The sequence below is a fragment of the Haladaptatus sp. W1 genome (genome assembly GCF_001723155.1).
Lineage (GTDB): Archaea > Halobacteriota > Halobacteria > Halobacteriales > Haladaptataceae > Haladaptatus > Haladaptatus paucihalophilus.
Window position 1 is genome coordinate 1 of record NZ_MEIH01000384.1, and the last position, 51449, is coordinate 51449.

The 51449-nt window shown below is 60.0% G+C and carries 61 protein-coding genes, 1 tRNA gene and 3 pseudogenes; 26 read left to right on the top strand and 39 right to left on the bottom strand.

Annotated features, from left to right (window positions below):
* A partial coding sequence (locus BG842_RS28345) for a universal stress protein (protein ID WP_175424269.1) occupies nucleotides 1-109 on the top strand: 109 nt, incomplete at its 5' end.
* Nucleotides 110-355: 246 nt separating this feature from the next.
* On the opposite strand, the gene BG842_RS23505 is transcribed toward BG842_RS28345, so the two are convergent.
* On the bottom strand, nucleotides 356-703 hold the full coding sequence (locus tag BG842_RS23505; RefSeq protein WP_254663428.1) for a hypothetical protein: 348 nt from the start codon (nucleotides 701-703) through the stop codon (nucleotides 356-358).
* Nucleotides 704-709: 6 nt separating this feature from the next.
* Between BG842_RS23505 and BG842_RS29340 the strand changes: the two genes are divergently transcribed.
* Nucleotides 710-889 (top strand): hypothetical protein, encoded by a 180-nt coding sequence (locus BG842_RS29340; RefSeq protein ID WP_139136248.1) that lies wholly within the window; start codon nucleotides 710-712, stop codon nucleotides 887-889.
* A gap of 509 nt (nucleotides 890-1398) precedes the next feature.
* On the opposite strand, the gene BG842_RS23510 is transcribed toward BG842_RS29340, so the two are convergent.
* A complete protein-coding gene (locus BG842_RS23510) occupies nucleotides 1399-1620 on the bottom strand; it encodes an SWIM zinc finger family protein (RefSeq protein WP_069452696.1) in 222 nt (73 codons plus the stop codon).
* 91 nt (nucleotides 1621-1711) lie between these two features.
* Here BG842_RS23510 and BG842_RS23515 point away from each other — a divergent pair, with 91 nt between their 5' ends.
* A complete protein-coding gene (locus BG842_RS23515; RefSeq protein WP_069452735.1) occupies nucleotides 1712-2092 on the top strand; it encodes a helix-turn-helix domain-containing protein in 381 nt (126 codons plus the stop codon).
* Nucleotides 2092-2352: a hypothetical protein gene (locus BG842_RS23520; RefSeq protein WP_069452697.1), complete on the top strand. Its 261-nt coding sequence runs from the start codon at nucleotides 2092-2094 to the stop codon at nucleotides 2350-2352. Before BG842_RS23515 ends, BG842_RS23520 begins: the two co-directional genes overlap by 1 nt.
* 250 nt (nucleotides 2353-2602) lie before the next feature.
* On the opposite strand, the gene BG842_RS23525 is transcribed toward BG842_RS23520, so the two are convergent.
* The gene (locus tag BG842_RS23525) at nucleotides 2603-3169 is read right to left on the bottom strand and encodes a SprT-like domain-containing protein (RefSeq protein WP_069452698.1); all 567 of its coding nucleotides are present in this window, start codon (nucleotides 3167-3169) and stop codon (nucleotides 2603-2605) included.
* A gap of 252 nt (nucleotides 3170-3421) precedes the next feature.
* Between BG842_RS23525 and BG842_RS23530 the strand changes: the two genes are divergently transcribed.
* Nucleotides 3422-3751 (top strand): HalOD1 output domain-containing protein, encoded by a 330-nt coding sequence (locus BG842_RS23530; RefSeq protein WP_175424270.1) that lies wholly within the window; start codon nucleotides 3422-3424, stop codon nucleotides 3749-3751.
* 132 nt (nucleotides 3752-3883) lie between these two features.
* On the opposite strand, the gene BG842_RS29345 is transcribed toward BG842_RS23530, so the two are convergent.
* The gene (locus BG842_RS29345; RefSeq protein WP_139136249.1) at nucleotides 3884-4123 is read right to left on the bottom strand and encodes an SWIM zinc finger family protein; all 240 of its coding nucleotides are present in this window, start codon (nucleotides 4121-4123) and stop codon (nucleotides 3884-3886) included.
* Nucleotides 4124-4203: 80 nt separating this feature from the next.
* On the opposite strand from BG842_RS29345, the gene BG842_RS23535 reads away from it, so the two are divergent.
* A complete protein-coding gene (locus BG842_RS23535) occupies nucleotides 4204-5019 on the top strand; it encodes a hypothetical protein (RefSeq protein ID WP_217493368.1) in 816 nt (271 codons plus the stop codon).
* A 2-nt stretch (nucleotides 5020-5021) separates the two neighbouring features.
* Nucleotides 5022-5321 (top strand): HalOD1 output domain-containing protein, encoded by a 300-nt coding sequence (locus tag BG842_RS23540; protein WP_069452699.1) that lies wholly within the window; start codon nucleotides 5022-5024, stop codon nucleotides 5319-5321.
* 66 nt (nucleotides 5322-5387) lie between these two features.
* On the opposite strand, the gene BG842_RS29350 is transcribed toward BG842_RS23540, so the two are convergent.
* The 5 genes from BG842_RS29350 to BG842_RS23560 all read right to left on the bottom strand — a co-directional run bounded on the left by BG842_RS29350 (nucleotide 5388) and on the right by BG842_RS23560 (nucleotide 7869).
* Nucleotides 5388-5603, bottom strand: a complete 216-nt coding sequence (locus BG842_RS29350) for a hypothetical protein (RefSeq protein ID WP_139136250.1) — start codon at nucleotides 5601-5603, stop codon at nucleotides 5388-5390.
* A 21-nt stretch (nucleotides 5604-5624) separates the two neighbouring features.
* The gene (locus BG842_RS32215; RefSeq protein ID WP_254663429.1) at nucleotides 5625-5945 is read right to left on the bottom strand and encodes an SWIM zinc finger family protein; all 321 of its coding nucleotides are present in this window, start codon (nucleotides 5943-5945) and stop codon (nucleotides 5625-5627) included.
* Between the two features lie 80 nt (nucleotides 5946-6025).
* Nucleotides 6026-6553: a hypothetical protein gene (locus BG842_RS23550; protein WP_069452700.1), complete on the bottom strand. Its 528-nt coding sequence runs from the start codon at nucleotides 6551-6553 to the stop codon at nucleotides 6026-6028.
* On the bottom strand, nucleotides 6550-7083 hold the full coding sequence (locus BG842_RS23555; protein ID WP_069452701.1) for a helix-turn-helix domain-containing protein: 534 nt from the start codon (nucleotides 7081-7083) through the stop codon (nucleotides 6550-6552). The genes BG842_RS23550 and BG842_RS23555 overlap by 4 nt, the downstream gene beginning before the upstream one ends.
* 216 nt (nucleotides 7084-7299) lie before the next feature.
* Nucleotides 7300-7869, bottom strand: a complete 570-nt coding sequence (locus tag BG842_RS23560) for a SprT-like domain-containing protein (protein ID WP_069452702.1) — start codon at nucleotides 7867-7869, stop codon at nucleotides 7300-7302.
* A gap of 737 nt (nucleotides 7870-8606) precedes the next feature.
* On the opposite strand from BG842_RS23560, the gene BG842_RS23565 reads away from it, so the two are divergent.
* The 4 genes from BG842_RS23565 to BG842_RS23580 all read left to right on the top strand — a co-directional run bounded on the left by BG842_RS23565 (nucleotide 8607) and on the right by BG842_RS23580 (nucleotide 10714).
* Nucleotides 8607-8912: a thermonuclease family protein gene (locus tag BG842_RS23565; protein ID WP_256388568.1), complete on the top strand. Its 306-nt coding sequence runs from the start codon at nucleotides 8607-8609 to the stop codon at nucleotides 8910-8912.
* Between the two features lie 254 nt (nucleotides 8913-9166).
* Complete coding sequence (locus BG842_RS23570) at nucleotides 9167-9643, top strand: hypothetical protein (protein ID WP_069452704.1); 477 nt, start codon at nucleotides 9167-9169, stop codon at nucleotides 9641-9643.
* Nucleotides 9644-9719: 76 nt separating this feature from the next.
* Nucleotides 9720-10082: a HalOD1 output domain-containing protein gene (locus BG842_RS23575; protein WP_069452705.1), complete on the top strand. Its 363-nt coding sequence runs from the start codon at nucleotides 9720-9722 to the stop codon at nucleotides 10080-10082.
* 254 nt (nucleotides 10083-10336) lie between these two features.
* Complete coding sequence (locus BG842_RS23580) at nucleotides 10337-10714, top strand: HalOD1 output domain-containing protein (protein WP_069452706.1); 378 nt, start codon at nucleotides 10337-10339, stop codon at nucleotides 10712-10714.
* A 152-nt stretch (nucleotides 10715-10866) separates the two neighbouring features.
* On the opposite strand, the pseudogene BG842_RS23585 reads toward BG842_RS23580, so the two are convergent.
* From BG842_RS23585 to BG842_RS29355, 3 genes and pseudogenes are all read right to left on the bottom strand, one after another.
* A pseudogene (locus BG842_RS23585) lies at nucleotides 10867-11226 on the bottom strand (SprT-like domain-containing protein); the annotation flags it as partial.
* Between the two features lie 134 nt (nucleotides 11227-11360).
* Nucleotides 11361-11660: a helix-turn-helix transcriptional regulator gene (locus BG842_RS23590; RefSeq protein WP_069452738.1), complete on the bottom strand. Its 300-nt coding sequence runs from the start codon at nucleotides 11658-11660 to the stop codon at nucleotides 11361-11363.
* A gap of 483 nt (nucleotides 11661-12143) precedes the next feature.
* Nucleotides 12144-12518, bottom strand: coding sequence for an SWIM zinc finger family protein (locus BG842_RS29355; RefSeq protein ID WP_175424273.1), 375 nt, complete (start codon nucleotides 12516-12518; stop codon nucleotides 12144-12146).
* On the opposite strand from BG842_RS29355, the gene BG842_RS33325 reads away from it, so the two are divergent.
* Complete coding sequence (locus BG842_RS33325) at nucleotides 12459-12626, top strand: (4Fe-4S)-binding protein (RefSeq protein ID WP_175424271.1); 168 nt, start codon at nucleotides 12459-12461, stop codon at nucleotides 12624-12626. The genes BG842_RS29355 and BG842_RS33325 overlap by 60 nt on opposite strands.
* Nucleotides 12627-12679: 53 nt before the next feature.
* Here BG842_RS33325 and BG842_RS23600 read toward each other — a convergent pair whose 3' ends face one another.
* The gene (locus tag BG842_RS23600) at nucleotides 12680-12997 is read right to left on the bottom strand and encodes a HalOD1 output domain-containing protein (protein WP_069452708.1); all 318 of its coding nucleotides are present in this window, start codon (nucleotides 12995-12997) and stop codon (nucleotides 12680-12682) included.
* A 140-nt stretch (nucleotides 12998-13137) separates the two neighbouring features.
* Nucleotides 13138-15462, bottom strand: coding sequence for a GAF domain-containing protein (locus BG842_RS23605; protein ID WP_342764830.1), 2325 nt, complete (start codon nucleotides 15460-15462; stop codon nucleotides 13138-13140).
* 55 nt (nucleotides 15463-15517) lie between these two features.
* Between BG842_RS23605 and BG842_RS23610 the strand changes: the two are divergent.
* From BG842_RS23610 to BG842_RS23620, 3 genes and pseudogenes are all read left to right on the top strand, one after another.
* A pseudogene (locus BG842_RS23610) lies at nucleotides 15518-16015 on the top strand (phosphotransferase family protein); the annotation flags it as partial.
* Nucleotides 16016-16173: 158 nt separating this feature from the next.
* On the top strand, nucleotides 16174-18135 hold the full coding sequence (locus BG842_RS23615) for a 3-hydroxyacyl-CoA dehydrogenase/enoyl-CoA hydratase family protein (protein WP_069452709.1): 1962 nt from the start codon (nucleotides 16174-16176) through the stop codon (nucleotides 18133-18135).
* A gap of 1 nt (nucleotide 18136) precedes the next feature.
* Nucleotides 18137-18574, top strand: a complete 438-nt coding sequence (locus BG842_RS23620; RefSeq protein ID WP_217493370.1) for a MaoC/PaaZ C-terminal domain-containing protein — start codon at nucleotides 18137-18139, stop codon at nucleotides 18572-18574.
* Nucleotides 18575-18651: 77 nt separating this feature from the next.
* Here BG842_RS23620 and BG842_RS23625 read toward each other — a convergent pair whose 3' ends face one another.
* Complete coding sequence (locus BG842_RS23625) at nucleotides 18652-19179, bottom strand: Lrp/AsnC family transcriptional regulator (RefSeq protein ID WP_069452710.1); 528 nt, start codon at nucleotides 19177-19179, stop codon at nucleotides 18652-18654.
* A gap of 58 nt (nucleotides 19180-19237) precedes the next feature.
* Between BG842_RS23625 and BG842_RS32630 the strand changes: the two genes are divergently transcribed.
* On the top strand, nucleotides 19238-19366 hold the full coding sequence (locus BG842_RS32630; RefSeq protein WP_256388570.1) for a hypothetical protein: 129 nt from the start codon (nucleotides 19238-19240) through the stop codon (nucleotides 19364-19366).
* Between the two features lie 380 nt (nucleotides 19367-19746).
* On the opposite strand, the gene BG842_RS23630 is transcribed toward BG842_RS32630, so the two are convergent.
* Entirely contained in the window at nucleotides 19747-20892 is a 1146-nt protein-coding gene (locus BG842_RS23630) for an acyl-CoA dehydrogenase family protein (protein WP_069452711.1), read from the bottom strand.
* Between the two features lie 246 nt (nucleotides 20893-21138).
* Here BG842_RS23630 and BG842_RS23635 point away from each other — a divergent pair, with 246 nt between their 5' ends.
* On the top strand, nucleotides 21139-22413 hold the full coding sequence (locus BG842_RS23635) for an RNA-guided endonuclease TnpB family protein (RefSeq protein ID WP_069452712.1): 1275 nt from the start codon (nucleotides 21139-21141) through the stop codon (nucleotides 22411-22413).
* Between the two features lie 88 nt (nucleotides 22414-22501).
* Nucleotides 22502-23256: pseudogene (locus BG842_RS23640) on the top strand (alcohol dehydrogenase catalytic domain-containing protein).
* 83 nt (nucleotides 23257-23339) lie between these two features.
* Here BG842_RS23640 and BG842_RS23645 read toward each other — a convergent pair.
* Complete coding sequence (locus BG842_RS23645; RefSeq protein WP_026177828.1) at nucleotides 23340-23807, bottom strand: FlaD/FlaE family flagellar protein; 468 nt, start codon at nucleotides 23805-23807, stop codon at nucleotides 23340-23342.
* A gap of 91 nt (nucleotides 23808-23898) precedes the next feature.
* A complete protein-coding gene (locus tag BG842_RS23650; protein WP_069452713.1) occupies nucleotides 23899-24249 on the bottom strand; it encodes a hypothetical protein in 351 nt (116 codons plus the stop codon).
* Nucleotides 24250-24388: 139 nt separating this feature from the next.
* Here BG842_RS23650 and BG842_RS23655 point away from each other — a divergent pair, with 139 nt between their 5' ends.
* Entirely contained in the window at nucleotides 24389-25183 is a 795-nt protein-coding gene (locus tag BG842_RS23655) for a response regulator (RefSeq protein ID WP_069452714.1), read from the top strand.
* Here the strand turns inward: BG842_RS23655 and BG842_RS23660 are convergent.
* The 8 genes from BG842_RS23660 to BG842_RS32685 all read right to left on the bottom strand — a co-directional run bounded on the left by BG842_RS23660 (nucleotide 25175) and on the right by BG842_RS32685 (nucleotide 32275).
* Entirely contained in the window at nucleotides 25175-26284 is a 1110-nt protein-coding gene (locus tag BG842_RS23660) for a polysaccharide biosynthesis C-terminal domain-containing protein (RefSeq protein WP_254663431.1), read from the bottom strand. The two genes, BG842_RS23655 and BG842_RS23660, sit on opposite strands and share 9 nt — an antisense overlap.
* A complete protein-coding gene (locus tag BG842_RS32220) occupies nucleotides 26239-26637 on the bottom strand; it encodes a hypothetical protein (RefSeq protein WP_254663432.1) in 399 nt (132 codons plus the stop codon). Before BG842_RS32220 ends, BG842_RS23660 begins: the two co-directional genes overlap by 46 nt.
* A complete protein-coding gene (locus tag BG842_RS23665; RefSeq protein ID WP_069452715.1) occupies nucleotides 26634-27956 on the bottom strand; it encodes a sulfatase-like hydrolase/transferase in 1323 nt (440 codons plus the stop codon). The genes BG842_RS32220 and BG842_RS23665 overlap by 4 nt, the downstream gene beginning before the upstream one ends.
* Nucleotides 27953-28909: a hypothetical protein gene (locus BG842_RS23670; RefSeq protein WP_069452716.1), complete on the bottom strand. Its 957-nt coding sequence runs from the start codon at nucleotides 28907-28909 to the stop codon at nucleotides 27953-27955. The genes BG842_RS23665 and BG842_RS23670 overlap by 4 nt, the downstream gene beginning before the upstream one ends.
* Complete coding sequence (locus BG842_RS23675) at nucleotides 28906-29577, bottom strand: glycosyltransferase family 2 protein (protein ID WP_254663433.1); 672 nt, start codon at nucleotides 29575-29577, stop codon at nucleotides 28906-28908. The genes BG842_RS23670 and BG842_RS23675 overlap by 4 nt, the downstream gene beginning before the upstream one ends.
* On the bottom strand, nucleotides 29549-30724 hold the full coding sequence (locus tag BG842_RS23680) for a glycosyltransferase (RefSeq protein ID WP_254663434.1): 1176 nt from the start codon (nucleotides 30722-30724) through the stop codon (nucleotides 29549-29551). The genes BG842_RS23675 and BG842_RS23680 overlap by 29 nt, the downstream gene beginning before the upstream one ends.
* A 97-nt stretch (nucleotides 30725-30821) precedes the next feature.
* A complete protein-coding gene (locus BG842_RS23685; RefSeq protein WP_069452719.1) occupies nucleotides 30822-31847 on the bottom strand; it encodes a histone deacetylase in 1026 nt (341 codons plus the stop codon).
* Nucleotides 31844-32275: a histone gene (locus BG842_RS32685; protein WP_069452720.1), complete on the bottom strand. Its 432-nt coding sequence runs from the start codon at nucleotides 32273-32275 to the stop codon at nucleotides 31844-31846. The genes BG842_RS23685 and BG842_RS32685 overlap by 4 nt, the downstream gene beginning before the upstream one ends.
* 113 nt (nucleotides 32276-32388) lie before the next feature.
* Between BG842_RS32685 and BG842_RS23695 the strand changes: the two genes are divergently transcribed.
* Nucleotides 32389-32595 (top strand): hypothetical protein, encoded by a 207-nt coding sequence (locus tag BG842_RS23695; RefSeq protein ID WP_069452721.1) that lies wholly within the window; start codon nucleotides 32389-32391, stop codon nucleotides 32593-32595.
* Between the two features lie 30 nt (nucleotides 32596-32625).
* Here BG842_RS23695 and BG842_RS23700 read toward each other — a convergent pair whose 3' ends face one another.
* Nucleotides 32626-34089, bottom strand: a complete 1464-nt coding sequence (locus BG842_RS23700) for a single-stranded DNA binding protein (RefSeq protein ID WP_069452722.1) — start codon at nucleotides 34087-34089, stop codon at nucleotides 32626-32628.
* A gap of 162 nt (nucleotides 34090-34251) precedes the next feature.
* Nucleotides 34252-34857, bottom strand: a complete 606-nt coding sequence (locus BG842_RS23705) for a hypothetical protein (RefSeq protein ID WP_069452723.1) — start codon at nucleotides 34855-34857, stop codon at nucleotides 34252-34254.
* A gap of 167 nt (nucleotides 34858-35024) precedes the next feature.
* On the opposite strand from BG842_RS23705, the gene BG842_RS23710 reads away from it, so the two are divergent.
* Nucleotides 35025-35097: transfer RNA gene (locus BG842_RS23710), tRNA-Arg, on the top strand.
* Nucleotides 35098-35528: 431 nt separating this feature from the next.
* On the opposite strand, the gene BG842_RS29360 is transcribed toward BG842_RS23710, so the two are convergent.
* From BG842_RS29360 to BG842_RS23720, 3 genes are all read right to left on the bottom strand, one after another.
* Nucleotides 35529-35789 (bottom strand): hypothetical protein, encoded by a 261-nt coding sequence (locus tag BG842_RS29360; RefSeq protein ID WP_139136251.1) that lies wholly within the window; start codon nucleotides 35787-35789, stop codon nucleotides 35529-35531.
* Nucleotides 35752-36339, bottom strand: a complete 588-nt coding sequence (locus BG842_RS28355; protein ID WP_083252731.1) for an HNH endonuclease — start codon at nucleotides 36337-36339, stop codon at nucleotides 35752-35754. Before BG842_RS28355 ends, BG842_RS29360 begins: the two co-directional genes overlap by 38 nt.
* An 80-nt stretch (nucleotides 36340-36419) precedes the next feature.
* Nucleotides 36420-37166: a class I SAM-dependent methyltransferase gene (locus tag BG842_RS23720; RefSeq protein WP_069452725.1), complete on the bottom strand. Its 747-nt coding sequence runs from the start codon at nucleotides 37164-37166 to the stop codon at nucleotides 36420-36422.
* A 341-nt stretch (nucleotides 37167-37507) separates the two neighbouring features.
* Between BG842_RS23720 and BG842_RS23725 the strand changes: the two genes are divergently transcribed.
* Nucleotides 37508-38125, top strand: coding sequence for a DUF309 domain-containing protein (locus BG842_RS23725; protein ID WP_069452726.1), 618 nt, complete (start codon nucleotides 37508-37510; stop codon nucleotides 38123-38125).
* A gap of 99 nt (nucleotides 38126-38224) precedes the next feature.
* Nucleotides 38225-38665 carry a metal-dependent transcriptional regulator gene (locus BG842_RS23730; RefSeq protein ID WP_254663435.1) on the top strand — a complete coding sequence of 147 codons (441 nt, stop codon included), beginning with the start codon at nucleotides 38225-38227 and terminating at the stop codon, nucleotides 38663-38665.
* Here the strand turns inward: BG842_RS23730 and BG842_RS23735 are convergent.
* The 6 genes from BG842_RS23735 to BG842_RS23760 form a co-directional block, all read right to left on the bottom strand.
* A complete protein-coding gene (locus tag BG842_RS23735) occupies nucleotides 38662-40368 on the bottom strand; it encodes an acyl-CoA dehydrogenase family protein (protein WP_069452728.1) in 1707 nt (568 codons plus the stop codon). The two genes, BG842_RS23730 and BG842_RS23735, sit on opposite strands and share 4 nt — an antisense overlap.
* A 28-nt stretch (nucleotides 40369-40396) precedes the next feature.
* Nucleotides 40397-40807 (bottom strand): DUF5809 family protein, encoded by a 411-nt coding sequence (locus BG842_RS23740; protein ID WP_069452729.1) that lies wholly within the window; start codon nucleotides 40805-40807, stop codon nucleotides 40397-40399.
* 24 nt (nucleotides 40808-40831) lie between these two features.
* The gene (locus BG842_RS23745) at nucleotides 40832-41248 is read right to left on the bottom strand and encodes a DUF5810 domain-containing protein (RefSeq protein ID WP_069452730.1); all 417 of its coding nucleotides are present in this window, start codon (nucleotides 41246-41248) and stop codon (nucleotides 40832-40834) included.
* 48 nt (nucleotides 41249-41296) lie between these two features.
* Entirely contained in the window at nucleotides 41297-41809 is a 513-nt protein-coding gene (rimI, locus tag BG842_RS23750; RefSeq protein ID WP_007980050.1) for a ribosomal protein S18-alanine N-acetyltransferase, read from the bottom strand.
* A gap of 403 nt (nucleotides 41810-42212) precedes the next feature.
* The gene (locus tag BG842_RS23755) at nucleotides 42213-44192 is read right to left on the bottom strand and encodes an aconitate hydratase (RefSeq protein WP_069452731.1); all 1980 of its coding nucleotides are present in this window, start codon (nucleotides 44190-44192) and stop codon (nucleotides 42213-42215) included.
* A gap of 167 nt (nucleotides 44193-44359) precedes the next feature.
* On the bottom strand, nucleotides 44360-44560 hold the full coding sequence (locus tag BG842_RS23760) for a hypothetical protein (RefSeq protein WP_069450308.1): 201 nt from the start codon (nucleotides 44558-44560) through the stop codon (nucleotides 44360-44362).
* 54 nt (nucleotides 44561-44614) lie between these two features.
* Here BG842_RS23760 and BG842_RS23765 point away from each other — a divergent pair, with 54 nt between their 5' ends.
* The 3 genes from BG842_RS23765 (at nucleotide 44615) to BG842_RS23775 (ending at nucleotide 48787) form a co-directional block, all read left to right on the top strand.
* Nucleotides 44615-45097, top strand: a complete 483-nt coding sequence (locus BG842_RS23765) for a deoxyuridine 5'-triphosphate nucleotidohydrolase (RefSeq protein ID WP_007980054.1) — start codon at nucleotides 44615-44617, stop codon at nucleotides 45095-45097.
* Between the two features lie 314 nt (nucleotides 45098-45411).
* A complete protein-coding gene (locus BG842_RS23770; RefSeq protein WP_069452732.1) occupies nucleotides 45412-46659 on the top strand; it encodes an MFS transporter in 1248 nt (415 codons plus the stop codon).
* A 151-nt stretch (nucleotides 46660-46810) separates the two neighbouring features.
* A complete protein-coding gene (locus BG842_RS23775) occupies nucleotides 46811-48787 on the top strand; it encodes a bifunctional UDP-sugar hydrolase/5'-nucleotidase (protein ID WP_069452733.1) in 1977 nt (658 codons plus the stop codon).
* Nucleotides 48788-48824: 37 nt separating this feature from the next.
* Here the strand turns inward: BG842_RS23775 and trpB are convergent, their stop codons facing one another.
* A complete protein-coding gene (gene trpB / locus BG842_RS23780) occupies nucleotides 48825-49994 on the bottom strand; it encodes a tryptophan synthase subunit beta (protein ID WP_069452734.1) in 1170 nt (389 codons plus the stop codon).
* Between the two features lie 293 nt (nucleotides 49995-50287).
* Nucleotides 50288-51449, bottom strand: a 1162-nt coding sequence (locus BG842_RS23785; RefSeq protein WP_069452741.1) for an alkaline phosphatase family protein, incomplete at its 5' end; no start/stop codon positions are given.

Genomic DNA, 51449 nt, shown 5'->3' on the forward strand with positions numbered 1-51449 from the left:
AACTCACGGCCGAACTGGCCTCGACCGCTACCTCCTTGGGAGCGTAACTGAGCGAGTAGTTCGGTTGGCCGACGTCCCCGTTCTTACAGTGCCGATGGTGAGCGATTAGCCACGACTACAGAGTGTGACTTGGCTCTAGAGTCCCCCGGTGTACAACTCGGGTACCGCGTCACGATTCACATGGACATCAAACGGCTGCAGCGCTTTCCGTCTCGTCAATGTACAGAAACGTGTCGTATCGCCGGGGAAACCGTGTGTACGTAGGTGCCCGAGTCCCGCTCTGGATGGGAGACCATACCGATAGCACGGTATCCACGCGGAGTGGCGAGCGCCGTCGTTGAGTCAAGGTCATCCATCAGTAGGGGCCAGTCTTGGTTGCCTGCGCGATGAAATAGTGTTCGTAGCTTCCGAATTGGGTCGGCGGGACATGAGGTATTTCCATCGGGGTGTCCCATGTGAGTGCAATCGTGATCTCGTGTGTCGTCGGGTCGTACTTCGTGACCCCTGCCTGTCGTTGGGCCCGGTGTGAAATCTCCCAGTCGATCGTTTCGACCGGTAAGTCAGGAAAATGCTCGGTGACGACGTCGGTCGCGTGCTGTCGTGCTCGGTCGAGGAGGGCCGTCGGTGTCTCGGGGGTATCGTCGATCGTAGCGTTCGAGCTTTCGGTGAGCGTTCGCTGGTCAGTGATATCCGAGAACGTCAATATTAGATGGAGGAAAAGATCGATATAATAGGTAGCTTTGATTTGGGTCAGTTCTCAGCCATATTAGCTCCGAATTCAAACGAACCGGCGTTGTTCGTCCCACCGATTATCCATGAGAACTCACCCGAGTTGGAAACAGTCCCGGAGAGAAAGTTCCCATCTTCACGATTGGGTGGCGCAGGGTGAAACACCGTTCTACCAGCATCGTTGACAGGCTCTCGACCATCGACTGTAAACTGGACGGCGTACCACACGGGTTCTGTGAAGACGCTCTTATACGTGTGGCGTTCACCCGGTTTGACGACCGTCGATGCAGTAAGTGTTCGCTGGGAGGGTGGGACGATTACATCTCCGCTCGGTTCAGGTTTTTCGCCTGATTTTCGAGCGATTTCTGCCCCAACGTCGGTAACACGGATGGTGATCGAGTGGGGGAGATCGTCCTCATTTTCGAAGCGAAGACTTCCTGCCGGTGGCCGTTTGGACTGAACGAACGAACAGCCAGCGAGACCATTGAGAGCGAGCAAACCGAACGACATGAGAACAGTACGTCGATCCGGTGCGGACATACGGTGTCCCTTCGTCCGGCGACACATAAATTAGTAGACTTCTCTTTTGGTGTCACCTGATTGTAATACCTTCCGTCTGAGGTAGATTTCAATCGTGTTGGTGCGTCAAAACACGGAAGGAAGAAGAAGCTAGTTCGGCAGTTCTTCGCGACCCGCACGAACGCACGGCCAGCACGGGAAGCCGTTGAGACCCTCACAATCGCAATCGTCTGGTTCGGCATCGTCGTCGTCCTCCGACGGGAAGGCGTCGAGCGTCCCATTCATCGCGCTTTCGACAGCGGCCATGTGTTTGCAGTAGGCGTTCCGGTGAACGTGGTGCGGACACGTGCAAGCCATCAGTTCGTTGGTCACGTCGTCGATGGAGACTATGTTTGGTGCATCGTTTCGTACCTGTGGCGTCTACTACAGCAGTCTTATTACGTTTGATTACATACTGTTACGTATGCCCGTCGACTTCGAGAGCTACCACCCAACAGAGCTACCGAATGAAAACACGAACGGACGGTATATCCTCGAGTTTCTTGCCGACGATCCAGAGTTGGGATACCGTGCTGGTGAATTGGCTGAGGAACTCGATATCCCCCGTGGGAGTGTTGGAACCACACTGAGTCGACTCGAGACGCGGGGACTCGTCCGGCACAAGGGTGAGTACTGGGCAATCAACCCTGAAGCGTACGATGCCCATACGGCGAGTCTCATCGGATTAGAAACCGTCGCGATGCAGTTCGAGGGCGACTATTACGACGAGAACCCGGACTGGGACGATGATCTTCCGGATCTTGACGAGCAGGAGCAAGAGAGCTCTTCGACGGAGGAGGAGTAATGTATGACCGTGGTGCCGTGGTCATCGCTTCTGATCCGTTTGGAAATACACCTCGACGACCATATTTGATTATTAGCGGGCAGGACCATCCGTTTGCCGGGCAACAGTACATCGCGCTTGGAATTACGACGAAGGAGTATCCCGAAGGGCTCTCACTAGCGAACGAATTCGAGGCGGGCACATTGAATCGAGAGTCGTTTGTCTCTCCGTGGGCTGTCGTTTCGCTCATGGACATTGATATTGACCGTGCAGTTGCTTGACTGGCCGAGGAGTTTGTGGACACTGCGGTCGAAACGATGACACAGTACGTCTTCGAGTAATATTCACGGCCCTTTGTTGAGTGTCACTCGTTGTCAGAATGAGCATCGTTTGTTAGTATGGGCAACTAACGAAAGTGCACTCTTAATCCGAAGCAAAAGCGATGGAAGTAGCTCACGCGGAAAGCAGTAATCCGTGAAAATCTTCCTCGTATCTACTCCTTATCGCGAGAACTACTTAAACGAGAATCAGTCAGTGACTATCGCCCTCTTCGACGCGAATTGCACCGCCGTACTCACTACAGCTGTACTGCTCCGGGTTTCGGACGGTCTTCGAGCGTCGATATCGGGCAATCCGTCCGCCGCAGTCCTCGCACACAAGCCACCACTTTGGTGTAGTAAAGCGTTCGCAGTGTTGCGAAGTATCGAGGGCGTCCGTCCAGCGGGCGAACGTTGTGCCGTGATCCGCGTCGCCGAACTCGTGATACTGCCAGGCGTGAATGAGTTCGTGCCGGACGGTCGCACTGAATTGCTCCCATCCGTGTTGTTCGTAAGCCTTCCAGGTCAGTGCAATGGTAATCGCCTCTGTTGTCGGCTCGTATTTCGTGACGCCCGCCTGTCGTTGCGCTCGATGTGAGACTTCCCAGTTGATCGCTTCGACCGGCAGGGCAGGGAAGTACTCGGCGGCGTCGGCTGCGTGCTGTTGTGCTTGGTCGAGGAGGGCTGTCGGTGTCTCCGGTGTATCGTCGGTCGCAGCGTTCGCGCTTTCGGTGAGCGGTCGCTGGTCGGTGATATCCGAGACCGGCACTTGGCGTGCCATGGATAAAATAGACTGAAGCGGTAGTTCGTTCGGCAGTTCCTTCCGTCCCGTTCGCATGCACGGCCAACATGGGAAGCCATTCAGGCCGTCACCATCTCATTCTATAGACGGGTAGTCACTCCTAGCCACCTCGTCTTTTTCGCACGATAGAGTCGATCTGAACGCATATTGGTGACATAGCATCTCTGAATGCCGAATATAGCCGGTATTCTGTTTATACAGCTCACTACAAACTATGCTTCCATATCCACCATGAGTGATGATACATCGTTGGACAACGAGAATCGAGAGCTGGGGACCACTGACACCGATTCTACCGAGTTTGATCCCAGTACCGATAGCGCCAGCGAGGAGCTCATCAAGGCTGTCGCAACACTCAACAACACGGATCCTGTCGAGCTACCACTTCTCGCTGATTTTATTGATCCAGAAGCACTTGATGCACTATTTAGGCCACGAGAAGACGGCACACCGCGTGGAACCGACGGTCAGGTGGAATTCACCTACAACGCGTATCACGTCACGGTCGACAGCCGAGGAACGATCTATCTCTCTCCGCACAAATCAGCAGGAAACAACTGAATTCAGCGGTATAAGTGGTGCGTAGAAGGATGGAGACATCCCTTGTCGGTTGTTATCTCTCTAAACGTCAGAGTAATAATAGTTGGGAAATTCTGTTAGCGGTTATCGACGGATCATAAAAAGAGAATAGAGTTAGTTCGGCAGTTCTTTCCATCCCGTTCGCACGCACGGCCAACACGGGAAGCCACCGAGACTGTCGCAGTCACAGTCCTCTGGTTTGGTCTCGTTGTCGTCCTCCGATGGAAATGCGTCGAGCGTCCCGTCGTCGGTTGCGTTCTCGACGGCAGCCATGTGTTTGCAGTAGGCATTGCGGTGGACGTGATGCGGGCAGGTGCAGGCCATTAGCTTGCCGGTCTTACTACAGCCTGTCACGGGCCAGACGACTTATTGATGTTGAGCTATAGTGTTGGAATAATATGACTAGCAATATGCGTCGAAATAGGACGGCTATTTTGTCCGATCCCCACTATCAGGAGATACTGGCTGTGCTTGAAGATGCCACAGGGCCGCTCCACGTAACCGAGCTGGCCGAACAGCTAGTCAAACGAGATGAGACGATGATCAGCGCTGACGAGTACGACCGTCAGCTCAAACAGGAACAGCTCTCGTTGCATCATAACTCTCTCCCAAGACTCGCAGAATACGGGGTAATTGACTACGATCCAGAGGAGAACGTCGTTTTGTCTCGTCCCGATGTAGGAACTGAGATCGACTGGCTCGACGAGGATGTTTTTGACCAGTTGCTGGCGAAGTTTCCAACCGATTCCCAATCTACCGAGAACTCGGTCGGGGTTCTCGAAGGCCATCAGGCAGCGATCGAGTACGGCAAACAACTTGCTGATGAGGCGGAGGAGGAACTGTTCTGCATGTACGTCAGCGCTGATTTGCTCGAAGAGGAGTGTCTTAGCCACGCGGAAGACGCTATCAACCGAGGTGTAGAGCTGTATCTTGGATCACAGAATCCCGAGGTCTGCGATCTCTGTCGCAAACGTCTGCCCGAAGTCACGCTTTGGGAACCCCAGCGTGCATGGTTGAAAGCGCCATCGGGGTACCCGAGGGTCGGTCGCCTGATTCTCGTTGATCGTCGAAAGGTCATGCTCGCCATTCTGGATGAACCGAACTCCGATGGCAGTTACCCAGAGGAGAGAGCAATGGTTGGAGACGGCGAAGACAACCCGCTGGTTGTCCTCGTTCGAGATTTACTTGGACCACGACTCGACCACCTCGACTACCAGAGTGCCGATTTCCAAAGTGAGATCCATTCGTAACAATGACACACGATTCATCAAATGATAATGAAACTGACACCCAAACCACCGAGATCACCTATGAAATCGGGGAGGGAGAATCACCGAGCGAAGCAGTTGTTCGGGCAACTGCCGACCTGACGAACACGCCGGTAATTGACCTCGATCCACTCTACTTTGTGATGGATCCTGTTCACCTTGACGGCCTGTTCGGTGAATCGAGGAGACGACCCGGCCACAAGGAGCATTCGGTGACGTTCAGCTTTAACGGGTGCCACATTTCCATTACTAGAGATACTGTGGTCGTTCGAAGACAAGAGTAGATTACTGGGTGAATTGCTCCCAGCTGTGCGTGTTCGTAATCCTGTCCGTACCGGGACCGTCCTTTGTCACCCCTGCTTGCCGTCACGGTGCGACACGTCCCACGGAATCGCGTTGACCGACCGGGATGGGAAGTATTCGGCCGCGACGTCCGCCGCATGCTGTTGGGAACGGTCAAGCAGGTCGCGCTCAGTCATCGGTGTGTCGTTGCGTTCGGTCGAACCAACCGCGCTTTCTGTGAGCGTTCGCTGGGCACCATCGGACAGCGTTGTTTGGCGTGACATAAATGAAAAAGAGAGACAGGGTTAGCAGCAGTCAGTGAGAGCGCCCTTCCGAGTGGCTTCCGCACCACAATCCTCACACGTCCAGTAGTTGTGATCGACGTTGCCGTACTTGTCGTAGCCAGTGTGCGGACCACTGATACGGTTGTCGTCCTCCGAGGGGAACACATCGAGCGTCCCGTCGTCGGTTACGTTTTCGACGGCGGCCATGTGTTTGCAGACGGCGTTGCGATGGACGTGGTGTGGACACGTGCAGGCCATCAGGTCGTCGGTCACGTCGTCGATGGAGACTGTGTACTGGTGGTCTGCGGGGTCCTCGTGGCTCTCGTTGGTGACGTCGACCATTCCGGGGGCATCGACGTCGAAGGAGAACTGTTCGGCCTGTGCGCGTTCTGCAAACCGATTCTGTAAGGAGAAGTTATTCCTTAGTCGTCGAACTCGGTGGCAGTTATCGTCTCGAGGAATTCGACACTGACATACCGATATTCAACGTCGTTTGTAAACCCATGGCTGGGAAGCAGTGATTCTGCCGCCCGTCCTGCTGGCTTGTCTGTGGTGAAGAGGACAACGGAGTCTGCTTGACGAGTGTCGAAGAGCTGGGCTGCGAGGCCGATAAGTGCAGTATCTGTCTTTTCGATTGTATCCTCAGGTCGGTCCGTGTCGTTCGCGATAAATCGTCGAGCTGCATCCATCACTCGCGAAACTCGTGGATTGGTATGATCGAGTTCATCGGCAATTCGGATCCATCCTTCGTCAACTCCCTCTTGCCAACGACTGTTGCTCGATGGATATGCTTCATCGTCAGGATCACCACCGAGTTCCTCATACACGCGACGAGGGGCGAGCAGCGAGACACCAGCTTGTCGGACAGCGCGGCGAAGGCGTTGGTACTTTTGGTTGTCTGGGCCACCACACCGGACGAAGACACCCGTGTCTGCGATGTACGTCGTCATTCGTCGTCGGAGTGGGCACGGATGACCGGCTCAAGGGCCTGCAAAATTATCTCGGCTTCGAGTGGCGAGAGGTCCAGTTCCCGAGCCATGATTCGGTGATTGACGGTGCCATCCACGAACTCACGAGCGTACTCTAGGGCAGTTGCGAGGCCATCGATGCCATGTCGGTCGATGTAGACGTCGATGTCCCCGTTTTCTGTGCGTCGTGCTGCGGCATCCACGAGTTCGTCCGTGATGGTTCGCGTCTCGCCGTCTGTCGTCAGTGTGAGCGAGAGCGGTTCGGCTTCGAATTCGTAAGGGCGGTTGTCTTCTTGTTTCGTCAGTAGTCCCGAAGCCTCGAGTGTTCGCACGTAGTCGTAGGCGGTCCCCTGTGGAACGTCAAGTTCAGTGACGAAGTCCGCGACAGTAGCGCCGTCAGAACGGAGTGCGTAGGTGTAGATTCGCGCTAGTGTTGGGTTCTCCAGTAGTTCGACGACTGTCTGGAGTTGCGCAATTGGTATCGAATCGGTGGAGGCAGCAGACTGTGCCATCGTAGTTATGAGTTATGCATAATTCGTAATAGCTCTTCTGCTTGGGGTGCGTTACAGTGAGAAATTGGGCTACCGAGAATTAGTATACAATACTAACGAGTACAGGCTCTTCTGTGAACTAGGAGCGATAGCAAGAACTCAGGCAGAAAGCAGTAGTCCGTGAGAATCTTCCTCGTATCTACTGCTTATCGCGAGAACTACTTAAACGAGAATTTGTTAGTGGCTGTTGGCCTCTTCAACGCGAATTGCACCGCCGCACTGACTACAACTGTACTGTTCAGGGTTGCGCACTGTTTTCGAGCGTCGATATCGGGCAATCTGACCGCCACAGTCCTCGCACACAAGCCACCACTTGGGCGTAGTGAAGCGTTCGTAGTGCTTTGTGGTATCGAGATCTTCCGTCCAGCGGGTGAATGTTGCGCCGTGGTCCGCCTCGCCGAATTCATGGTACTGCCAGGCGTGAATGAGTTCGTGCCGGACGGTTTCGCTGAATTGCTCCCACCCATGTTGTTTGTAGGCCGTCCAGGTCAGCACAATCGTGATTGCCTCTGTTGTCGGGTCGTATTTTGTGACGCCCGCCTGTCGTTGGGCTCGGTGTGAGACCTCCCAGTCGATTGCTTCGGCCGATAGATCCGGGAAGTGTTCGGTGGCAACGTCGGCCGCGTGCTGTCGTGCTCGGTCGAGTAGGGCTGTCGACGTCTTGGGGGTATCGTCAGTCACAGCGTTCGCGCTTTCGGTGAGCGTTCGCTGGGCGGTGATCTCCAAGACCGTCACTTGGCGTGCCATGGTGAAAAAGAGCTGAAGCGGTGGTCAACTACCCACTTATCGCATATCCAGATTTTAGTGCCCAGGGCGAAATGCGATCAGTGTGGGATTTCATCTCAATCAGGAGTATATATAGGTCACTTAGCAATGAATATCCTCTATCAGTCCGTTAGACAGTTTGAGTTTGGTGAGGATACTGTCATGGTACAAAAACATACCTTCGAATCTCAGCAATCGGAAAATAGGGTTGAGATACAGACCGAGTGTCCGTACCGTCCCCATCGATCTGACGAACATGGGTTCGTTTTACGCGATAAACGAAAAATTGATAATTTCACTTCAGCTTTGGATGAGTTTTACCGGTAGATCATGCCGTTCTTGATAAATATACTATATCAACACGGAGTAACCATCTCCAGTATGCAGCGATCCCTCCCCTTTTCTGACTTGTCCTGGTCATCATCCTCACAGGCTGTCTCGGTGGGCTTGGATTCGGTGGTAGTAGTGACGCCACAACAACGACGAGAATAGAAACACCGACGACCTCGGTCGCTAGCACGACCACAGCGACACCAGAACCAACCACAGAGTCCACAGCCGCCACGGACACTCAGACCCAGACAACGTATCTACGACAGCCAACGACGGCGAACATTGATACTCCAGAGAATAGCGAGTGCTTCCAAGCACGCGTAACCAAAGTCGTCGATCCAACAACACTCCAGATCAAATACGATGGGAAGAACCGCACTGTTGATTTGATCGGTGTGAGCGTCCCTGAGAGCAGTCCCATCCACACGAAAGCAGTTCGCTATACGAAGTCCCAAATGGATCACCAAGTCGTGACAGTCGTCTCTGACCCACAGGTGGATGCAACAGATGACGGTCACATGCAAGCGTACGTCTACATCGGCAATTTCATGTTCAACACTGATTTAGTTCGTATCGGCTACGCTCGCGTGCCAGACGGTCAGTTCAGCAAACGCCAGGAGTTCATTCGCAAACAGCAGCAGGCCAAACAACGCGGCTATGGCCGCTGGAACACGACCACGACAGCAGCTTGATCACTCTCAGTTGACGAACGTTCTGTATTGGACATTTACTGCTCCATGGTGCACTAGGCAGACGTGGGTACATCTGCTACCGACAGAAGAACAGCACCGCTAGTCTTTACTAGGTGACTCCAAATGGTCGCGTTTGGAACATACCAGTACCCATAGATAGTACGATACAGCGATGAAGTGCGTATCTGTCCAATATGGTCGGAAAAACAGTGTCTACCGGTATTTTTTTTTTGTTTGACGCCTCAGCATCGACTATGGCGGGGAACGAGCCACCTCCCGACGAGTGGGAGAACGATTCCAGTCAGTCCACCGGGGAGAGTGCTGCCGAGCGTGATCTCGACATCGATGTCTCGGAAGTTGTCCTCGAATTACAACCCGTATTCGAGGCGATTTCCCATCCACGACGACGCTACCTCGTCTATACCCTCGCCGAAGCAACCGAATGGTCACTCGATGACCTTGCGACTAAGCTCGCTGCCTGGGAGACCGACACCGTAGAGGCGAACATCGCGACGCTCACGCGCCAGGAGATGTATACATCGCTCTATCACTCCCACGTGCCGAAACTCGTCGACTTGGACGTGATAGAGTTTGATGACGAGACTGAGATGATCACTCCTGGTCCGCATGCCGTACAGGTGTTGGCGGCGTTGGAGGGTGCCGGCGGCAGTCTCGACAATCGGCAAGAAACACACGCTCGCAGCGAGTCCGACCGGGAGGACACTCGGTAACCCATGGCTGCCCAAAGAGGTATTACTGCCTCGGGCTCGACAGTACGATAGGATACTTTCACACGGAGGACGACAGATGACCTCAAGTAATGACCACACCGAGGATGGTACCAAACTTGCACCGGATGGAAACGATGATCCCGACATGACGTTTTTGGTACAGGCGCATTTTGAACGCGAGAGCCATCGCGATCTCACCACCGAAATCATCTTCGCAATCGCAGATGCCGCAGACGTAGTGCCGACAGAGATCAAAGATCCCCCGTTATACGAGTGTGTGGATATTGCCGCGATTGAAGACGGCTTCTTCGGGCCGAAGGTCGCCGGGCAGACCCGTGATAGTGAGGGGAGTGTTTCCTTCCGATATAACCAGTATCACGTCGAGGTTGCGAGTAATGGGTGGATTACGGTGTCTGAGCCGACTGCGTACGGCGGCTGACTCCCTTCTGCTGTATCGTTTGTGTTCGTGAGGGACGGATGTACGAGTGGCACGGAGTATCCTTCACTTCAATTGTGTTCGATTCCCAGCCAGAGCTTTATGTGACTGGTGTGCATAGGTTTCTCTGACGAAGAAGCAAGGACATACTGTGTATCTGTTTTCAGGCGGGGAAACAAACCTTTCAGAAACAGTCTGGCTGTTTCACATGCCATGTGTGGGTGCATTCTATAGTTATCACTTCTCGCACCCACACCATGACCGAACATCCCCATTCCAACGACGAGCACAAGCAAACAGACGATGAGGCCTACCAGACTGAGTTTGATCCGATAACAGACAACGTCAGTGAAGAACTCATCAAGGCAGTTGCGACACTGAACGACGCTGACCCAACTGAACTCGCACTGCTCTCGGAGTTTGTCGACCCCGAGGCTCTTGATACGCTCTTCGGACCAAAAGCTGGTGAAACGCCGCGTGACACGAATGGACGGGTGCTGTTCACCTACGATGCATACCGCGTCAGAATCGATAGCAGTGGACAGATTACGTTCCACCAGACCGAATCAGAACCAGAGTCAGACGGTGAACGTTCACTGACTGAAACAGACGAGCTGACTGAAACAGACGAGTAGTGCGAAAAGGGCATTCCTCGGAGTAGACACACTGCTACCGAACATAGGGTCAGAGATCGTCGCCAGTCGAAGAGAAGTGGAAACACGAAGGTTAGTATGATCTACTAACTCACTACTGGCTTAAAATCTGAAGCAAGAAGGATAGAATTGACTCACGCAGAAATCAGCAGCTTGCGAAAATCTTCCTCGTATCTACTGCTTGTCGCGAGAACTACTTGAATGAGAATTGGTCGGTGGTCGTCGCCCTCTTCGACAAGGAGTGAACCACTGCACTTGCTACACCTGTACTGCTCCGGGTTACGAACGGTCTTCGAGCGTCGGTAGCGCGGAATCCGACCGCCGCAGTCCTCGCAGATGTGCCACCACTTCGGCGATGTGAACCGCTCGCAGTGCTGGGTTGTGTCGAGAGCATCGGTCCACCGGTCAAACGTTCGCCCGTGATCCGCGTCGCCGAACTCGTGATACTGCCAGGAGTGGATGAGTTCGTGCCGGACGGTCGCACTCAATTGCTTCCGTTTGAGTCGCTCGCATTACCACAGATTTATCGGAGAAATCGGTCACAAGCGGTATCGTTATCGATGGAAACTGCTGTCTCCATTTGTACTATGCCCGACGTGGTTCCGGAGAATTAAACTGACTTGCCGATTCAATATTCTGGCCCGTCATCAGACGATGTATCTTCATATTCTTCGACTAATTCGAGGAAGGGCTGTATCTCCTCGAAACGCGGGCCACGCATGACAGTGTTTTCCTCTTGATCCCACTCAATGAATCCGGCATCGGCCAGTTTTGGGAGATGGACGTGGTAATTACGGGAACGCGATCGGTTCAGAGCCTCATTCTCGCTGTTGAATTCGTCTTCGTGGCGTGGATTGTCCGTAGCGAGCGCTATCAGTATTCGGCGTCGACGCTGCTGGGCTAGCGCGTCGAGTATCTGATCAAGCATCACGTCTTGCTGGGAATTCCGGCTGGAGAATCGCTTCATGGTTTTTTGTTGTAGTGTACATATCTACAGGGACACGTTCCACGCACCAACCCACACGTGACTTCACCGAGGACACCGTTGCAGGACTGGTTACTTAGTTCAAACAACCCTTCATCAGTGGGGCGCGAACGGATGAAGACATGCGTAAATCTGTATGTGATAAACTGGGTGAACGACAGTAGTCTATTCGCCTGCAAATGCAAGCATCGAACCAACTACCGCAATGGCTGTCGTACGCGCTTCGAAATCTCCCAACTAAAGCCATCGCTAGTTGGGCCAGGAAGTGCTCGATGACGATATCCGGTACACCCGGTTGAACAGAACGGCTATTATCACTGGGATATCGGTGCTTACTGCAGTGGACTTCCCAGTGAGCGTTCGCTGGTCGGTAATGCCCGAGAACGTCACCTACCGTACCATGGATAAAAAGAGCTGAAGCGGTGGTTAGTTCGGCAGTTCTTTTCGTCCCGTTCGCACGCACGGCCAACACGGGAAGCCATTCAGGCCGTCACAGTCGCAGTCTTCGGGGTTGGTATCGTCTTCGTCCTCCGACGGGAAGGCGTTGAGCGTCCCGTCGTCGGTTGCGTTTTCGACGGCGGCCATGTGTTTACAGAATGCGTTGCGGTGGATGTGGTGCGGGCACGTACAGGCCATCAGTTCTTCAGTCACATCGTCGATGGAGACCACGTATTGGTGCTCTGCCGGGTTCTCGTGACTCTCATTGGTGACTTCGATGAGTCCGGGAGTGTGTGTGTGTGTGTGGAGGAGCTTCCCGGAGAGTTTGATCCAAGCCAGCGACCATGGATCGACGTCGACAATGCTGACGCTGACGAGGTGGCGCTGGTGATCGAACGGTGTCCAACGGGAGCACTCCATTATGAGCAAACAAAGATGGCATTTCTGAACGCATTCTTTCCCGAAATATAGTCGTTGCCAACGCTAACTGACCGCTTTATCTCCACGGTGACATCGTGATTCGATCACTCGATGATGTCCACATCGTGAGGCGGAGTAATTCGAATCTCACCGTCCCAGCTAACTGAGAGTTTGCACGAGGCAAACTTGAACGAGACATACACACCCTCATGTTCGGGTGAGTTGTGTCTAGGATTGTCAAACAACTTTTCGAGAGCATCTGGGTCAATCACCTCATACAATGGGTCAAGCTCCTGAGATGGTTTCCCAGTAACGGCTGCAACTGATTGAATGATTGTCGGTATTAAAGTCGCCGTATCGAATTGGGCATAGTAAGTTTTCGTCTCTGGGTCGTATCCAACCCGATCTTCTGGGAGTGTCATTTCTAGATTAGTAAGCCACTTCTCACCGGACGTATTCTTGGTCAATAATTCTGTTAAGAGGTGGAGTTACAAGCGACTTCTACCATGATACTGAGATCCAAGTCAATCGAGCACCTAAACAATGAGTTCGAGAGACTGTGTCACTCTTCGTCAAAGGCAAGCGCGAAGACTTTTCGCTCAGCTGCCCGGAGGTGTTGAGTGAATGTTGGTGCGGAAACATCCAGCAAGTCAGCAATCTCTTGGCCTGTACTCTCCCGTGGTGATTCGAAAAATCCGCTCAGATACGCAAGTTTGAGCACGTCTGCTTGACGCTCGGTAAGTGGCTCTCTGATCGCCATCTGGACATCTTGCACAGATTCTGGTAAACGGTCCCGCGAGCGATGAGACATAATCTTCACCGAGGAATAGGTGCGCTGGAGCTCATCAACAAACGGCCGAACATCAGCGGTAGATGGGAGATCAACGATCGCGATTGCAGCGTTTCTATCGAATGTGAGTGTGCGCATTGCGCCTTTCTGCGTGGCAAGCTGTGATGCCAGCGTTGAGCCTGACACAGTCGCTCTGAACATACACGTCTCATCATTCTCGGCGACACGAGTTATCCTAGTAATGGCGGCTAAATTCCTTCCTGCAGCATGAATCTCATCGGCCGACGTCCGACTCCCGGTGAAAAACACGTGCGAAGAATCGTTCCCATCGGGCACAATTCCCTTGAATTGGAACTTCACATCAGCATTCCGAGCGAGCCGTGCGAGCACCGTTCCTGGTTCCTGAAACTGGATTGTGAGTTCGACAACATTGTCCGTTCGGACTGTCTCTTCTTTCTGAGCAGCATTGATTGCGTGCGCGATCGTTCGCCCAAGTTCATCTAGTACACGTTGATTGCGTTCATGGGGCTGCAGCTGCGCGGCAAAGACGGTTAGAACGCCATACAGTGTGTCCTCAAAAATCAGTGGAACACTGATGCAGGAACGGGCACCACGGGCGAGAATGGTTTCCCGAAAGGCAGCAAGTCGTTTATCGGTGGCAACATCGGCGACGATCTGTGAGTCTTGAGTGCTCACTGCGTCAGCCACAGGATCTTGGTTGGTCGCGTTCGCGTCGATGGTAATCGTGCGGTCATCCAGATAGCTACTATCGATACCAGCCCACTGGCGGGGAGTAATTGTATTCCTGATTGCATCAAATTCGCCGATCCACGCAAACTCGAAGAGGTCAGAATCGGCCAGTTGCTCACAGACAGCTCGGTCGATCGATTCGACCGTACCGGCCTGCACCAGTTTCTGGTCAATCTTCCACATGAGGGAGTATAACTGGTCGAGGTATGCCAAGTCCCTGTTTTGCTGTGCTAACTGCTGTTCTCCTTCAGCGCGCTCTAATGCTGTTTCGAGAGTCGCTGCAAGCGTCCTTGCGAGATCAACTGTCGTTTCGTCGAACGTTTCTGGGTCCATCGATCCTGCATAGATAACGCCCTTTCTGCTGAGCGGAATGAGAACGTTACTTCGCACTGGTGACTCCGACATCAAATTCTCGGGAATGGGTGAGAGGTCGGTGCAGATCTCGACATCATCGCTGATGAACGTCTGCCAGACCTGTTCGGAAAAACCATCAGGATACCGAATGGTCTCGTCGTCTATTTTTCGGCTGGTGACGGTAGTAGCCAGTTGGAGTTCACCGGTCCTCTCGTTATACTCCCACAGTGCGGTGTAGTCAAGCCCGAGCACGCGCTGTGTGATGGCGGCAGCCCGTTCGGTAATTTCCTGTGTATCGGCAGTCATCAATTCACGGCTCGCGTCATTCAGCCGTTCGAGAGACCTCTGTGTGTGTTTGCGATCGCTGATATCGTTGAATAGAATAGCGACCTTCCGTTTCTCAGGTTCACCGATGCGGAACGCATAGACATCATACCATCGTTCGTCCAGATATTTTGCTTCGTTCGTGAATCGCTCTGGCTCACCCGTTAGCGCGATTCGACCATACGTTTCGAACCAATGTTCCTCATGATGCGGTTCCAATTCCCGCATCAATTTGCCTTTCGCATCGACAAGCCCCGTTTGTTCTTCGAACACGGGGTTCGTTTCCAAAAAGCGGTAGTCCACCGGGTCCTCGTCCTCATCGAAGAGCACTTCGATTATACAATAACCCTCGTCAATTGATTCGAACAGCGTGCGATAGCGTTCCTCGCTCTCACGGAGGGCTTGTTCGGCGTTGGCGCGTTCGACGGCCGCCCACGTGCGTTCGGCTGTTTCTTCGACCATCGCGATTTCAGTGTCTGTCCACTCGCGAGGCGTAGATTGACCGACAGAGAACACGGCTACCAGTTGACCGTCCTTGACGAGTGGTACAAAGACGCTCGAGCGAAAGTCAAGCGCATCGAAGTTGTCGCGATCTGTAGCTGTGAGACGAGTATCTGTTAGCATGTCCGTGATGACGAGAGGATCACCATCGGACACTAATTTATGCACCTTCGGGAACTCCTCGAGCGTATACCGGCCAGTGATGCTGGCTCCCCCGTCTCGCCTGGAGACGGTCGGCGAGTGGTTGGTCGAACACTGCCCGACGGAGCACGAACACGCGCTGGTTCACGGCGATTACAAACTCGACAACGTGATGTACGGGCCGGAGACGCCGCCCGAAATCGTCGGCGTCTTCGACTGGGAGATGGCGACGCTCGGCGACCCGCTGGCCGACCTCGGGTGGATGCTGTCCTACTGGCGCGACGCCGGGGACCCCGACCCGGCGACCCCGGAACTGACGGCCACGTTCATGGAGGCGGCGGCGTATCCGACTCGCCGGGAACTCGTCGAGCGGTACGAGCGCGAGACGGGCATCGAGTACGACCACGACCGGTTCTACCGGGCGCTCGCGGTGTACAAACTCGCGGCGCTCGGCGAGATGTTCTACCGGCGCTACCTCGAAGGCAACAGCGACGACCCGATGTACCCGAAGATGGAGGAGCGCGTTCCGGACCTTGCCCGACGCGCGAAGGGGATATTGGACGGCGAGGAACCGCTGTGAGGACCCCGCGGCGGGGTGAACGAGATGAGTGAAATTTAACAAACTGCTTTTGAAAAGGCCTCTATAGCACCGATACTTGTGAAATGTACACTTTTCGCTTACAGAAATAACAGCCCCGCGGTGGAGTTAAGATACCGCGGGCCGAAACGGTCGGTCGCATGACGGACACGGACATTGCGCGAGTGACGGTTCTCGGGGCCGGAAACATGGGGCACGGAATCACGGAAGTCGCCGCCATCGCCGGATACGACGTGACCATGCGCGACGTGAAAGAGGAGTTCGTCGCGGACGGATACGGGAACATCGAGTGGAGTCTGGAGAAGTTTGCCGAGAAAGGACGCCTCGACGAACCGGCCGAGGACGTGCTCGACCGCATCGACACGGGGGTCGAGTTGGAATCGGCGGTCGCGGACGCGGACCTCGTTATCGAGGCGGTGCCCGAGCGGATGGACCTCAAGAAGGACGTTTTCGCCGACCTCGACGAGTTCGCGCCGGAGGGCGCGATTCTGGCGTCGAACACGTCCAGTCTGAGCGTCACCGAGATGGCGGGAGCGACCTCGCGGCCGGAGGACGTGGTTGGAATGCACTTTTTCAACCCGCCAGTGAAGATGGATTTGGTCGAGGTCATCTACGGCGACCGGACGAGCGACGACACGGCCGAAGCGGCCTACGAGTTCGCACAGTCGCTCGGCAAGACGCCGATTTACGTGCGCAAGGACGTCCGCGGCTTCGTCGTCAACACGGTGCTCGGGCCGTTCGGCGACGAACCGGCGTGGATGGTGTCGAACGACGAGGCCACGGTACGCGAGGTGGACGCCGCGATGGTCCACCAGCGGGGCTACCCGATGGGGCCGTTCGAACTCATGGACCTCACGGGCATCGACGTGGGCTACCACGTCCGCAACGAATCGGGGCGGGAGATTCCGCCCATCATGGCCGAAAAGGTCGAGAACGACGAACTCGGTCGAAAGACGGGACGGGGGTACTACGAGTACGAGGACGGCGAAGGGGTCAACTACGAACTCGGTGACGGCGAGGGGTTCGAGACCCTCCGAATCGAAGCGCGGATGGTCAACGAGGCGGCGCGACTGGTCGGCGACGGCGTGGCGCGACCCGACGAAATCGACACCGGCGTCCGCCTCGGCCTCGGCTTCCCGGAGGGCATCTGCCGACGCGGGGACAAACTCGGCCTCGACGTCGTCCTCGACAAACTCGAAACCCTGCACGAGGAGACGGGCGAGGACCGATTCGACCCCGACGACTACCTCGTCGAACTGGTCGAGGCGGGGAAGACCGGCGAGGACGCGGGAGAAGGCTTCCACGAGTACGGCACGAGCGGCGACGGGCCCGGCGACTACCGATTTTTGAACTACGACCTCACAGGGGACGGACTGCTCGCCGTGGAACTCGACCGGCCGGAGCGAATGAACGCCCTCTCTGCGGACCTGTTGGGCGAAATCGACGACCTGCTCACGTCGGTCGACGTGAACGAGGTTCGGTGCGTCACGTTCGAAGGCGCTGGCGACCGGGCGTTCAGCGCCGGGGCCGACATCGGCGGGTTCGCCGACGCCACCCCGACGGACTTCATGGACGTGACGCCGACGTTCGAGACGGTCAACGACTTCGAGCGCCCGACCGTCGCCAAGGTGGACGGCTACTGTTTGGGCGCGGGACTGGAGTTGGCGCTGGCCTGTGACCTCAGAATCGCCACGGAGGAATCCGAGTTCGGGTCGCCCGAGATTCGCCTCGGCCTGATTCCCGGCGGCGGCGGCACCCAGCGCCTCCTTCGACTGCTCGGCGAGACGCGCGCCAAGGAACTCGTGTTCCGAGGCAACCGCATCGACGCCGACCGCGCCGAGGAGTGGGGTCTCATCAACCGCGCCGTCCCCGCCGACGAGTTCGAGGACGTCGTTGCGGAGTTCGTGGACGACCTGCTCGAAGGGCCGCCGCTCGGCCTGAAGGTGGCGAAGAAAGTGATGAACGAAGGCGGGGACGCCAGCCTCGACGCCGCGCTCGCCATGGAGAGCCAGGGCTTCGGCCTGCTCATGGGCACCGACGACGTGCGCGAGGGGACCGCCGCGTTCCGCGAGGACCGCGACCCCGAATTCACGGGTGAGTGACGTGGCGCTCTCGTTCGAGGAACTGGACGTCGGCCGCCGGATGACGACCCCTTCACGGACCATCACCGAGGCGGACGTGGTGAACTTCGCGGGCGTGAGCGGCGACTTCAACACGCTCCACACCAGCGAGACCGAGATGGAAAATTCGGAGTTCGGGGAGCGAATCGCCCACGGCGCGCTCGTGTTCTCGGCGATGACCGGACTCACGCGGCGCATCGCCGACGACCGTGCGGAAGTAGTCGCGTTCTACGGTGTGGACCGACTGCGCTTCACCGCCCCGGTGTTCTTCGGCGACACGATTCACGTCGAGTTGGAACTGCTCGAAAAGGAGCGGAAAGACCACCCGACCGCGACCGGCGTCGTTCGATACGAAGCCGAAGTCCTGAACCAGCGCGAGGAAGTCGTGCTGTCGTGCGAACTCCTCTCGCTCGTGCGGTAACGGAGTCTGTTCATCTCGTGCGGTACCGACGCCCGTTCGTCCGGTAGCGAAGCGGGGACCGGCGCGGGCGACGCGACCTACTCCATGTGCTCGTCGTTCAGCCCCTCGAATATCTCGGGGTCGGTGCGGAACTTGAGCACGTTGTGCACCACCGAGTTGCGGATGTTGTCGATGACGTCCCCGTGTTCCTTGTAGAACTCGTGAATCCAGCGGGATTCCGCCTGCCGGTTGGGGAACATCATCACCGTCTTCCACTGGTACTCGCCGTCCGAGAGGAAGTAAAACAGCGTGTTGGGGTCGTCGCGGATGTACTCCATCGCGGCGCGCCAACTGTCCGCGAAGTGTTCCGGGTTGAACTTGAACTCGAACAGGCCGAAGATGTAGTACTCCTCGTTGGGGATGATGGCCTCCCGGAACACGCCCTCGTTTCGCATCTCCCGAATCGACTCGCTCACGGTGACGTGCGACACCTCGATGTCGTACTCCTCCGCGAGAATGGTCGTGAGTTCGCGCGAGGACAGTTGCGGGTCCCGCGTCAACTCCCGCAGAATCGCTATGTCCCGCTCCTTGAACTTCCACTCCGGTGAATCCGTCTCGTCGGTCATAGTACTCCTTCCGGAGAGCGGGTTATCATAGTTCTCCTTCGACGGGCAAAACGAGGCGATGACAGACGAGAGAATCGTTCGCCTCGAACACCCACCGTCAGTCCTCGACTATCCACAATCAGCATCGGTCGGCGCGCGGAAGCGAGTGCAACGAGCGGCGCGCGAGGGACGAGCGAAGCCTCGCTGAGCGAGGAGGCTGGGGAGGGCCGAGGGCGGAGGTGGTGCGGTTGCGGTTTCATTGACGTCTGTTACTGCTCGCGTCAGAGACACAACTACTGTGATGAAGTCCTCGAAAGCCCCCGGACGTTCGCGGTCGCTGTGTGGGATATTTTGACCTCCCCGCGCCGGAAGAGCTCCGCTCTTCCCAGCCGCCCCTCGCTTCGCTCGCGGCGACAACGCCCGGTCAAAATAGTGGCCCACACAGGCGACTAAACTTTGCGCGAACGCCCGGCCCCTTTCAGTCCCAACCCCGCACTCGCACCGCGCCACAATGGATAGGTGAGTTGGCGTTTGTGACAGTTGGTCGGTCGAGCGACGCCCCGTCCTGTGAAATTCCCTCTCGAAGTCCTAGAACAGGTCGTCGGAGATGATGTTCTTCTGGATTTCGCTGGTTCCCTCGTAGATTTTGGTGATGCGGGCGTCGCGGTAGTAGCGTTCGACGGGGTGGTCGGTGACGTAGCCCGCGCCGCCGTGGACCTGAATCGCCTCGTCCGCGACGTCCACGGCGTGCTCGCTGGCGAAGAGTTTCGCCATGCTGGCGAATCGAGTCGCCAGTTGGTCGTCGCCCGAATCGACGTGGGAGGCGGCGCGGTAAGTCAGAGAGCGGGCGGCCTCCACGTCCGTCGCCATGTCCGCGACCTTGTGCCCGATGGCTTGGTACTCCTTGATCCGTTGGCCGCCCTGCTCGCGCTCGTTAGCGTAGTCGATGGACTCGTCCACGGCGGCCTGCGCGACGCCGACGGCCTGCGACGCGACGCTGACGCGACCCGAGGCGAAGAAATCCATCAGCTGATAGAACCCCTTGTTCTCCTCGCCGATGACGTTCTCGGTGGGGACGCGCACGTCGTCGAGGACGATTTCCGCGAGGTCAGAGGCGCGAATGCCGAGTTTGTTGTCGATTTTCGTCGGCTCGAAGCCGTCCGTGTCGGTGGGGACGAGGATGGCGCTGATGCCGCGGTGGGGCGGTTCCGCCTCGGGGTCCGTCTTCGCCATGACGACGGCGACGTCCGCGACGGTGCCGTTGGTAATCCACATCTTGTTGCCGTCGATGACGTACTCGTCGCCATCGCGCCGGGCGACCGTCTCGATACCCGCGACGTTCGACCCGTGGCCCGGCTCCGAGATACAGCTACAGCAGACGGACTCGCCGTCGGCGATTCGCGGGAGCCACTCCTCTTTCATCCACTCGTCGCCGTACTTCTGAATCATGTTCGAGCCGAATCCGCGGCTGCCGATTGCGCTCCCGATGCCCGCGTCGGCCCGCCAGAGTTCCTCGGTGACGATGACCGACGAGAGGGTGTCCATCCCGGCACCGCCGTACTCGACCGGAATACCCGGTGCCACGAGGTCCAGTTCCGCCGCCTTCCGAACGAGGTCGTCGGGGTACTTCTTCTCCTCGTCGTGTTCGCGGGCGACCGGCGTTATCTCCGCCTCGCCGAACTCCCGCACCGCCTCGCGTATCGCACGCTGTTCGTCTGACAGTCGAAATGCCATACCCCGTCTTCGGATTCCAATGAAAAGAATCTTCGGCATTTCAGTAATCTATGTTAACAGAATTCGCCACATATCCGTACACACCGGCGTAGATTTATACAGAATCAAGGAGAATACCTGACCCTAAAGGGTCAGGATGAATCCGACAACACCGACACACTCCACAGTCGATAGCAAGTCTGGATATTCCACGCCAACCGACACTATTAAGAAAACGGCGTTCATAACCAGTTATGAAGCCAGAAAATGAGTCGAACCATTCGAACTTTCGAGGCTACAATCACGAACCAGCAACAGGTTCGTGACGACCTCGACCAACTCGGATGGGCCGCCTCAAAACTCTGGAACGTCGGTCGCTACTACGCACAAGAACAGTGGGATGAAACGGGCGAGATTCCCGATGACGGGGAACTCAAAGCCGAACTCAAAAGCCACGAACGCTACACGGACTTGCATTCTCAATCCAGTCAGCGCGTTCTCGAAGAACTCGCTGAAGCGTTCAACGGCTGGTTCGGCAAGCGTCGGAACGGCGACGACCGTGCCCGACCGCCCGGCTACCGGAAACATGGAGAATCCCACCCTCGTTCAACCGTGTCGTTCAAAGCGGCTGGCTTCAAGCACGACGCACAGTTCAACCGCGTTCGCCTCTCAAAAGGCCGCAACCTCAAAGAACACCGCTCGGACTTCATCCTGTGCAAGTACCAAACTCGCCCGGATGTTGACCTGACCGAGTGGGACATTCAACAGGTTCGCGCCGTCTACAAGCGTGACAAGTGGCGGCTTCAATTCGTCTGCCGCACCACTATCGACCCGGAACCGCCGGGAGACAAGGTGGCCGGTGTTGACCTCGGGATTTGCAACTTCGCCGCCGTCTCGTTCGGCAGAGAATCCGTGTTGTATCCGGGTGGCGCACTCAAAGAGGACGAATACTACTTCACGAAGAAGAAAGCCAAGTGTAACGATTCCTCGTCCCGTGAGGCGACTCGTCTTGACCGCAAGCGAACGGGTCGTCGGACACACTTCTTGCACGCCCTCTCGAAAGCAATTGTTGAGGAGTGTGTTGAACGGGGTATTGGTACGGTTGTCGTTGGCGACCTCGGTGGTATCCGAGAAGACGACGAGACGGGCGACTCTCGGAATTGGGGCGACCACGGCAACTTGGACTTGCACGGGTGGGCGTTCGACCGATTCACGACGCTTCTCGACTACAAGGCCGAAGCCGGAGGAATCAACGTGGAGTTAGTGTCCGAACGCGATACGTCGAAGTCGTGTTCGGTGTGCGGCCACACGGACGACAATCAGCGCGTTGAACGCGGACTGTACGTGTGTGAGAGATGCGATACGGTTGCGAACGCGGACGTGAACGGTGCGGAGAATATTCGGCAAAAGGTACTCCCGAGTCTCGCCACGGATGGCGGTGATAGGGATAACGGCTGGTTGGCACAGCCAGCGGTTCACCTGTTCGACCGTAGTGAGGGCCGTTTCGCCCCACAAGAACAGGCCGTGAACCGCGAACCGTAATATCCCAACTCAGCGGTGCGGTGCCGTGGGATTCCCGCGTCTTCAGACGCGGGAGGATGTCAAGTGCGAGAGAAACGTGGATACAGACATGCGCGCTGCAGTGTTACGCGAGTACGGCGAACCCCTTCGAATCGAGGACGTGGAACGTCCGGAACCCGACCCGGACGGCATCGTGATAGAGACGGACGCCTGCGGCATCTGCCGAAGCGACTGGCACGCGTGGCAGGGGGATTGGGACTGGATCGGCGCGAAACCGCCGAAAGGGCAGATTCTGGGCCACGAACCCGCCGGAACGGTCATCGAGGTAGGCGAGGACGTGACGCGCCTCAGCGAGGGTGATAGCGTCGCCGTCCCGTTCACCCTGAGCGACGGCACCTGTCCCGAATGTCGAAACGGCCACTCGAACGTCTGTGAAAACCTCCTCCCGCTCGCGAAACCGTGAACGCCGCCAAGACGGACAACGTGCCGAAGGCCATCATGGGCATCACGGACGGCGGCGCGTCGGTGTCCGTGGACGCGCTCGGCATCGCCGAAACCTGCCAGAACTCCGTCTCCAGCCTCCGTCGCCGCGGCCAACACGTCCAAATCGGCCTCACGACGAAGGAGGAACGGGGGAGCGTGGAACTGCCGACGGACGCGATGGTGATGAAAGAAATCGAGTTCGTCGGGTCGTTCGGAATGCAACCGCCTCGCTACGACGAAATCCTCCGAATGGTCGAGTCGGGGACCCTCGACCCGAGCGCCGTCGTCTCCGAAACCGTCACGCTGGACGACGTTCCGGAGCGGCTGGCCGCGATGAGCGATTACGAGACGATGGGGATTCCCGTCGTGGACACGTTCTGAGGCCGCTGGCGAGAGACTCGTCCGACGTGTCGTTCGGAAAACGAGACCGTACGGGTGTCTCGACGACGCGATTCGGACGGGAATCAGAGCGACGCGAGACGGGCGATGTAGATGAGGCTGAGAACGTGGTCGCTCGTGTCGAGCGAAGCGGGACCAGCGGACCCGAACCGGTCCGTCTCCGAGAACCCGTACATGTACGAGCGAAGGGACTCGTAGGCCGATTCGCTCAGCCAGTCGATGTCCACGTAGTAGGAGAGCGCGTTGCCGGTGTTCTCGAATCCGGCCTTTTCGATGAGGAAATCGAGCCATTCGAAGACCACGACCTCCGCACCGTAGCGGGTCGGCAGTCCCGTCAAGTAGGGTTTTTCCGGAAGCGAACCGGTCGCCAGCAGTTTGGTTTGCAACTTCACCAGTTCCTCGCGCTGACCGATACGGAGGAGTTCCTCGGCCGTCCGCTCGTCGTCGTCCGCGTCGAGGTCGAGGGGTGGTTCGTCCTCGTCAGCCATCCTGCGGAGTTCGCGCAGGTCGTACTCGGCTGGCTTGATACTCATTCTGATACTTAGAAGAAGAGTATTTCAACCCACTTAAATCTTGGTACGAGGCGGTTCGGAAAAACGGAGTTCAGAAAAGCGTCACGTCGAGTTATTCGTCGTCGTTTCCGCCGCGGCGCTTTCGCGCGACGAGCACGACGCCGAGGAGACTGGCGAGGAGACCGAGTTTTCGGGTGAGGTTCCCGCTTCCGGCGGGTTCGGAACTGAAATCGTCCGCGCTGATTTCGTCGTCCTCGTCGTCCGTCCCGGAGCGGCGCTTGGCCACGAACAGGGCGGCACCGACGACGAAGAGGAGACCGAGGAGCGGTTTCAGCACCGACGACAGCGACGGGCAGGACGATTCCGATTTCGTGCTGGCGGTCGCGGGTGCAGAGTCCCTGTCGGGGTACACTCGTTCCTCGACGAGCGCCGGCTTTTCGATGTTGATTTTGAGGAGTGACATCACCGTTCTATTCGTCACGGAACAAGGTTATAGCTTCTGTCTCCCGCCGACTTTCGATAGCAGTTCGAGACGGAGGAATCAACGCGAAGAAGCATAAAAAACCCGTCAGACTTACGGTGGTCAACGAATACCGAAGGGTATGTCGATGCCGATCCGCGTGTTGCTGGTCGACGACGAACCGGACCTCGCGGAGATAGCGGCCCAGTTCGTACGACGGGAAGGAGACGCCTTGGAGACGCACGCGGAGACGAATCCGGTGGACGCACTCGACCGGTTGGAAGCCGAAGAGTTCGATTGCGTCGTCAGCGACTACGACATGCCGACGATGAACGGCCTCGAACTGCTCGCTGCCGTTCGTGAATCGTTTCCCGGACTGCCGTTCATCCTCTTCACCGGCAAGGGAAGCGAGGAAATCGCCAGCGAGGCCATCTCCGCGGGCGTCACCGACTACCTCCAGAAAGAAACCGGCGTGGACCAGTACACCGTTCTCGCGCACGTCGTCGAAAACGCGGTGGAGAAACACCGCGCCGAGCGCGCGCTCCGCGAGAGCGAACGGCGGTTCGAAGCCGTGTTCGACGACCCCTTTTCCTTCATCGGCCTGCTCGAAACCGATGGGACGGTCATCACGATCAACCGAACCGCGCTCGACGCGATTCACGAGGACGCGGCGGCAGTCGAGGGAGAGCTATTCTGGGAGACACCGTGGTGGACGATTTCGGACGAAGAACGGGAGGAGCTACGCCGACGAATCGCCGCCGCGGCCGACGGCGAATTCGTCCGGTTTCGCGCGGAAAACCTGACCGACGAACTGGGACCGGTCGTCCTCGACGTCATCGTCCGCCCCGTCCGCGGCGAGTCCGGCACCGTCGAAACGCTCATCGCCGAGGGACGAAGCGTCGAAAATCACGACGGATGGTCGGAAGCCCTACGGTGAGGAAAACGACCCGCGGACCGCCTCGGTGAACGTGTGTCGAACGCCGGGGCTGACGGCGAAGAGGATGCCGACGTAGACGACGCCGCCGAGTGAGACGAGCGAGAGGAGGTCGGTCCACGACGCCACGGGGACGGACGCGTGAGCGACGGAGACGACGACGAACATGACGAGACTCGCGCCGACTTGCGCGGCCATCGGACGCGAAACCGGTTCGACGCCGACGAGTTCACCCCGGAGGAATCGAAGCGCGCCGAGATACACGGCCGACTCGGCGACGATGGTCGCGGCGACGACCCCGACCGGACCGAACCGGAGCGTCAGGAAGACGCCGAGAAGGAGGTTGATGCCGACGGCGAGCGCCGAGAGCCGCATCGCCACGTCCGGCCTGTCGAACCCGTTGACCGCCTGCAAGAGCGGGCCGCTCTGTGCGCGGACGACGCGATACGCGGCGAGACCGACCAGTAGGACGGCGGCGTTTCTGTACGCCGGTCCGTACACCGTCACGACGAGGGCGTTCGAGAGCGCGAACGAGCCGAAGAGAATGGGAAACGCGAGGATTCCCGCGTAGGCCAGCGTGTTCGAGATGTCGTGGGCGGCACCGCCGACCCGCTCGTTTCTGGCGCTGACCGTCGTCATCAGCCCCCGTCCAGCCATGTCGGCGACGAACACGGCCGGGAGGGTGAACTTCCACGCGACCTCGTACCACCCGACGGCCGACGTGCCGTCCACGAGCAGGAAGCCGAGCAGGAGCACGTCGAGGCGGTCGTAGGTCGTTCCCGACAGTGTTGACGGGATGCTGTACCGAGCGTAGTCGGCGAGGCTCCGAACGAACGCGCGGGACGGAATCGCGGGGCGGGCCGCGACGAGGACGACCGCGAGGGGAAGCACCAGCGCGGAGGCGAGCGCCAACCCGTACACCATTCCGGCCGCCCCGACGACGGTCGCCGTGCTGAGGAGGGCCACGAACCCGATTTGGAGCGGGAGGGTGAACACCGACCTGAGCGTATCGACCCACGTCGCGGCGCTGATTCGACCCCTGCCTTGGACGAGGCTGTCTATCGTCTCGTACACCGATTCGGTGGCGAGCAGACAGACGAGCAACAGCGGGGCCAGCGCGAGGCCCGTGTAGTCACGAAGGACGTCACCCGCGAGGAAGACGACCGTACCCGCGATGACGACCCATCCGGCGTCGAACAGGAGTTGCGCGCCGAACGCGGGGGACGGAGCGCGTCGGATTCGGCGACGCGTTTTTTCGCCGCGAGCGACCAGCCGTTCATCGGTCGGTCGGCGAACTTCACCAGCGCGAAGAGGAGGTAGACGCCGCCGAACGCGCTCGGCCCGAGCCACCGCGCGAAGACGATGGTCCCGACGAAGCCGATGAGCGCCATCGAGAACTGGGCGACAGTCCCGCCGAGCGTCTCCTTGCTGAGGCTGGTTCCCGCCGCCTCGCTCATGCGTAGCCGAGGTCGCGGAGTTGCTCCTCGACGGCGGGCGAGAGGGCCGCGTCGTTCGACACCACCCGTCGATTCAGTTCGTTCACGAGCGTTTCCACTCGCTCCCGCGGCTTTTCCGTTTCGCCGGACTGGCGGAACCCGTCGGGCGTCTCCCACCCGTAGTAGCCCGGCGCGACCAGCGCGTGTAGTTCCGTGTCCAGCGGTTCAACGTCGAACCCGTCGCGGGAGAGCGCGGCGCGATGACGGTCCGTCAGACCGTGGTACTCGACCAGCCACTCGGTTCGGTCCGCGTCGTCGGGGTCAACGAGCAGGTTCCGCCCCCGCGAGTCCCCGTCGAGGTCGGCGATGTCGAGCACCGTCCGATGCACGTCGAGCAGGCTGACCGGTTCCTCGCGGCGGGTGGATGTCGTCTCGGTTTCGTCCGTACTCCAGATACAGAGCGGCACCTTCGTCACCTCGGGATACAGGCCACAGAGGTGCTCCCACGCGCCGTACTCGCCGAGGGCTTCGCCGTGGTCCGCGAGCGTGATGACGTAGTCGAACTCCTCGCGGAGTTCGGCGAAGATGGCGCGATAGCGGTCGGCGAGGTATCGAACGCCGTCGTCGTACGCCCGCCGAATCCTGTCGGGGTCCGCGTCGGGCGACGAAAGCGTCGCCCGAAGGCCGTCGAGTTCCGGGGGGTCCACGGTTCGGAACTCCTCGGGCGGGGCGTAGGGCGTGTGGGCCTCCATCAGGTTGACGAACAGGAACTCGTCGTCGCCGAAGTCGGTCTCGCGGACGAACTGGAGCGCCTCCGTCGCGCCGTCGTCGCGGGTCGTCCGACCCATCCCCAAGTCGCGGAGTTTGAGGAACGCGCCGCGCTTGAGCGACGGCACGGTGTCGCAGTCGCCCAGTAGAATGTCGCGCAACGCGACGGCGTAGCGCTCCGGCCCCATGTCGCGCGTCTCGGCGATGAACCCGTCCCAGTCGAAGACGTCCTCTGAGAGGGCGTCGAGTCGCCAACTCCCCTCGAACCGGTCGAATCCCCGGTGGAAGTCGAACGGGCGCGAGATGTTGACGTTGGCGCTGAACGCGCGGGTGGTGTAGCCGCCCCCGTGGAACGATTCGGGAAGCACCGGTTCGGGGCAGTCGAGCAACTGTGCACCGGCGTAGACCCCCAACTCGCTCGGATACTTCCCCGCGAACAGGGAGGCGTGTGCCGGGACCGTCCAGTGGGAGGTCGAATAGGCGTTCTCGAAGCGCGTTCCCGGAAGCCAGTCGAAGTGCGCGTCGAAGGCGTCCTTCCGTAGCGTGTCGAGGACGACGAGCGCGACGTTCATCGGTATCCCAGCGCGGACAGGCGCTCTTCGACTGACGCGTCCGCACCGTCGGAAGCGTCCGTTTCGCGCAACGTCTCCGCCGTTTTCATCCAGCGTTCGGGTTCGTAACTCCCCGTGTCGGTACCGCTGGTGACGACCCACGGGACGTCGCGGAGGGCGCTTATCGGCGTGCTGTCGGGGTGCCCGTAGACGTACCACTCGCCGAATCCGTTGCCGTGGTCGGCCGTGATGACGACGCGCTCGGCGCCGAGGTTGTCGAGCAGCACCCGTACCTCCGAGAGGACGTAGTGGAGATTCTCGCGGTAGGAACGCCACACCTGCTCTGTGGAGAGGTCCCCGCGGCGCAAGCGCTCCCAGACGCCGACGCGCTCGCCGAACTCGTCCCGACTCATCGCGTCGCCCGGAAGCGGAGCGGGAATCGACGGGAAGTGCGGTTGCATGTAGTGAACGACGAGTTTCGTCGAGTCGTCCGCCCGCCAGTCGATGTCCCGCCCCGCGAGGATGGCCCGGTCGGTGACGGCGCGGGCGGGAACCGTCCCGAGTTCGTCGTCCCACCCGTCGCGCCACACCTCCTCCAGTCGGCCGAAGTTCCCGGCGTCGAGGTGTTCCGCGGAGTTCGGATTCGCGGTGACGTGGACCGTATCCGAACAGTCCCGCTTCCCGAAGTTCTCGCGCATCCACTCGTCCGAGCGGGTGCCAGCGGATTCGAAGCGCCAGACGCGCTCGACGAAGGGAACCTCGGGCGCGACCTCGCACATGCAGTCGAACCGACAGCCGTCGAGGACGACGAGCGCGTCCCACGGATGGTCGTAGACGGACTCGCCGAACTCCCGACGTTCCCCGACGCGTCGGAGAAACCCCTTGTACAGTTCGTACGCCGACTTGTCCACGCCGCGCCAGCCGTCCTTCCGAACCCGCTCCCGACTCTCCTCGACCCAATCGCCGAACGTCATCGGACCCCTCCCACGTCTCGAACCCTATCGACCGCGTTCCAGAACCCCCGTCGCCACAGCCAGTCGTTGACCCTGCCGAGCCTCGTCTCGGGGACGATTCGCTCCTCGTAGCGAGTCGGGTACTCGCGTTTCAGACGGGCCTCGATGTCGGAATCGATATTGGCGCGAGGGCGGTCGGGGTGCGACATCACCATCGTGGGGTCGTACCGACACGTCCCGTAGGATTCCATCCGCCACCCGAACTCGGTGTCGTCGCGCCAACCCGCGTACTCGCTCCGGAACCCGCCCGCGTCGAGCGCCACCTCACGGTCGAAGGCGAGGTTACACCCCACGTACAGTCCCGTTCCGTCGTAGGTCCGTCCGCCGCTGACGCTCCCTTCGACGCAGACCGTTTCGCCGTCGAGGGCATTCTCGATTACGGCGACCCAATCGGGCGGAGGGAGACAGTCGTCGTCGGTGAGCGCCACGACGTCCGCGCTCGCCGCCTCGATTCCTGCGTTTCGCGCCTCGCAGATGTCGAGGGACGCGTCCTCGACGACCAGCACCTCGAACTCGGTGGCGGTCTGGTTCCGCAAGGCGGCGACGACTCCCGCGTGGTCGTTCGATGGAACCGTCGGAATGACGACCGACACCCGCGGCTCATCGGATGCGTATGGGTTTCGTATCATCGGCATCGACTGCGGCGCGCTTTTCGGCCGCTTCCGCGTGCGTTCTGTTGACCAGTTCGAGCAACGACTCGGCGAATGTGGACCGGTCGTATCGACGCGCGAATCGCTGGATTTCCTCGGCGTCGAAGTCGTCGGGGTCGAACCGTTCGACTGCTTCGCGGAGCGACCCGATCGTCGGGTCGAAGCGAATCCCCGTCCGGCCTTCCACGACTTGGTGGCGAGTGTACCCCTCGTTCACGCCGATGAGGGGTTTGCCCGCCGTCAGCGCCTCCGCCCCGACCAGTCCGAAATCCTCGTTCTTGGGCGCGTAGACGACGGCATTGGCGCGCGAGACGAGATCCTCCACGTTCGGGACGTATCCCCGCAGTTCGACGTTTTCGAGGCCGCGCGCCTTCCGTTCGAGTCGCTCCCGTTCCTCCCCGTCGCCGACGACGAGGAGACGTTCCTCCAACCCGGCGAACGCGTCGACGATGAGGTCGATGCGTTTCTCCGGCGCGAGACGGGACCACGTGACGAAGTAGCCGTCGTCGCCCTCGTTTCTCCAGTCGCCGGTGACGGGCGGGTAGACGACGGCCGCCTCCCGGTCGTAGTACCGCTGGATTCGGTCGCGGACGAGTTCGCTGTTGGCGACGAACCGGTCGACGTACTCGTTGCCCTCCTTGTCGAGCGTCCGCCACGCCTTCGCGTAGCCCTTCAGCGCGAATCCGACGCCGGGATAGTCGAACTCCGAGAGCCGTTCGCGGAAGAGGTCGTACAACCACCGCGGCGGACTGTGCGGGTAGTGGAGAACCGTCTGTTCGACCGGCGGCACGTAGGACTTCGAAAGCGGTGCGCTTTCGAGGAGCACGTCGTACGTCGCCAGTTCGTCGTGCGCGTCGGTCAAATCGACCGCCACCGACAGCGTTTCCAGCGGGTTCATCCCCTCGTTCTTCCATTCGAGCAGTCGCCCCGAGAGACCCCGGGTGTACTTTTCTTGCCGTATCGGAACGATGGTCACGTCGTCCGGGACGCTGACATCGCCCGCCACGTACATCGTGTAAATCGGCGCATCGAGTACCCGAGCGGCCTCGATGGCGAACCGTTCGCCGCCCCCCATGGCGGGAAACCTGTCGTGTAAAATCGCAACGTCGCGTGATTCCTGTCTCATTGGCCCACCCCTGAGCGTGACGATGCTACAGCGCGTTAGCTGATAAATTGTGTGCTATTCTTGAAAATGTGGCATGGGTGTAACGATCCGGAACGAGTCAGGCGTCGGCATCCGATTCGAACGCCGGGTGCGAGTCGCGTATTTCCGCTATCAGTTCGCGGACTTCCTCGCTCGCCTCCTCGTCGGGGACGACCGGTTCCATCCCGTCGAACACCTCGTGGACCATCGCAACGCCGTCCGAGAGTGTGTCCAAGCCGTAGCCGCCTTCCAAGACGAATCCGAGCGCCGCTCCCGCCTCGTCCGCCAGTTCTCGAACGCGGGCGGTGAGCATGCCGTAGCCCTCCGTCGAGACGCGCATCCGGGAGATGGGGTCGTGGCGGTGGGCGTCGAATCCGGCGCTCACCAACACGAGGTCGGGGTCGAAGTCGAGAAGCGACGGCGTGACGAGGTCGTCGAACGCCGAGCGGTATTCAGGGTCACCCGACCCCGCGGGGAGCGGAACGTTGAGCGTCGTTCCCTCCCCGTCACCCTCGCCCGACTCGTCTATTTCTCCCGTGCCGGGATACAGTCCGTCCTCGTGAATCGAGACGTAGAACACGTCGTCGTCGCCGTAAAAGATGTCCTGCGTCCCGTTGCCGTGGTGAACGTCCCAGTCGAGTATCGCGACCCGTTCTGCCTCCCCCTCGTCGATGACCGACCGGGCCGCGACCGCGGCATTATTGAAGAAACAAAATCCCATCGCGTCGTCTTCCACCGCGTGGTGTCCCGGCGGGCGGCCCAGCGCGAACGGCGTCGAGCGGCCGTCTTCCCCCGAGAGCGCCGCCTTGGCGGCCCACTCCGCCAGCCCCGCGCTTTCGAGCGCGGCGTCCCACGTCGCCGCCACGGCAACGGTGTCCGGGTCCCAGTTTCCGCCGCCGTCCTCACAGAACTCGCGGAACTCCGTTACGTACCCCGCGTCGTGGACCGCGGTCACTTCGGCCTCGGTTGCGGGAGGTGACTCGACGTATTCGACGCCGTGCTTTCGCGTGAGGGCCTGTCGAATCGCACGCAACCGGTCCGGGTTTTCCGGATGTCGCTTCCCGGTGTCGTGAGCTAAACAGACCTCGCTGTAGCCGAAGTTCATTCGAACAGCCTGAAGTAGGTCTCGATGTCCTCGGCCTTAACCGTTCGCCGGTCCGCGTGATGGGCGAGGATCGCCGCCGCGGCCGCGACGTTGTTGGCGTAATCCTCGAGGATGTCGGCAAGCGCCACGCGCGCGTCCATCGAAACCCGATAATCGTCGTCGATGTCGAGCCGCGCGATTCGATCAACAGGCGCGACCGGAAGGACGAGTTCGTCCTTATCGATAACCTGCTGGACGCCGAAATCCTCCGCCATCAGCGTCTTCCGTCCGTCCTTCGTCGCCCGTTTTGCCGCGTCCACGGCCAACTCCGCTCCGTGAATTTGTATCCGGTGGGCGAGTTCTTCGGCGGCGTCCGCGCTGACGCGGAGGTCACCTGCTTTCCGTCGGATTATCGTATCGACCGGCGCAAACGGAAGCTCAACGCTCATAATCCAACAGCGGAAGTCAGTCGCCCTTAATCTTTCCCTACCGTCGTTCGCGGCAAATTCGACGGGAAACTGCCAGCACGAATAAAAAGAAAGACGATGAACTGCCGAACACGATGAGCGACCCACACGAACGCGACCGAACGATGGCAAAGGAAAAAGAAGAATCCGACGAGGCAGACGGGAAAGAGGAGGCCGAACAGGCCCGTGAGGAGGAACTCGAAGACGAAACCGACGTGGAACAGAACCAAGCCCGCGAAGACGCGGCGACCGACGAACAGAACAAGGACAATCACCGCGACGAAGAGCCGTTCCAGAGTTAAGATTCGACGCGAAACGAAGGCGACGCGGCGTTAGAAAACGTCCTCGGCGTCAATTTTCCCGCCGCGACGTTCGCCGCGCGCGGTCACTTCTTGTCCGAGGTGAACGTCCGCGTTCGTCTCGACGCTCACCGTTTCTTCGCCGTCGTCCAGCACGACGGGATTACCCGCCTGAACGACCGTCCCGGTGAACTCCACGTATTCGCCGTCGGCCGTCGTGGTTGTAGTCATCGTCTCCGTCGTGGCCCCGGAGTCAGTCGCTCGTTCGGCGTCGTCTCCGCCACTGTCGCCGCTTCCACCGCTTCCGTCGCTACCGTTCCCGAACGCGTCGAGGCCGGTCTCCGACTGGGCCGTCTCGTCCGCATCGTCCGACCCGGCGTCCGTCGGCGAATCGCTATCGAGGACGGAGATAGTGGACTGCCACCCCGCGGAGGCTTCGATGTCGTCCGCCCAGCCGTCCTTTATCGAAACGTCGGCGAAGGCCGCTTTGTCGCCCGGCGCGAGTTCGCGGTCGGCCTTCTCGCCCCACAGCGCGACGCGGATGTCGCCGGTTTCGTCCTGCACGCGGACGTTTTTCACCTGTCCTTCCGACCCGTCGTCGCGGTCGAAGGTGCGCTTCGGGTCCGTCGAGCGAATCACGCCAACGATGTCGGCCGTGTCGCCGATTTCGAGGTCCGCAATCGACGTGCTCTCGGGAACGTATTCGATGTCGGCGTCGATCTCCTCGACGGCACCGCGGTTGCCGACGTGCAGTTCGAGGTTGCCGTCGCGCTCGCGGACGTACCCATCGACGATTTCGACGGCGATGTCCGGGTCGAGTTCCTCGGCCGCGTCCGCGCGCTCGTCCCAGAGCGTGATTCGGATTCGCCCCGTCTCGTCGCCCACCGTGAGGTTGGCGACCCTGCCTTCCGACCCGTCGTCGCGGTCGAAGGTTCGAACGGTTCCCGTATCGAGGAGTTTGCCCTGCAGGTTCACGTCCGAGAGGCCGAGCGAGAGGTCGGACACCGAATAGGAGTCCTGTACCTGCACATCGACCTCCGTGTCCTCGTCGGGTTCGACTTGATCGACGTTGACCTCGGTCCCGCTGTAGCCGTCCGTCGGACGGCCTTTGATGCGAAGTACCTGGCCAGTTTCGAGCTGCTCGTCGGCGGCCTGTGCCTGTTCGTCCCAGAGCGAGATGCGAATCGACCCCGTTTCGTCCGCGACGTCGACGTTCAGGACGTGGCCGTCCTCCGCGTCGTCCCCGTCGCGTTCGAAGGTCCGAACGTCGCCGATGCTCGTCACCTTGGCAACGAACTTCACTTCCTCGATGCCGGGTTCGATGTCGGCGACCCCGTTTACTTCGCTCTCGTCTAGTTCGTGGGCGATGAGCATTGCGGCGGTTTCCTCGTCCGCAAGGCCGCCCATCTGTTCGACTTTTTCCTCGACGGCGTCCCGGAACTCGTCCAGAGAGATGTCGGCGTCGAGGTCCCCGTGTACCTCGTCTATAACGCCCATAATCGTACTCGGTTGCAGGGTTGGCCGTCGCTTAAGCGTTGTCTTTGTGTCGGCAATCGGACGGAGTACGTCGATTCCGATGCGATTCGACTCATGCAGAAGAGTGGTCCCCCCTTCACCCATAAACCTACGTTCCGTCTCTCGATGACGCTTTCGTCGAAATCAGCTTCCCGCGCTTTCGGTGGTGCTCCCGCGGTCAGCGTCCGCGACGACCTTCGATTCCCCCATGCTCTTGTGGGTGACTTTCACCGACTCCGGGAGCGACCCTTCGAACGTGAACGTCGCGCGGTACTTGATTTCGGTGAGACACTCCGAACAGCCGACGCTCCCGTCTTTCTTCTTCGTTCCCATCGTCACCGTGAACGCACCCGATTTCGAATCGGACTTCGCGCTCTCGATTGTGGGACGCGCACAGGAGTCGCTCCCCGTCATCGACCCCGTGACGGCGACTTGCTTTTTCGAGTCCTCGAACGCCACCGAGGCCTCGTTGCCGGGTTGTCCGCACTCCACGCTGATGACCTTCAGCGAGCGATTCTTCGCGGTCTCGTCCGTGCCGCTCGTCGGGGTCGTCCCCGTCTCCGTGGTTTCGGTGCCCGTCGTTGTCCCGTCCGTCGTGGTGGTTTGGGACGTCGTGGTCGTCGTCGTCTCGGTTCCAGAACCGTCGGGTTCCGAGTTGCCCGGACTCCCGCCGCCGTCGCTGAGACAGCCAGCGAGCAGTCCGACGGTCGTCGCTGCACCGGCGCGTTTCAGGATGGCTCGTCGTTGCATACCAATAGCTACTGGACCCATTCTAAAAACACTCCCGTAGACGAAAATAGCGATTTGAGTTACTCCCACGGCGTCGCCACCGCACCCGGTTCGTGGGGTTGCGTCTCACCCTCACACCGCCGCCACATCGCAAGCGCTATTAAGCCGACCGCGAAATGAATGAATGAGTCCTGGTAGGGTAGTGGACTATCCTCTTGGCTTGCGGAGCCAGGGACCGGAGTTCAAATCTCCGTCAGGACGTTTTCGAAGCACTACAACGACGAGCGGAGCGAGGAGTCTGCGCTTCGAAAACTCCCAGGAGATTTGAGCAGGGAAATCGCATGCCCGGGAGCGCAACGAAGTGAGCACCCCGGAACGGTTTCACGAGTTCAAATCTCCGTCAGGTCGCGAATGTCATTCGCGACCTGACTACCTACGTTCGCGTGTAACTCCGTCAGAGCGAAGCTCTGACCTGCCTCACGCTCGCGTCCGCTCGCGTGGGACTCCGTCAGGACGTTTTCAGAGCGTAACGCGATGAGTAAAGCGAGTCGATGGCGCGAATAGAACAGCTAGCACCACCAAATATTCAGATTATTCACTGGGCAGACGCGAGCATGTAGGTACAAGAGAAGAATTATACCGACAATTAGTACAACGGCAGTTTTTAGGAGTTCTTTATTCATGGAAACAAATCAGAATAATCCGCCGCCTAACCCAAAACCACCACTTTCTGATTTTTTGATATGATTCTGGAATTCCCGCTCAGCATCCTTGAAGTCCCGGACTTCAATAGTTTGAGTCATTACGTCCATCCGTAGGTCATTCATCATTCCTTGTGGCTCATAGTCATCTGTGATGACCCTCGCTTGGAGATTGCCACGTTCTCGAATTTCGTAGACTCCGTTCTGTTGTTTTTCAAGCGTCCATTTCCCATCTCTTCGAACTACTGCCATTCTGATATCTCCTACTTCCAGATTGTTTCTTGACCTGATACTTAAGTTTTGACCTGCTGATAGCGCCTCTATCTGCTTTTCGATGACAGTTTGGACAAAGGACAATCAGATTTTCCGAATGGTTTTGCCCACCTTCAGCCCGAGGTTTGATGTGATGAATATCTGGGGAATCCACTCGTTCGTCACACCATTCACATCTTCGATTAGCTCGTTCGAAGTATAGCTCATTTTTTAGAGTTGTAGTTGGTGGCGGGACTTTTTCGACGTTAGTTTGGGCGCTTTTATTTAATACCCGATTGTTTTGGGAGGTTCCATTAAATAACCAAGCCACTGCTGCATGAACATCCGACTCCTGGAAAATTTTCCTAAAACCGAATATCACGTAAAGAAGACCGAGTAGTGAACCTCCCAAAATAATCCACCAGATATATGCCGTACTTCCTCCAAATGGCTGGTTCCAAACTACATATCCCCCGAAAACGAGACTTGCAACGAGGATTGCACTGGGGACAACTTCCTGCTCATTAGTTTGACTTCTCTCTCCAGTCATAATTCACATCATACATCACACATCATAAATGTTTTTCAGATGAAGATGGTGAGCTTCAGATTACTACGGTACAGTAACTTTCACTTCGTCGTGCGCAGTAGAACCTTCTCGTTGCTGAAATCGGTCACTTTCCCATCTTCAATCGTCACGTCGTACACCTCTTCGGCTTCCGGCCCGCGGACGAGTTTGTCCAGTTCCTCGCGCGCGTCCTCTCCGGGATCGGTTCGTTCGACCCAAGACTCGTAATCAAGGGATTTTCGCATGGTCGTGAGTTCGTCAACCGACAATCCGACCTCGCCGATGCGGTCGCGCCACTGCGCGGCGGAGTAGGCTTCGCCGTGGGTCGAATCGCGGAGCCGTTCGAACCGATTGTAGAACGCGGCCAACGCGTCGTCCTCGGGGACGATGTTGTCCTCGAAGGCGAGGACGCCGCCGGGCGTGAGGACGCGGGCGACTTCGGCCACGAACAACTCAGGATTCGGGAAGTGGTGCGCGGCGATTCGGCAGGTCACGGCGTCGAAGGTCTCGTCGGGGAAGGGAAGCCGCTCCGCGTCGGCGACCGCACCAGAGACGGGAAAGGCGTCGGTGGCCGTTTCGACCATCGCGGGCGTGGCGTCGGCGGCGACCACGATGGGGACGGTTTCGGCGAGCGCACCCGCCGTGTGTCCGGCACCGCAGGCGATGTCGAGCGCGCACGCGGCGTCATCACACCACGACGCGAGCAGTTCGAGATCCGCACCGGTTCGGTGAACGTCACTGTCGAGATAGGTGTCCGCGACGCTCCCGAACGAATCCGTCGTCGCCCGCTTCCGTTCGATATCGTCCATGCAGAGCGTAGGTCGAACGACACGAAGGCCGTTGCCGTTCGCGCAGTTTTCACCGAGCACGTGTCTGCCATGGTGTATCAAGCCAAATATACCGCGAACCGTGACACTTTTGAACCCGGCATGAATATTTACTCGTGTATGAGTAAAATTGAGAACTACCGACTGTTCGTTCGTGACTTGAAGAAGTGGGCCGTGAAGAAAGCCGAGAAGTAGCCGCTTTCAGACGGTTCGAAACTACTGACGGTGGCTCAGTCAGGTCGATGCATCATCCGTTTTCGAGCCATTTTACGAGCGTGACCGGTGTCGGAGGAGTTTTTCGTCGGCGGCGAGCAAGAAGTCGTATGGACGCATCCCTCCGTGCCGGGGTCGCCATCTACAACGCTGGCGAGTTCCACGCCGCCCACGACGCGTGGGAGGACCACTGGTTGGACCTCGAACGGGATACCGACGACGAACGGTTCCTCCACGGACTGATCCAGTTCACGGCGGTCGTACACCACACAGCCGATGCGAACTGGACGGGAATCCGTGGCCTCGTCGAGAGCGCGGCCGAGTATCTCGCCGGACTCCCGGACGAGTACCGGGGAGTGAACGTCGAAACGGTTCGGTCCTACCTCCGAGGCGTTCGGGACGACCCCGAGCACGTCGAGCGAACCGCACCGCCGCAACTGACCAGCGACGGGGCCGTTCTCCGCCCCGAGGACCTCGGATTCGACGCGTCCGCGGTGGCCGCCCTGGTCCTCGCCGAGGAGTTCGGCTACGACGAACCGACGTTCGAGCGAGCGGTCGAATTCGCACGGGCGGATTTGGACGCCGGGGACGAGGGAAGCCGGTTCATCACGTTCCTCATGGATTTCGTCCGGCAACCGGAAAACAGGGCGCTGATAGCACAGCGTCTGGGTCAGCACGTCGAAAAGCGGGAGTTCCGGGAGACGGACGTGAGCGACCTGTTCGAGTGACCTCACGAGCAGGTCCGGCACCCGTGAACCGAATCACCGTTGGATACGTTGTTGACGTTGGGAATGATTTATGTCCGTGACACCCGCTAGAGCCAGATGATGAGCGAGGTTTCCGCGAGCGTCGGGCGCTACCTCAGTACGATTCACCTCGTCAGCAAGAGCACGGGGCGTCCGGCCAAAACCGGGGAGTTGGCGAACGCCTTGGACGTGAGCGCAGCCAGCGTCACCGAGATGCTCACGACGCTCGAAGCGCGCGACCTTGCGACCTACGAGAAGTACAAGGGGGCGACGCTCACGAACGAGGGCGAGGAGACCGCACGGGAAGTGATGTGGAAGCGATGTCTCGCGGAGAACTTCCTGATTGACGACCTCGAAATCGACGACCCGGACGAGGCGCGCGAGATGGGAAACGCCCTCTCGGACGAGGTTGCGAGTCGCATCCGCGAGCACATCAATCACCCCTGCAACGGCGAGTGCAGCGCGCCCCAGACCGAATACAACGAATGTTGTGACGACGTGCGCGACACCGAAGCGAACTAGGCGAAGCGAACGATTTCTTCGAAGCCGTCGAGCGAGAGCGTGTCCCCGGAGGTGATCCCTCGCGCGGCGGAGCGGCCGAACGCGTCGGTAACGAACTGGCGAGCGACCAGTCCCTTCCGCCTGTTCCCCGCCGCGAGTTCGCCGTCCGCCTCCGACAGCAACAGCGCGGCGGTGTACACGTCGAAGACGTACTCGGCCAGTTCCTTCGCGTGGAGTTGTGCGTACTCCTCTTCTTCCGTCGCAAGCGTCACGAGGGCATCCTGTAGCCCGTCGAGTTCGTCGCGGGTGGTCGCCACCAGGTCGGCGAGGTCGTCGTGTTCGATACCGTCCAGTCGGTCACGGGTCAGTGCTAGCGCGGGGTCGTGTGCGTCCTCGCGCGCAAGCGCGCGAAGCACGTCGAGCGAGAGGATGTTCGAGGTCCCCTCCCAGATGGGAAGCACCTGCGCGTCGCGCAGGAGGCGGTTCGTGACGAAATCGTTCACGTAGCCGTTGCCGCCGTGAATCTCCATCGCGTACGACGCGACGTTGACCGCCATCCGCCCCGTTCTCGACTTCGCAATGGGGACGAGCAGGCGCATCAGCGCGAACGCGTCCTCGTCGCCGCGGTGGTAGCGGTCGAACGCCCGCCCGGCGTCGAACGTGAACGCGGTCGCCGCCTCGTGAGCGACGGCCATCTCCACCAAATCGCGGCGCATGAGCGGATACCGGTCGATGGTGCTGCCGAACGCCTCGCGGTTCGCGGCTCGAACTTTGCTCTCCAACAGCGCCCGCCCGATGAGACCGCACGACGCGAAGGCGTTGGCGATGCGTTCGAGGTTGAGCATCTCGGACATGTATCGAAAGCCGGATTCGAGTTCGCCGACGAGATGCGCCTCCGCCCCGCGGAACTCGACCTCACCGGTCGGAACGCTTACCGTCCCCAGTTTGTCCTTCAGCCGACGGACGAACGCGCCGTCGCGCTCGCCGTTGGACGTCGTTCCCGGAACCAGAAAGAGCGAAAGCCCCTCGGTTCCGTCGGGCGCGTCCGGCGTCCGCGCGAGCGTGAGGATGGCCCCCGAATCGACGTTCGAGCAGAACCACTTCTCGCCGGTCAATTCCCAGCCGTCGTCGGTGCGTTCGGCGACGGTTTCGGTCGCGCCGACGTCGCTCCCGCCCTGTCGCTCCGTGAGGAACATCGCGCCCTGAATCAGGTCGTCGTACTCGCGGGCGGTGAGTCGGTCGAAGAACTCCGAGAGGGACCCGTCGGAACCGTGGTCGAACCGCTCCAGCACCAACGCGACGCCCGCGGTCATGGCGACGGGGCACGTCAACCCCACGTCCGCGTACGCGAGGAGATAATCCATCGTCAGGTGGTGGAGCATGGACGCCGGGTCGTCGCGGTCCGGCGGTGCCCGAAACGAGTTGGCGACGATGCCCGCGCCGTACACGAGTTTCTCGTTTTCCAACTGGGCCGGATGGTACTCGATATCGTTTACGAGCCGCCCGTGTCGGTCGTACCGGCGGAGTTCCGGGCCGTGTTCGTCGATGGTATCCGAATTCGGGGCGACGGTCGTTCCGACGATGGCACCGAACTCGTCGAACCGCTCCTCGGCCCAGCCTCGGTCTCCGGGATAGGTTCGCTCGACTTCGTGTTGCAAAACGGGGTCGTACTGCCAGTAGTTCATCCCGCAGCCGCGGTCGAACCGCCCGTAGTCGATACTCATACTGGCCGACACATCGCGGCCGAACTAATTAAACGATGTCCCGGTACACCCGTCCGAAAGCGATGCGCTGGAGGGTCGCAATCGCCGCGTCCTCCTTTTGCTGGTAGGTCGCCGCGACGACCGCCTCCGCCGACGGCGCGACGTGCCACGCGACGTTATCGACGTTTTCGCTCCCCTCGACGTGCACCTCGAATCCGTCGGGAACGTCGGCCTCGAACTCGTCGCGTGTGCCGGTTTTGATTTCGAGCAGCGAGGCGAACAGGGCGTCCCGCGCCGTCGCAATCACGTCGCCGGTCACGCGTTTGCCGTACTCCTCGCGGTCGAAGTCCATCGCTTTGGCCGTCTCCTTGACGACGGTCTGTGCGACCGGCCCGACGTCTTCGTACTGTTCGTGCGCAGCCCCCTCCGTCTCCGGGGCGAAGATTCCGTGCGTCTCCATGGCGGGTACTTTTCGGGGAAGAAACTATTCGTTTTCGTCCTTCGATTCGTCGTCCGCCTTGGCGTCGTTCCGGTCCGCCTCCGCGTCGTTGCCCTCGCCGAGCATCTGTTCGGTCATCTGCCGCGCCTCGGCCATAACCCGCTGGGCGTCAGCGCCCATGGTCGCGTCCCGACCGTAGCCACCGGCCTGTTGGAGTTCGTCCTCCAGTCCGCCGTGGTCGTGAACCGTGTCCTCGAACACCTGCGGGTACTCCTCCTCCTCCGCGTACTCCGTGATTCGCGGCGCGAGTTCGTCGGGTCCCTCCTCGTTCCATCCGGGCGCGTGTTCGTCCAGCCACGACTCGTGGTCCGCGTCGCCGAGAATGGCCGCGAAGGCGAGATGGTTGGCGAGATGTTCCCCATCGGACTGTGGCGTTTCGCACACCGGACACGCATATCCCATGCACGAGGGTATGGCGTCCGCACTGAAAAACGGTTCAGTCGGCGACGGTCAGTCGAGTTCGACGATCATCACGAGCGCGTCCTCGCCGTCCCCGTAGTACCGCGGTATCGTCCGCAAGTAGCGGAAACCAAAGTCACGATACAGCGAAATCGCGGGCTCGTTGCTCGCCCGGACCTCCAGTTTGACGCTGTGCGTCCCCCGCGCTCGAAGGCCCGAAAGCGCCTGTTTCAGAAGCTCCCGCCCGATTCCCTCACCGCGACGCGAGGGGTGAACCGCGATGTCCTTGACGTGCCCGAGCGCCCGACCGTGATTCGGAATCATGTCGGCGACGATGTAGCCGACTATCTTCGCTCCGTCCGTGGCGACGAGAAACGTGGGTTCGTCGATATACCGTTCGAACGCCGCGAACGGCCACGGCTGGCTAAACGAGGCCTTCTCGATGCGGAAGATGGCGAGCAAATCGGTATCCTCCGCGGAACGAATCGAAATCGACCCGTTCTCGGTCGCGGTGGTAGTCACGAGCGACCATTCGACGCGGAGGACTAAAGCCTTGACCACCACCTTTTTCTGCGGTCGGGAGCCAGCGATCGGGGCGAGTCGCCCCGACCGCTGGCAGTCTTCTTCACGGCTTCGCCGTTCGCGGAAGAAAATCTCGTGCGACAGGAGGAGGCCTCGGCCTATCGCTCCCTCCGGTCGCTTACTTGAATCCAGCGACCGGAGGGAGCGATAGGCCGGTGCCACAGCCACAGAACGCCAGTAACATACCGGAAAATCGGAAATTTTTCGGGCCGACGAGCGACCGAAGGGAGCGAGGAGTGCTTTTGGTCCAGCTTTTACAGGGAATGCGAGGGAGCTCCGCTCCCTCGTTCCTCCACGGCGAAGCCGTGAAGAAGCCAGCAAGAGCGATGGCGACAGCCATCGCTCTTGCTTGTGACCGTCGTAAAAGGTGGGTGCTGAAAGGTCGTTAGTCGTCCGCGGAGGCCGCGGTGTCGCCGCCCTCTGCCTGCTTCTTCGTGTGGGACAACTTGCCACCGTCGGCGAGAATCTGGCGCTCGCGTTCGGAGGCGTCGAGGGTCGCGGTGAGTTCCCAGTCGTCGTTCACGCGGACCGTGAACTCTTCCTGACCGGAGCGGACCGCTTCCGCAACGTCGTCGACGATTTCGATGTCGTCGCCCTGTTCGAATTTCTCGTAGTCCTCCTCACTGATTTCGAGGGGGAGCAGACCGAAGTTGAACAGGTTGGCCTTGTGGATGCGGGCGAAGCTCTGTGCGAGGACGCCTTCCACACCGAGGTACATCGGGCACAGGGCCGCGTGTTCGCGCGAGCTACCCTGACCGTAGTTCTCGCCGGCGACGAGGAAGCCGCCGTCGGCGTCGAGTGCGCGCTGTGCGAACGAGTCGTCGACGCGCGAGAGCGTGAACTCGGAGAGTTTCGGGATGTTCGACCGGTACATCAGGATGTCCTGCGTGGCGGGGATGATGTGGTCGGTCGTGATGTTGTCCTGCATCTTGAGCAGGGCCGGGCCTTCGAGGTCGGATTCGAGTTCGTCCTTCAGCGGGACGTCACCGATGTTCGGGCCTTTGATGAGTTCGTCGTCGACCGCTTCGTCGGGGGAGATGAGGTCGGGGTCGTCGGCGGTGGTGCCGTAGTCGTCGCCCATCTCGAACTCGGGCGCTTCGAGGTCGCCGAGTTCGTCGGCGAGGTCGCGCGGGTCGATGATTTCGCCTTTGATGGCCGCCGCCGTGGCGACTTCGGGCGAGCAGAGGTACACCGCGTCGTCCTCGATACCGGAGCGACCCTCGAAGTTGCGGTTGAAGGTACGGAGCGAGACGGAATCGGATGCCGGAACGTGACCGATACCGATACACGCACCACAGGTCGCCTCGGAGAAGTTGACGCCTGCCGCCATCAGTTCCGCGACCCAACCCTCACGGGCGAGCATCTCGGAGGCCTGCTTGGACGCCGGAGCGACGATGAGGTCCGTCTTCCGGTTGACCGTGCGGCCTTCGAGCATCTTCGCGGCGGGGAGGATGTCCTCGTAGCCACCGTTCGTACAGGAACCGATCATGACCTGGTCGACCGACTGTCCGGCGACTTCGCGGACCGGAACGACCTTGTCGGGCATGGACGGCTGTGCGATGAGCGGTTCGAGGTCGGAGAGGTCGATGACGATTTCGTCGTCGTACTCCGCGTCGTCGTCGGGCTGGAGGTCGACGTACTCGTCCTCGCGGCCGAGGCGCGAGAGCCACTCCTCGGTGTTCTCGTCCGTCGGGAAGATGGACGTCGTTGCGCCGAGTTCCGTTCCCATGTTCGTGATGGTCGTTCGCTCGGGGACCGAGAGCGTCTCGACACCGGGACCGGTGTACTCGAAGATTTTGCCGACGCCGCCCTTCACGGAGAAGCGACGGAGCATCTCAAGGATGACGTCCTTCGCGGTCGCCCACTCGGGGAGTTCGCCTTCGAGACGGACGTTGACGATTTCGGGCATCTCGATGTAGTACGAGCCGCCACCCATGGCGACTGCGACGTCGAGACCGCCGGAACCGATTGCGAGTTCACCCAGACCGCCGGGGGTCGGGGTGTGGGAGTCGGACCCGAGCATCGTCTTGCCGGGTGCCGCGAAGTTCTCCTTGTGGACGTTGTGACAGATACCGTTGCCGGGACGGGAGTAGTGTGCACCGAACGTGCCCGCCGCCGAGCGGAGGAAACGGTGGTCGTCCGTGTTCTTGAAGTCGAACTGGTAGGTCTGGTGGTCACAGTACTGCGCGGCGATCTCGGTCTGGACCTCGTCCATGTCGAGCGCCTCGAACTGGAGCCACACGAGGGTCCCAGTCGTGTCCTGTGTGAGAACCTGGTCGATCTCGATTCCGATTTCCTCACCGGTTTCGAGTTCGCCCTCGACGAGGTGGTCGTCGAGAATCTTTTCCGTCAGTGTTTGTCCCATATCGGACGAATATCGACCCTCCGAAGGTATAAATCCCGCGTGTTTACGTTTTCATCGTTCGTGGTAAATTCGGCCCTCGTCCGGCAATCATTGCGAAAATCGGGGCGAGAAAGTCACAATGTTTTGCGAGGAGTAGTCAAACCGAACGGCGGCGATTTCGACTTCGGTCACGGTCGGCGTTCCGTCGTCGGCACGACTCCACGAGAGGGACGGAACGACGTCGTCCGCTTCGGACCCGTTTTGCAGTTCGAGCGAGCGAACTCGATGCGGCGGACGGCGCGACCGTCGGGTCGTTCGAACGGCGCGAGTAGGCGAAGAAACGCGCAGGCGAACGAGTCAACGGGTGAGAGAGCGAGTGTGAGAGTCACGCACACCAGTCGGGAACGGTAACGGCTTTACTATCTCGGACACGCCGTCCGTCTATGTTCGAGAGCGGAACGTTCGTCGCGGAGCACGTCTCGGAGGTCAGACGGCAACAGGTACAGCCGAACGGCGTCGATTTGACGCTGGAAACGGTGTACGAACAGCGGGACTCGGGCCGAATCGGGCGCAACGGCAAGGAGATCGGCGACCGACAGCAGGTCGAATCCGAGCAGATAACCGAGAAATCCCCGGAGAACTACTACCTGCCGCAAGGAGGATACATCGTCCAGTATGCGGAGACAATCGAAATCCCGGACGGACACGTCGGCTTCGTCTACCCCCGCTCGTCGCTCATGCGGAACTCCTGTATGCTCAACACTGCGGTCTGGGACGCGGGCTACGAGGGCAAAGGTGAAGGGTTGTTGCAGGTCCACCACGACATCGAACTCGAACGCGGCGCACGTATCGCACAACTCGTCCTCGCCGAGGCGGACCACGACGGCACCTACGACGGCGACTATCAGGGCGAGAATCTGGACTAAACGGGGCAGAGAGCGATGCGAGAATGGTGAATCGCAAACACTAGGCAAACCGATACGGCTATTTCTATCGGGTTTCGATTGCGTTGTGAGCGAACGTGGTAGAGAAGGACGTACTGAAGCGATGTGTCGAATGTGGCGAAAAATTGCTCGAAATCTACGTCGAAGACGAGCGGTGTCCGGACTGTCGAGACGAGTAACTATTCGCACTGTCCCGAAAACGGCTCGTACTGGCCCAAACTATCGTCGCCGCTGGCGGGAGCGGCGGATAGGTTTCGAAACGAAAGGACTTTGCGGGGAAGTTCACAGGTTGTATCGTGCAAGAAAATCGCGCCCAGTTCTACGCGCTCTATCTCACGCGGTTCGCCAGCGGCTTCGGTTTTATCACGCTGGCAGCGCTGCTGCCGACGTATCTCAACGTTCTTGACCCGCAGTCGGGAATCGTCGTCGGCCTGTTCGTCTCCGGGTTGACCGCCGCGCAGTCGGTGGCCGTCATCCCGCTGGCGTGGAGCGGCGACCGCTACGACAAACGGACCGTCCTCCTCTTCAGTCTCGTCGTGTCCATCGTCGCCTACGCCGGTTTTCCGCTGGTCGAGAGCAGTTGGGGGTTCATCGCGGCGCGGGCGTTACAGGGCGTGGCCATCACCGGAACCGGTCTCATCACGCTCGCGCTCGTCGGTGAACTCTCGACGGCCGACACGCGGGCGAACCACATCGGCAAGGCGAACGCGGCCCGCTTCGCGGCGTCCATCCTCGGGACGATTTCCGCCACCGCGCTGTACGAACGATACGGCTTCGACGTCGTGTTCGGCGTCATCGTCGCACTCCTGATTCCGGCGTTGCTCGGGGTTCTCCTCTTCGTCGAGCGCGACGACACGCGAATCGAGGGCTTCCCCTTCGCCGACATGGCGCTCAATCGCAAACTGCTGACGCTCACGAGTTTCCGCGCCCAGTACGCGGTGGCGGTGACGATGGTCCGAACGTGGATCGTGGTCTACGCGGGCGTCGAAGCCGCGAAAGGTGGACTCGCGTACGCGCCCATCGCGGTCGGCGTCGTCCTCATCGCGGAGAAGTTCACGAACATGCTCTGTCAGCCCTTCACCGGACGACTGTCGGACGACTACGGACGGGCGCTGTTCGTCTTCGTCGGCGGCGGCATCTACGGACTCGTGGCGTTGGTCGTCCCCTCCGCACCCGTAATCGGACAGGCGCTGTCGCTTCCCGCCGCGTTTCCCGTCCTCGGCGCACTCTCACCGGCCTTCCTTCCACTGGTCGGACTCAACGCCCTGCTCGGGGTCGCCGACAGTTTCCGTGAACCGGCCAGCATGGCGCTGTTCGCCGACGAAGGCATCGATGGCGCAGGCGTGGCTAGCAGTTTTGGCGTCCGGGAGTTAGTCTGGCGACCGGGGAGCATCCTCGCGCCGATTCTCGCCGGAGTCTTGATGACGGGGCCGGGCATCCAGTGGGTGTTCTACGTCGGCGGAATCGCGTCGATTTCGGGCGTGCTGACGTTCTTCGGCGTCCTGTCGTACTCGTACGGGTCCGAGGCGCTGACCGAGTGGTGAGACGGACGGCGTCGTGTTTCGATAGTCCGGGCGAGAAGAGTAAAATTCAGCACATGTGCGCCCACCACACATATTTGAATCTATAGAGACAATTATTCTATTAATGCCACATAGATACAATTAATTTGGAAGGGTCGTTCGAATACGATGAATGCGACGCGCGACAGCACTCGTCCTGCTCGTCTGCATCGTCAGTGCGGGGGCGATCCCCGCGCTCGGTGTGGGCGCTGGCGGGCACCAGTCCGACACAGGGTCAGCCGACGTGACCGCGAACAGTTCGACGAACGTGACCATCCTCTCCTACAACGACATTCAGACCGCCGCGGCGAAGGACGGCAACCTGCCGCGGCTCGTCCACCGAATCGACGAGCGGCGGGCCGCCCACGACAACCCGACGTTCGTGATGGGCGGCGGTGACGAGTTGTCGCCGCACGCACTCTCGCCCGTCTCGAAGTGGCGCGCGCCGGTCGACGTGTTGAACCTCATCGGGCCGGACGCGGATACCATCGGTAACCACGACCTCGATTACGGCGTCGATGCGTTCACGAACGCGTCCCGCGCCTCCGAGTTCCCGTGGGTCGTCTCGAACCTCGTCAACGAGACGACCGGGAAGACGGTCGAGGGAACGAAACGCTACGAAGTGGTCGAGCGCGGCGGCGTCAAAGTCGGCATCGTCGGTGCCGTCTACCCCGGTGTCGATGGCTCGGTCTCCGAGAACCTCTCGGCTCGGAACATCACCGCGAAGCCGGTCGTGCCGTCGATTCGGAAGTACGAACGAGTTCTCCGCGAGAGGGAGGACGTGGACGTAACGGTCGTCCTGCTTCACGAGGGGACGAACGAAGCCGAGACGGTCGCGAACCGAACAGACACCGACGTCGTGCTGACGGGACACGACGAAGTGGTCTACCGTCCGCGCGTCGTGAACGGAACCATCATCAGCGAGACGCAGGCGCGGGCCGAGTACCTGAGCGAAATCAACCTCACCGTCGAGAACGGCGAGGTCGTCGCCGCGAACGGGCACCTCCTCAACGTCACCGACGCGACGCCGAAGAACGAAACCGCCTCGGACATCATCGACGACTACCGCTCGGAGGTGGACCTCGACTCGACTATCGCGTACACCGAGACGCCCCTCGACGCTCGGTTCGCCACCAACTACCACCGCGAAAGCAACTACGGCGACCTCGTGACCGACGCGATGCGCGCGAAGACGGGTGCCGACGTGGCCATCACCAACGCGGGCGGCATCCGTTCGAACAGCGTCTACGGTCCCGGAAACATCACGGGCGGCGACGTGTTCAACACGCTGCCGTTCGGGAACGAGGTCGTGACGGTCGAACTGACCGGCCGCGAACTAGAGGAGACGCTCGCCAGCCAAGTGACGCCGTTGGAGAGCGAGGCCGGACAGCAGTACGGCGCGGAGATGGCCATGCAGGTCAGCGGCGTCCGGTTCGAGTGGGTCGGCCACGAGGGTCGTGACCGAATCCGAGACGTGTACGTGAACGGCGAGCGACTCGACCCGAACGCGACCTACGAAGTCGCCGTCAACGACTTCATGGCGGGCGGCGGAAGCGGCTATCCGCTCGCCGACGAACCGGTCGTAAACCGGACGGACGAACTCCTTTCGACCACCGTGGTCGACTATCTGAAGGAGAAGAAACGAATCGCGCCGACGACGGACGGCCGGATTCAACGGGTTGACAACACCCTCGACGACGCCTCGGTCAGCCTCGACGAACGCGGCAAGGTCGTCATGCACTTCGACGCGCCCGCGGACTACGACGGAACCGTCGCGGGCACGTTCGTCGTCTCGACACCCGGTAACCGCACCGTCGAAGCGGAGAAGGTCACGTACGACGCCGAGGAGGGACGCCTCGCGGTTCGCTTCGACGATGCCGAACTCGCGGCGCTCCTCGGATGCGAGCGGACGGCGAACCTCGACCTGTACGGAAGTTACAACTCCTCGAAGTACGACCAAGTGTACTTCGACCACTCGCGGGTGAACGCCGACGTGACCGTGACGCTCGCGGCAAACGGCGGACACGAGAAGGGGACCGACGAGACGGACGACACCGGCGAGACGAGCGAGCGCACCGCATCGCCGACACCGACGGCGGCGGCCGCGTAAGGGGCCTCGTAATCGCGGTTCGAAAAACTAGTTTTTCTCAGTTGCCGAGGTCGAACAGCTCGGCGGCCTGTTCCATGTCCTTGTCGCCCCGACCGCTCAGGTTGACCAGAATAACGTCGTCTTCGTCCCGCTCCTCGGCGAGTTGCTTCGCCAGCGCGACGGCGTGGCTGGATTCGAGCGCGGGGATGATGCCCTCCAACTCGCTCAGTTCGCGGAACGCGGCGAGGGCCTCGTCGTCGGTGACCCCGGTGTACTCACAGCGGCCGGTTTCGCGGAACTGGGCGTGTTCCGGGCCGACGCCGGGGTAGTCGAGTCCCGCCGAGACTGAGTGGACCTCAACGTCGTCGTTCAGGATTCGGGTTCGCATTCCGTGGAGGATGTCCGTCTTCCCGTTTGCGAGGGGTGCCGCGTGGCGGGTCGAATCCGACCCCTCGCCGCCGCCCTCCGCGCCGTACAGTTCCACGGGGTCGTCGCGGAACGCGTGGAAGAGACCGATGGCGTTCGACCCGCCGCCGACGCACGCGACCGCGGCGTCCGGTAGGCCTCCGGTTTCCTCCTGAATCTGGCGTCGCGCTTCCACGCCGATGACCGACTGGAAATCGCGGACCATCCGCGGGAACGGGTCGGGACCGACGACGCTCCCGACGAGGTAGTGAGTGTCGTCCACGTTGCGGGCGAAATCCTCCAGCGCGGCATCGACGGCATCCGCCAGTCCGGAGTCGCCGCGCGTGACCTCGTTCACCTCCGCGCCCATCAGGCGCATTCGGAAAACGTTCATCTTCTGGCGCTCCACGTCCTTTTTCCCCATGTAAATCTCGGTCGGGATGTCGAGCAGCGCGCCGACCATCGCGGTTGCGGTACCGTGTTGACCCGCGCCGGTTTCGGCGATGAGTCGGTCCTTCCCCGCCTGCTTCGCCAGCAACGCCTGCCCGAGGCAGTTGTTGATCTTGTGTGCTCCGCCGTGGAGCAGGTCCTCGCGTTTCAGGTAAATCTGTGCGCCGTACGCCTCGGAGAGTCGTTCCGCGTGATAGAGCGGCGTCGGTCGCCCGGCGAACTTTTCGAGGTACTGCTGGAACTCGCGCTGAAACGCCTCCGTCTCGGAAATCTCGTCGTATGTTTGTGCCAACCGTTCGAGCGGTTCTTCGAGCGGTTCGGGAACGTGGCGGCCGCCGAACGTCCCGAACTCGGTTGCGGTCTCTTGTGACATGGACGGAAGGTTGCATCCCAACGTATATAAAATTGCTCTACAGTACAAATGTGGTGTGGAGTGTACAAAATTGTTGATATCACCACCGGCGGCATCTCACGTGATAGCCACCGACAGCCGACACATACGTTTATGGATTGTATAAGATAGATATGAAATCCGAGGAGAGCCGAAACGGGGGAGTGAAGAACGTGGAACGACCGGTGAAGAAAGTGAACGACAGGTCGGAGAACCGTCGAGACAACGGAGAGGGTCGCGGAGCAAAACTGTCGAGGTGAGGAGTCGAAGTCGGCCTACTGCATGTAGCCGAGGTCGGCCAACCGCTCTTCGACGTCCGCGTCGTCCATCGAAACCGAGTCGTCCTCGTCGTAGGCGGGATACGACTGCGCTCCGGCGTCCTCGACGATTGGAATGACGCTGCCGTCCATCCGGTCGCTGTACGGGATTCCGAGCGCGGACATGACAGTGGGCGCGATGTCGAAGAGGTGGGCTTTGGTCGGCATCGCATCCGCGTCGATTCCCTCCCCTTTCGCGGCGACGACGCCTTCGATTTTGTGGTTCCACGGTTCGGTCGGCGGCGCGAAGTAGTCGCCGAGGAGTTGCGCCGAGAGGAACTGCCCCATCTCGTTCGGGATGGTCACGATGTCCGGCGCGTTGTCCGCGTTCTTCCCGTGGAAGTACGTCTCACGCGGCGCGACTTCGCCGAAGACGGGTTCGCCATCGGGGGTTTCGACCGCACTGAGTTTCTCTATCAGGTCGTCACGAACCTCGTCGTACTGCTCCGGCGGGACGATACCGTTCGGTTCGCGTCCCTGCAAGTTGATTCGAACGCCCAGTTCGGTTCGAGCGCGCATGTACGCGGCGGATTTCGGGAAATCGACCTGCTCGTTCGCCGTCCGCGCGACGTTCTTCGGCGCGTACTGCTTTACGATTTCGGCGAGTCCCACCTTCTCCAACCCGGTTCGAATCCGATGAGCGGTGAAACCGAACTGGGCCATCTTCGCGGCCATGCGTTCGATGGTGTTCGGCTCCCACGTCTTCGTGTCCTTTCCCTCCCGAAGCTCGTCCTGAATCGGGTTCCACGACGGCATCCCGCGGCCGCCCTTCCGGGCTTTCACGTAGCCCTCGTCGCGGAGGAACTCGTTGACGCGGAACTCGTACTTCTCGTACGGACCCATCCCGTGGTCGCTTGCGATGAAGACGGTGTTCGGGTCACACTCTTCGAGGAGCTTGCCGACTTGCCTGTCCGTCTCCTCGTAGACCGTCGTCACCTTGTCCCAGTCGCCGTCGAACTCGTGGAAGACGGTATCGGGCTTCTGGAACTGCACGAACCCGAAGTCGGGGTCGTGTTTGTCGGCGAGATAGCGGAACGCTTCCCCGCGCATCCGGACGAGACTCGTGTACTCGTCCATCTTCTGTGCGTCCGTGTAATTCGACTCCTCGCGGGAGTAGGTC

Excerpts from the sequence above, each read along its gene's own strand:
- BG842_RS23700 (WP_069452722.1), bottom strand. The coding sequence starts at position 34,089 with ATGGGCGTTATAGACGAGGTACACGGGGACCTCGACGCCGACATCTCT.
- BG842_RS23695 (WP_069452721.1), top strand. The coding sequence starts at position 32,389 with ATGAGCGACCCACACGAACGCGACCGAACGATGGCAAAGGAAAAAGAA.
- BG842_RS28355 (WP_083252731.1), bottom strand. The coding sequence starts at position 36,339 with ATGACTGGAGAGAGAAGTCAAACTAATGAGCAGGAAGTTGTCCCCAGT.
- BG842_RS23670 (WP_069452716.1), bottom strand. The coding sequence starts at position 28,909 with ATGACGTTCGGCGATTGGGTCGAGGAGAGTCGGGAGCGGGTTCGGAAG.
- BG842_RS23650 (WP_069452713.1), bottom strand. The coding sequence starts at position 24,249 with ATGTCACTCCTCAAAATCAACATCGAAAAGCCGGCGCTCGTCGAGGAA.
- BG842_RS23720 (WP_069452725.1), bottom strand. The coding sequence starts at position 37,166 with ATGGACGATATCGAACGGAAGCGGGCGACGACGGATTCGTTCGGGAGC.
- BG842_RS23550 (WP_069452700.1), bottom strand. The coding sequence starts at position 6,553 with ATGACGACGTACATCGCAGACACGGGTGTCTTCGTCCGGTGTGGTGGC.
- BG842_RS23745 (WP_069452730.1), bottom strand. The coding sequence starts at position 41,248 with ATGGGATATGCGTGTCCGGTGTGCGAAACGCCACAGTCCGATGGGGAA.
- BG842_RS23655 (WP_069452714.1), top strand. The coding sequence starts at position 24,389 with ATGTCGATGCCGATCCGCGTGTTGCTGGTCGACGACGAACCGGACCTC.
- BG842_RS32630 (WP_256388570.1), top strand. The coding sequence starts at position 19,238 with ATGACAGACGAGAGAATCGTTCGCCTCGAACACCCACCGTCAGTCCTC.
- BG842_RS23600 (WP_069452708.1), bottom strand. The coding sequence starts at position 12,997 with ATGACACTCCCAGAAGATCGGGTTGGATACGACCCAGAGACGAAAACT.
- BG842_RS23540 (WP_069452699.1), top strand. The coding sequence starts at position 5,022 with ATGACACACGATTCATCAAATGATAATGAAACTGACACCCAAACCACC.
- BG842_RS23530 (WP_175424270.1), top strand. The coding sequence starts at position 3,422 with ATGAGTGATGATACATCGTTGGACAACGAGAATCGAGAGCTGGGGACC.
- BG842_RS23575 (WP_069452705.1), top strand. The coding sequence starts at position 9,720 with ATGACCTCAAGTAATGACCACACCGAGGATGGTACCAAACTTGCACCG.
- BG842_RS29360 (WP_139136251.1), bottom strand. The coding sequence starts at position 35,789 with ATGGCAGTAGTTCGAAGAGATGGGAAATGGACGCTTGAAAAACAACAG.
- BG842_RS23615 (WP_069452709.1), top strand. The coding sequence starts at position 16,174 with ATGACGGACACGGACATTGCGCGAGTGACGGTTCTCGGGGCCGGAAAC.
- BG842_RS23525 (WP_069452698.1), bottom strand. The coding sequence starts at position 3,169 with ATGGCACGCCAAGTGCCGGTCTCGGATATCACCGACCAGCGACCGCTC.
- BG842_RS23635 (WP_069452712.1), top strand. The coding sequence starts at position 21,139 with ATGAGTCGAACCATTCGAACTTTCGAGGCTACAATCACGAACCAGCAA.
- BG842_RS23730 (WP_254663435.1), top strand. The coding sequence starts at position 38,225 with ATGAGCGAGGTTTCCGCGAGCGTCGGGCGCTACCTCAGTACGATTCAC.
- BG842_RS23755 (WP_069452731.1), bottom strand. The coding sequence starts at position 44,192 with ATGGGACAAACACTGACGGAAAAGATTCTCGACGACCACCTCGTCGAG.
- BG842_RS23665 (WP_069452715.1), bottom strand. The coding sequence starts at position 27,956 with ATGAACGTCGCGCTCGTCGTCCTCGACACGCTACGGAAGGACGCCTTC.
- BG842_RS23515 (WP_069452735.1), top strand. The coding sequence starts at position 1,712 with ATGCCCGTCGACTTCGAGAGCTACCACCCAACAGAGCTACCGAATGAA.
- BG842_RS29340 (WP_139136248.1), top strand. The coding sequence starts at position 710 with ATGGAGGAAAAGATCGATATAATAGGTAGCTTTGATTTGGGTCAGTTC.
- BG842_RS32220 (WP_254663432.1), bottom strand. The coding sequence starts at position 26,637 with ATGAGCGAGGCGGCGGGAACCAGCCTCAGCAAGGAGACGCTCGGCGGG.
- BG842_RS23570 (WP_069452704.1), top strand. The coding sequence starts at position 9,167 with ATGGCGGGGAACGAGCCACCTCCCGACGAGTGGGAGAACGATTCCAGT.
- BG842_RS23555 (WP_069452701.1), bottom strand. The coding sequence starts at position 7,083 with ATGGCACAGTCTGCTGCCTCCACCGATTCGATACCAATTGCGCAACTC.
- BG842_RS29350 (WP_139136250.1), bottom strand. The coding sequence starts at position 5,603 with ATGTCACGCCAAACAACGCTGTCCGATGGTGCCCAGCGAACGCTCACA.
- BG842_RS23725 (WP_069452726.1), top strand. The coding sequence starts at position 37,508 with ATGGACGCATCCCTCCGTGCCGGGGTCGCCATCTACAACGCTGGCGAG.
- BG842_RS32685 (WP_069452720.1), bottom strand. The coding sequence starts at position 32,275 with ATGAGCGTTGAGCTTCCGTTTGCGCCGGTCGATACGATAATCCGACGG.
- BG842_RS23630 (WP_069452711.1), bottom strand. The coding sequence starts at position 20,892 with ATGGCATTTCGACTGTCAGACGAACAGCGTGCGATACGCGAGGCGGTG.
- BG842_RS23590 (WP_069452738.1), bottom strand. The coding sequence starts at position 11,660 with ATGCTTGATCAGATACTCGACGCGCTAGCCCAGCAGCGTCGACGCCGA.
- trpB (WP_069452734.1), bottom strand. The coding sequence starts at position 49,994 with ATGTCACAAGAGACCGCAACCGAGTTCGGGACGTTCGGCGGCCGCCAC.
- BG842_RS23735 (WP_069452728.1), bottom strand. The coding sequence starts at position 40,368 with ATGAGTATCGACTACGGGCGGTTCGACCGCGGCTGCGGGATGAACTAC.
- BG842_RS23705 (WP_069452723.1), bottom strand. The coding sequence starts at position 34,857 with ATGCAACGACGAGCCATCCTGAAACGCGCCGGTGCAGCGACGACCGTC.
- BG842_RS23765 (WP_007980054.1), top strand. The coding sequence starts at position 44,615 with ATGTTCGAGAGCGGAACGTTCGTCGCGGAGCACGTCTCGGAGGTCAGA.
- BG842_RS23520 (WP_069452697.1), top strand. The coding sequence starts at position 2,092 with ATGTATGACCGTGGTGCCGTGGTCATCGCTTCTGATCCGTTTGGAAAT.
- BG842_RS23560 (WP_069452702.1), bottom strand. The coding sequence starts at position 7,869 with ATGGCACGCCAAGTGACGGTCTTGGAGATCACCGCCCAGCGAACGCTC.
- BG842_RS23580 (WP_069452706.1), top strand. The coding sequence starts at position 10,337 with ATGACCGAACATCCCCATTCCAACGACGAGCACAAGCAAACAGACGAT.
- BG842_RS23680 (WP_254663434.1), bottom strand. The coding sequence starts at position 30,724 with ATGAGACAGGAATCACGCGACGTTGCGATTTTACACGACAGGTTTCCC.
- BG842_RS23685 (WP_069452719.1), bottom strand. The coding sequence starts at position 31,847 with ATGAACTTCGGCTACAGCGAGGTCTGTTTAGCTCACGACACCGGGAAG.
- BG842_RS23775 (WP_069452733.1), top strand. The coding sequence starts at position 46,811 with ATGCGACGCGCGACAGCACTCGTCCTGCTCGTCTGCATCGTCAGTGCG.
- BG842_RS23645 (WP_026177828.1), bottom strand. The coding sequence starts at position 23,807 with ATGAGTATCAAGCCAGCCGAGTACGACCTGCGCGAACTCCGCAGGATG.
- BG842_RS23625 (WP_069452710.1), bottom strand. The coding sequence starts at position 19,179 with ATGACCGACGAGACGGATTCACCGGAGTGGAAGTTCAAGGAGCGGGAC.
- BG842_RS23740 (WP_069452729.1), bottom strand. The coding sequence starts at position 40,807 with ATGGAGACGCACGGAATCTTCGCCCCGGAGACGGAGGGGGCTGCGCAC.
- BG842_RS23675 (WP_254663433.1), bottom strand. The coding sequence starts at position 29,577 with ATGATACGAAACCCATACGCATCCGATGAGCCGCGGGTGTCGGTCGTC.
- BG842_RS32215 (WP_254663429.1), bottom strand. The coding sequence starts at position 5,945 with ATGGTCGACGTCACCAACGAGAGCCACGAGGACCCCGCAGACCACCAG.